Here is a 49,709-nt window from a genome sequence, read left to right on the forward strand (position 1 = left end):
ACACGGTTAGCCAAGAATTGCATAAGTAGCGGTACTGGACGACCAGTTGCGCCTTTTGCTGAGCCTGATAACCATGCTGTTCCGGCAACATCTAAGTGAGCCCAGCGATAGTCACGAGTAAAACGCTCAAGGAAACAGGCTGCTGTAATTGCGCCGCCGTGTGGTCCACCAATGTTAGCGATGTCTGCAAAAGGAGAGTCCAGTAATTCCTGATAATCATCAATCACTGGCATGCGCCATACACGGTCAAATGACTGCTCACCAGCTTGTTGGAGTTCAGCTGCCAAAGTATCGTCCGGAGAGAATAAACCACTCAGTACTTTACCTAACGCAACTACGCAAGCACCAGTTAATGTTGCGATATCAATCACAACTGCCGGATTGAAACGTTTGATATACGTTAAGGTGTCGCAAAGGACTAAACGGCCTTCAGCGTCAGTGTTTAAAATTTCAACGGTCTGACCACTCATGGTTGTTACAATATCGCCTGGGCGAGTTGCTTTACCTGAAGGCATATTTTCCGCAGCTGCAATCGCACCCACAACATGGATTGGAAGACGTGCCTCACATAAAGCACGGATTGTGCCGAGTACAGAAGCTGCACCACACATATCGAACTTCATTTCATCCATGCCAAGTCCTGGTTTTAAAGAAATACCGCCTGTATCAAAGGTTACGCCTTTACCGACAAGTACGACAGGAGCTTGTTCAAGCTGTGCTTGGTATTCAAGAGTCACAATACGGCCCGGACGCTCAGACCCTTTGCTGACTGCAAGAAATGCATACATGCCTAAATCAGCCATTTGTTGCTCATTTAAGACAGTGACTTTAAGTAAGTCTGGGAATTCTGCCGCTAAAGCTAATGCCTGTTCTGCCAGATATTCAGGGAAACAGATATTACCTGGTCGGTTTCCTAAGTCACGAGCATAAGACTGACCAGATTGTACGGCATGTACTAAAGCGAGTTGATTTTCATCAAGGCTGGTTTGTGAGCTAATTAAATCAACTTGTTGTAACACAAATTCATTTTTTTTCGATTTAAACTCATCATAACCATAAGCTGCTTGAGTTAAGCTTAATGCAAATAAATAATGGTATTCGACAGGTAACGCAGCAATATCAATTGCGATATGCTTAAATTTATTTTGTGCCGACTTGATAATGGTTTGCGCCAATTTTGCTAACTTAGCTGCTTGAAGTTCAGCTGCTTTTCCTAAACCAAGTAATTGGCTATGGGGCTGAGTGCTAAGTTGACCAAATAATGGCAACGTTTCATTGAAGTTGGCTTTAAATTGAGTTGCTGTAAGAATACTTTCTAGATTATTGATTTGATATGTATTGAGATTGCTTTGTAGCTGTTCTGAATCAACTAAAATCCACAAAGATTCATTAGATGTTTGTTCAGGAAAAGTTGTATAAGTTGTAAATTTCATGGCTGCCGTGATTGCCTATAGAAAGTTATGTTGGATTAAAACATTGAAACACTTTCAAGCATAGCGTTGCAATGTGCGGTTTTATATTTTTAACATTCGGGTAAACTAGCGTTCGTCCCGATTAGCCTTTTGGAAGTATTAATTTGATTATTCGGCGTTATCTCGTCAAGCAAGTTGTCTCTACCTCATTGGTGGTCATTGCATTATTGACCTTAATCATGATGGGTGGTCGTCTGATCAAATACTTTGGTGTGGCGGCACAGGGGCGGCTAGATGCCAGTATCTTGTTTAGCATCATTGGATATCGTTTACCTGAATTTCTAACCCTCATTTTACCACTTGGGTTTTTTATTGGTTTAATGTTGGTGTTTGGTCGTTTATATGTTGACCATGAAATGGCCGTATTGAATGGTAGTGGGGTAAGTCGTCATCAGTTAGCGCGCTTACTTATTCCAATGACACTGGTTTATATGGTGTGTCAGTCCGTACTTATGCTTTGGATGACGCCGTGGGGACTTCGTGAATTCGAAAAATTAACTACAACCCAAGCAGTGCGTACAGGGTTTGACTTGGTGCGACCAAGAGAGTTTATTTCTTCTGGACCTTATACGATTTATGCAGGTTCATTGTCGGAAGATCGAAAAAACCTTAAAGATATTTTCTTTTATCAGCGTGCAGCCAAAGAAGGCAAGCCAGATGTCATGATTTTGGCAAAAGAGGCGACTCGTGTAGAAGTTGCAAATGACACCGCCAATGTCGTTGATCTCGTTCAAGGTCGTCGCTATGAAATATTCCCGGGACAACCAAAATATACACAAGCAGAGTTCCAGTCTTATCGTCTACGTTTAGAAAATGACAAAGATGTTAAGTTTGAGAGTGGCGATGTAGAAGCACTTTCCACATCAAAACTATTTTCTAAAGCAAATGATCCGGTCGTAAGAAGTGAGTTGGGCTGGCGCTTATTTGGTCCGTTTACCATTATTATTGCCTTGATGCTATCTGTGGCATTGTCGGAAGTAAGCCCGCGACAAGGTCGTTATTATCGTCTTATTCCATCTATCTTTATTTTCGCGAGTTTGATCGTACTCATGATTGCAATTAAAATTCGTATAAGTAAAGGAGAACTGGATATTTGGGCTTATCCAGTGGCTTTATTGGTTTATGCAATCGCAGCTGCCTTATTTTCACGTAAGCAGAAATTAGGGCCGAAAATCAAGAAACAGATTAAGCGAGTGAAATTATAATGTTAGCACGTCGAATAGTCGCCAAATATGTGACGAAAACCACTGCGCTCGCAATGTTTGGTACCACCATTGTTTTGTCTGTTTTGCAAATCCTGTTTACTTATCTGGGTGAATTAGGTGAGCTAAAACCTGACTATAATGCATGGCAAGCTTTTATCTATGTGTTATGGGGTGCCCCTCGCTATCTATATGAAATTTTACCTATCTCGGCCTTAATTGGCGCTGTGATTGGGTTAGGCGCTTTAGCATCCAATAGTGAGCTGATCGTGATGCGTTCGGTCGGGATTAGCTTATGGCGTATTGTAGGTTGGGTTATGCGCTCAGCTTTGCTACTTATTGTTTTATCTTTTGCTCTAAGTGAGTGGGTTGTTCCCTATACAAATGAGAAAGCGCAAAGTGTCAAAAGCCATCGATCAGTTGCTGCTTTAGGTGAAGTGAAAGGTTATTGGTCACGAGAAGGGCAACGTTTTATTTATATTGATTATGCGAACTCACAAGGAAATTTAAGAGATATCCAGGTCGTAGACTTTAACAAAGACTACCATTTACAGTCTTTAATTAATGCAGAGCAAGGAAAGTTTATCCAGGATGGTCAATGGACTTTACAAAAAGCTAGCCAGATGGACATTCTTACAGATGGTAATTCGATACTAAATAATCATGATCAGCAGTCTTTAGGTTTGGCTCTACAGCCTAAATATGTACACATGGTGACTTTAGACCCTGAGGACTTGTCTCCAAGTCAGCTGATTAGTTTTATGCGCTATATGGACGAATATAGCCAAGTACCGAAAACTTACCAATTAGCTTTTTGGCAAAAAGTCGCTTCTCCATTTTCACTCATTACTCTTGTATTAGTGGCTTGTTCTTTTATTTTTGGTCCACTACGTCAACAGTCGATGGGTTTCCGTTTGGTGATCGCACTCTTCATTGGTTTAGGCTTTTATTATTTACAAGACTTCTTGGGCTACGCAAGTTTGGTATACGCGCCTTCACCAGCTTGGTTTGTACTCATGCCTATTATTTTAATGTTTGGTGCCGGAAGTTATTTGCTTTATCGGGCCCGTTAAATTGAAAGTATATGAATGGCTTTCTCAATGAGGAGCATTGGGGAAAGCCATAGGAAAAAATAGAGTCTTCACCGAAAATTCGGTAAGATATTGCGATGAAATTGTAGACAAAAGAGAAATTGATTATGACGGATGCAACTGCTGGCAAGATCCCTCACGTTCTGGTCATTATGGATGGTGTTGGACACCGTGAAGCGATTGAAGATAATGCTTTTCTTGCAGCAAAAACCCCGAATTTAACTGCAATGAAAGCAAAGCATCCAAATAGTCTCATTTCTGGTTCTGGTGAAGATGTTGGTTTACCTGATGGACAAATGGGTAACTCTGAAGTTGGTCACATGAACCTTGGCGCTGGCCGAGTGTTATACCAAGACTTCACACGTATTACTAAAGATATTCGTACTGGTGCTTTTTTTGAGCACGAAGTATTGGTTGATGCCGTAGAAAAAGCAAAAGCAGCGGGTGGCGCAGTTCATATTATGGGCCTACTCTCTGAAGGCGGTGTTCACTCACATGAAGATCATATTGTGGCGATGTGTGAACTTGCCTTAAAACGCGGTGCGAAAGTTTACTTACATGCATTCCTTGATGGTCGTGATACTCCTCCACGTAGTGCTCAACCTTCATTAGAAAAATTAGATGCTTTATTCGCTCAATATGAAGGCAAGGGCTGTATTGCAACCATGATTGGTCGCTACTTTGCAATGGATCGTGATAACCGTTGGGATCGTGTTGAGCAGGCTTACCGTTTATTAACGGAAGGTGAAGCTGTTCGTACTGCAACTACTGCGGTTGAAGGCTTAGAGCTTGCATATGCTGCAAATGAAAATGATGAGTTTGTAAAAGCAACCCGTATTGGTGAGATCGCTAAAGTTCAAGATGGCGATAGCGTTGTATTTATGAATTTCCGTGCTGACCGTGCCCGTGAAATTACGCGTGCGTTTGTTGAAAAAGATTTCGCAGGTTTTGAGCGTAAAGTTGTACCGAACCTTTCTAAATTTGTCATGTTGACGCGTTATCAGGCAAGCATTGATGCACCTGTGGCATATATGCCTGAAGAGTTAAAGAACTCGCTTGGTGAATATTTATCTTCTTTAGGTAAAACGCAATTACGTATTGCTGAAACTGAGAAATATGCCCATGTGACTTTCTTCTTTAGTGGTGGTCGTGAAGACGAATATCCAGGTGAAAAGCGTATTTTAATTCCATCGCCAAACGTTGCGACATATGACTTAAAGCCTGAAATGAGTGCTTATGAAGTAACTGATGAGCTAGTCAAAGCAATTAACTCGGGTGAGTACGACTTACTTGTTGTGAACTATGCCAATGGTGATATGGTCGGTCATACAGGCGTATTTGATGCTGCAGTTAAGGCTGTTGAAGCAGTTGATACATGTTTAGGTCGTGTATACGAAGCTGTAATGGCGAAAAAAGGCCATATGCTTATTACGGCTGACCACGGTAATGTTGAACAAATGCAAGATTATGAAAGTGGTCAGGTTCATACTCAGCATACAACAGAGCTTGTTCCTTTTATTTATGTGGGTCCAACCCAAGCAACGATTGCAGAAGGTGGCGTGCTTGCTGATGTTGCACCGACCATTCTGAACTTAATGCAGATTCCTGTGCCTGCTGAAATGCAAGGTCGTAATCTCATTACATTGTCTGCTTAAGCGATAGGTGACTAAATGCTGCAACACAATATATATAAAGCTTTTTTTGTTAGCGTATTGATGTGTTGCAGCCAGCTTGCTCTTGCAGCCCCTGTTGTAAAAGAAAAATTATCGCCTCTGCATGCTGATGCCCCAGAGTCAGAAGAAAGTTATGCAGAAGTACCTATTGAGTCTATTCAACAGTTTGTACAAATATATGGAATCGTCCGTGATAATTATGTCGATGAAAAATCGGATGATGCTTTATTTTTACAGGCAATTAAAGGTTTAGTCAGTGGTCTAGACCGTTACTCCCGCTATTTGTCAGCTGAAGAATACCGTCAACTCATTCAATATACTGAAGGGGATCTTGCTTCAGTTGATTTTGTACTAAGCCCCGAATCACATGTTCATAAATGGATGATTCGTGACCTTAAGACGGGTTCTGACTCATATAAACTAGGCTTAAGAAATGGCCAAACTATTTTAAAGATTGATAATCAGGAACTTAAAAATCTGACACATGATCAGGTGCTAGGTTTGCTTTATGGATCGATAGGCTCGACGCTTCAAGTACAAACAGAAGAGTCAAATAGTCCAATTAGTTTAGTCCGTAATAAAAAGATTGAAACCGATATTGAGCCTGTGATGTTGCACAATCAGGTGTTGGTATTAAAAATTAGAGTATTTCAACAAGATACCGCCAATGAGATTAAGCGTTTAATTGAAGAAAATAGTTCTTCGCGTTTAAAAGCGGTGTTAATTGATTTAAGAAATAACCCAGGCGGCTTGTTATCTGCTGCTGTTGAGTCAGCCGATTTATTTTTAAATCATGGCATTATTGTCTCTACAAAAAGTCGTTCAGAAGGCAACCAGCAATTTCAGGCTTTACCGGGTAACGATTTCCAAAATATAAAAGTTGGTATTTTAATTAATCACCGATCTGCCTCGGCAGCAGAAGTTTTTACTGCTGCAATGAAAGAGCATCAGCGTGCTTGGGTCATGGGTGAAAAAAGTTATGGAAAGGGTGTTGTGCAAAAGCTTTTCCCTTTACCAAGTGGGGCAGCGCTACAAATGACAGTCTCACATTACTACACACCAAATGGTAATATGATTGAGGGGCAAGGTATTCAGCCTAACCAGACTTATCCCTTACCTCCAGAAATGAAAGAAGAAGTTTATCTAGATCGTGTTGCCGATCTCCTTCTAAAAAGAAAGTAAATTTTATACTTCCTGTTCTGTCTCCGTATCTAAGCCAAATTTTTTCAGACGATAGCGTAAAGAGCGGAAAGTCATTCCTAATTTTTTAGCTGCTAAGGTACGATTCCAATGAGTCATATTGAGGGCATTGAGTAAAATATCTTTTTCAATATTTTCTAAATAACGTTCTAAGCCTTCACTTGGTAATTTTTTTACGACTTGAGGAGCTGCCACAGTGGTTTGTATGCTTTGAGCAGCCGAAGCAAAAGGATTATAAATATTCGCTCTTAGAGGAGCAGGATGTAAATGAGATACATCTATCGTGGCATCTTCACTTAAGGTAATTGCGCGCTCAATCATATTTCTTAATTCGCGAACATTACCCGGAAAGTGTTGCTGTAGCAGATAAGTTTTGGCCGCTTCTGTTAATTGTTTAGGTGGCGTTTCCCAATCCATACAAATTTTCTGAATAAAGTGATTGGCTAGTAAAAGGACATCTTCGCCACGTTCACGTAGAGGTGGCAATATGAGGTCCATAACATGAATACGGAAGAATAAATCTTGACGGAATTTACCTTGTCTAACCAATAAATCTAAATCTTGATGACTTGCACTAATCACACGGAAATCAACATCGATTTCCTGATCTGAACCGACAGGTCGGATCTTTTTTTCCTGTACTGCGCGGAGCAGTTTGACCTGCATACTTAAAGGTAATTCGGCAATTTCATCTAAAAATAAACTGCCACCGTGTGCCGATAAAATGAGGCCTTGCTTATCTTGAGTTGCTCCGGTAAAGCTCCCTTTTTTATGCCCAAACAACTCACTTTCCATCAGTTCGGTTGGAATAGCACCGCAGTTAATCGCAATAAAAGGGCCTTCACTACGGTTACTCAGCCGATGAACCAGATTGGCAACTACTTCTTTACCTGTTCCAGACTCACCGGTAACAAATACAGGTGCTTGTGAGCGCGCAATTTTTTTAATTGCAATACGTAGCTGCTGGATGGGTAGAGAACGGCCGATTAATAATTTATTTTCTAACGCATTCTCGGCAGCATCATGCTCTACTTTTTGCCGATTCAAGGCTTTTTGTAATAATTGATCTAGATGTACTTGGTTGACCGGTTTGCTTACAAAATCAAAAGCGCCTGCTTTTAATGCTGCAATTGCAATATCCATATTGCCGTAGGCGGTTAAAACGGCAATGGGAGTATTAGTATAATTTTGAGAGACATGTTTAACTAAATCTATCCCGCTCCCATCGGGTAGGTTTAAGTCGGTTAAACACGCATCGTAATGAAACTGAGTGAAGAGTTGTTTGGCCTGTTCAACCCGATAAGCAAGATGTGTTTTAATCCCCATTCGTGCAAGTGTCATTTGCATTAAAAGGCACAAATCTTCTTCATCGTCTACAAGCAAAACCAGTGGTTGCTGTTCTGCCATTTCCCCAAAAACCTAATAAAAAATCAATATATTATTGGGCATTCTATTCTGAAGCATGCCCCTTGTTTTTGCTCTACATAGGTGAGCTTTGCATGGTTCGCCTCACAAAAACTATGAGACAAATATAATCCTAAACCAGTTCCATTAATTTCGGTACTAAAAAATGGTTTAAATAATTGAGATATATCACGTTTTGAAACACCTTCACCGTAATCGATCACATCAATATAAATTTTATTTGTCTGTGAATGAATGTTGATCGTAATGTACGGTGAGTCGGGGGCATTATGCCGTAAAGCATTTCTCACCAGATTAATCATGACTTGTCTTAATTGTTTTTCATCAAATAAAAATTTTAAAGAACTATCCGAAATTTTAAGTTGAATTGAATGTTTAACGTCAAATAAATCTTCTTCGAGCAATGTATCTATGAAGTGTTTTACATCGATCTGGATAGGATGTGTTCTTTCGCTACGAGCAAGCCCTAAAGTATCTTGAACAATACTATCAATGCGTTTGGTTTGTTTGCCAATCATATGACGCAAAGTATTTTGTTGTTCTGGATCGCTATCTTTCAGTAACTCATTTGCTTGTACGATTGCAGCGAGAGGATTGCGGATCTCATGTGCAATACTTGCTGAGAGTTGCCCTAGCGCAGCAAGCTTAAGCTGTTGTGCTTGCTGATTAATTTGTTGGGCATCTTGTAAAATGAGCAGGGTTAGCGTTTGTTGTGGGACCAAAAGGTGTTGCACTTTAATGTTGATGGAGTACGCCGATAGCCGAGACTCAAAAATGAATCGGTCACCTTCTTTTAAGTCGCCAAACTTTAAAATTTCAAATAAATCGGTATGCCACTTTGCTAAAGGATATTTTTCATTGGCAAATTGAGGGGGAATACCCAAGAGTGAACAGGCCGCAGGATTACTGACAACGATGTCGTAATTCTCATCTAGAACTAAATAGCCTTCTTCAATTTGTTCTAAGATATAACGGTTAATATTTTGGAGTTGATAGAGTTCAATTGACTGGTGAAAGGTGAGTGCTTCAAGTAATTTAAAGCGCTGCACAGCAATTTGGCCAATACCGTGAACCACAAAAAATAAAAAAGCTAAGAGAGCGCTATTACCAATAGTATTTAGATTGTTATAGTCAAATAGACTACCTACAAATCGTTGGTAAATAACAGCGATAACCGCAAGCAATGTAATCAGCAAAGACATTCTTGCGCTGAGTAAAATCGCCGAGGTAAAGATGGCAATTACATAGAGTAAGCTGAGTTGTAAATTTGGTTCACCCACAGAAAAAGTTAGTAAACTCAGACAAATAATATCAACAATAAAAAATAAAATAAGCTGTCGCGTGGCTTGAGTGGCAATAAATTTAAAGCATAACAGCTGAACAAGACTTAAGAGCGAATAGCCGAGTAGTGTGTAGGAATATAAGGCAGGTTGCTGCAAACTGTTATCAGTTTGCGCATCGGTTAAAACCAAAATAATATTCAGGCTAACCGCAATAATAAGACGGTATAAGCCATACCAAGTGCCCAAACGAAAAATCGTATGGGACAAGGATGAATTTAAGGGAAATTGCATGTAAATTTGGTTATGGCTTGATCAAACCGTAACGAATCGCAAGATGTGTTAGTTTTACATCACTATCAATTCCTAACTTTTCAAAAATACGATAACGGTAAGTATTTACAGTTTTCACACTTACAAAAAGTTTATCGGCAATTTCTTGGGCACTAATACAGTTGACGACCATCATTGCAACTTGCATTTCCCGTTCCGATAACGAATCAAAAGGGGATTGTTGAGTGTCGGATAAATATGAGCTCGCGAGTTGTTCGGCAATATCTGCACTAAAATATTTACCGCCTTGCATGACCTTATTAATTGCACGAACCATTTCGGCAATTGGCGCGCCTTTAGTGATATAGCCTTTTGCACCGGCTTTTAATAATAAAGATGGGTAAGGCTCTTCGGCAAGGCCGCTTACAGCAATGACTTTCGTCTCTGGAGCCGTCTGTAATAAACGACGGGTTGTTTCTACGCCACCGATGCCCGGCATGTTGACATCCAGCAGTACGACTTGCGGATGTTGTTGGCGAACGATAGCAATTGCTTCTTCGCCCGATTCGGCTTGTCCAATTACCTCAACATCGGCATGATCTTCTAACATACGGCAAATACCCGTACGTACCAGTTCATGGTCATCGACAACTAAAACTGTAATCAAGAAGACCTCCTTTCTTTCAAAAAACAAGTTTTTTGTTACATAAAGCAAAATAAGCTTGCAATGGAATGACAAAATTAGCAATCCTATTCTTCTATAGTGAGCGAATAGTTGTGCACAATTGTGTCGGTAAAAGCTTTATACCTTATATCTCAAATGTAAGGCATAATGATAGTAAGCGCAAATGTGTGTCACCCTGAGTCGAGTATTGTGCCGTGAAAAATTCTAAAAAGTCTTTAATGCATGTGCTAAGCATGTCTATTTTGCTTAGTTTGAGTTCAACAAGCTTTGCAGAACTCGTCAATAACCCGTCTTCAGGGAGTACTGGTACTGCAAGTTTAAATTGGTCTGCAGCGGATGCTAGTCAACTTTTAAATGATGAAGATGATGAACCGACTCCGCAAGGTTCAACTTCTGTAACCACAACTTTGCGTGGCAGTAATGCGCCAAGAGTTATTACTTCTGCCCCTAAAGTTGCTCCAATCCGTGATACTGTGGGTTATAACGCCCAGCCGAGTGTTAGTGCACGTGCTGCACTTGTAATGGATGCACAAACAGGTGAGGTACTTTATAGTAAAAATACCAACGCATCAGTGCCGATCGCTTCTATTACCAAATTGATGACGGCAGTTGTAACGGCAGATGCCCGTTTAAACATGTCTGAAGAAATTACACTTGAGCAAATTGATTTTGCTGGGGCTGGCGGGAAAAACTCAAGCTCAACACTTCGTGTTGGCGATAAAATGAACCGAGCAGAAGTTCTTCTGTTTGCTCTTATGAAGTCAGAAAATCCGGCAGCAGCAGCTCTAGCGCGTACTTATCCGGGTGGCCGTGCTGCATTCGTGGCGGCAATGAATGCTAAAGCGCGTGCTTTAGGTATGAATGCAACTCATTATTATGAGTCAACTGGTTTAGATCCGCGTAATGTATCTTCTGCACGTGACTTGGGAATCTTGGCGAGTACAGCATCTCAATATGGTTTGATTCGTCAGTTCTCAACCACACCGACCTATGACTTTAATTTAGGTTATCGTGTTCTTAAATCAAATAATACAAATGCTTTAGTCCGTAATGGTGGTTGGAATATCAACTTATCTAAGACTGGTTATATTAATGAAGCAGGCCGTTGTGTAGTTATGCACACTACTGTGAACTCACGTCCAGCAGTGATTGTATTATTGGGTGAGCCAAGTACTCAGGCACGTAATAACGATGCAACTAACTTGCTCGGTTGGTTAAGTAATTTGCCAAAACGTATTTAATTTAATTATTTTTAAAAACGCTTCTTTTAAGAAGCGTTTTTTTATGCCATTTAAAAAGCATAAAAAACGGCTGTATTAAACAGCCGCTTTTTATAAAAACTCAGATCTTACATATTAGATAAAATCGAATCTTTTACTTGGTCCATTGTTGCATCAATTGACAACATCACTGCATCAGCACATTGTTTGATTGCTGTATCAGGGTCTTTCAAGCCATTACCCGTTACTGTACATACAATGACAGAACCTTCAGCAATTTTACCCGCTTTAATATCACGGATTGCACCGCCAATAGAAGCAGCAGATGCTGGCTCAACAAATACACCTTCATACATAGAAAGTAAGCGTTGAGCTTCTAAAATTTCGCTGTCTTGAAGTTCATCGAACCAACCTTTAGAGTCACGTACTACAGCTTTTGCATGATTCCAGCTTTGTGGGTTACCAATACGAATCGCAGTTGCAACTGTTTCCGGTTTTTCTACTGGAGCACCACGTAAGAAAGGAGCTGCGCCAGAAGCTTGATAACCTACCATTGTTGGTAAGCCTTCTGGTTTTGGACCAGTGAATTGATCAGTCGCAGCGTCATAAACAACTTGTTCAAATTGGTCAGCAGGCTGGTTAGCTACTGCTTCGGTATAACCCATCCAGTGAGCTGTAATGTTACCTGCGTTACCAACTGGTAAGCAGTGGTAATCAGGTGCACGGCCTAAAGCTTCAACGATTTCATAAGCAATCGTTTTTTGACCTTGCAAACGGTAAGGGTTGATTGAGTTTACAATCGTTACAGGTGCTTGATCAGCCACTTCTTTTACAAGACGCATACCATCATCGAAGTTACCACGAATTTGCATAGTGATCGCACCATACATCATGGCTTGCGCCATTTTACCCATCGCAATTTTGCCTTCCGGAATCAAAACAAACGCTTTGATACCTGCGCGTGCAGCATAGGCAGCAGCAGCAGCAGAAGTGTTACCTGTAGATGCACAGATAATTGCTTTAGAGCCTTCTTCAACTGCTTTGGTTACAGCCATGGTCATACCACGGTCTTTAAATGAACCAGTCGGGTTTAAGCCCTCGTATTTCACATAAATTTCAACGTCTTTGCCAATAATACGTGGAATATTCTCAAGTTTAATGAGAGGGGTGTTGCCTTCACCCAAAGAGATAGCACGAGTAGTTGCCGAAACTGGCAAACGGTCACGATAACGATCTACAAGACCAGTATAACGATTGGCATTAGACATGATGGTGTTCCAATTATGAGGTGAAGCGGGAGAGGGAATCTTTCCCTCAACCTGATTAACTATCGAGCGATTCTAAACGAATTCTTACGATTTCGCCACGAATTGCAGGTAATGCTTGAATTTGCGCAAGAGCGTCATCCATTTTGGATTCAACGATTGGATCGGTCAAAATCACAATTGGAATGAGGTCTTTTAAGCGAGATTGTTGCATGATGGCATCAATACTGATTCCGGCACGGCTTAAGATGGTCGTCACATCTGCAAGTACACCAGTCTGATCTTCAGCATTTAAGCGGATGTAATAACCTGTGGTCATTTCTTCACGGCTTAAAATTGGCATATTTGTTAATGCTTCAAAAGCCAGTTGAGGAATTGTGCCTGCGCCATCTTCTGTATAAGAAATATCACGAACGATATCAATTACATCGGCAACAACCGCAGAAGCTGTTGGGCCTGCACCAGCACCAGCACCGTAATAAAGCGTTGGGCCTACTGCGTTGGCTTGAACTAAAACAGCATTTTTAACGCCGTTTACGTTCGCAATAAGCTGCTCATCTGGAATAAGTGTTGGGTGAACACGTAGTTCAATACCCTTTTCAGCACGGCGGGCAATGCCTAGATGTTTAATACGGAAACCCAGCTCCTCAGCATACTTCACATCTTGTGCAGTAATTTTGCTGATACCTTCGGTATAGACTTTATCGAATTGCAAAGGAATACCAAACGCACAAGAAGCTAAAATTGTAAGCTTGTGTGCAGCGTCAATACCTTCAACGTCAAAAGTTGGGTCAGCTTCTGCATAACCGAGTTCTTGAGCTTCTTTTAATACATCATCAAATGCGCGGCCTTTTTCACGCATTTCAGTCAAAATAAAGTTACCTGTGCCATTAATAATGCCTGCAAGCCATTCGATATGGTTTGCCGCAAGGCCTTCACGGATTACTTTAATAATCGGGATGCCACCAGCAACAGCTGCTTCATAAGCAATTTGTACAGCATTATCTTCTGCTGCTTTAAATAGTTCATTACCATGTTCAGCGAGTAATGCTTTGTTTGCAGTCACGACTTGTTTGCCGTGCTTGATCGCTTCCATAATGATTTCGTAAGCAGGATGAATACCACCCATAACTTCTACAACCACATCCACATCGGGTTGACGAACGATATCAAGTAAGTCTGCGCTTTGTTTAATCCCTTCCAATTCGAGATCTGGACGAGGACGACGTGTTCCAACGTGGGTAATTTGAATTTCTCGACCGGTGCGACGTTTAATTTCAGCGGCATTTTCTTGTAGTAGTTTAAGGGCTCCTCCACCTACGGTACCTAGACCGAGTATTGCCAGGCGAACTGGTTTCACGTCACACTCCATATCATCATTGAATCATTTAATTGAAGCTAGATCATAGCTAAAAAAAACGCCAGACTCTAGCGCTTTTAGCACCTGTTCAGTGATTTAGAGTGCGATGTTTGGAAAAGAAGAGTAGATCACTCTTTAAACACTGGTATGAAAAGAAGTATTTATTGAAAAAACAAAGCGCTGCAATAAGATCAGCGCTTTATTTGTAAGATGGATGATGAATTGTTCATCAACTTGGAGAGGGTTATTTATCCAATCGTTTAATCAATTCATCTGGTGTTAAGTAGCCACCCAAGTACTCACCATCAACATTATAAATAGCTGGTGTACCATTTACGCCCATGTTTAGACCAAGTTGGTATTGTTCGCGAACAGGGTTTTTACATTGAGCAGGTGGAATACTAATGCCCTGTACAGCTTGGTCAAATGCAGCTTTACGGTCTGCACTACACCAAACCGCTTCCATAGTTGGCATAAACTGTTCGCCGCGTGGCCATGCAATGTAACGAACTTCAATACCTTTCTCATTAATCTCAGCTAAATGCTCATGTAATTTATGGCAGTAAGGACAGCTTGCATCGGTAAACACATAAATCACATGTTTAGCTTTACCGCCTTTAGCTGGATAAACAATTAAGTCTTCATTTTTTAAAGCAGCAAGATGCTTTTTGTTTTCTGAGGCTTGAAGGCTATCGCCGATATTATGAAGTTCTTTACCGCCTAAACGGATGACATCACCTTGAATCAGGTATTTACCATCGCTTGTTGTATAAACCGACGTCATTCCTTCAAGGTTAACCCAATATAAATTAGGAACTTCGGTAGGCTTAATATCTAAAATTTTGACGTTGATGTTTGCATTCTTAAATTGTTTTTGCAAAGTTTCAATTAAACGCTGTTTAGCATTGCGTTCAATAATGGTTGAAGCTTCCCCTGTAGCAGGTGCGGTCGCTGTGAGCGCATCTTCTTTTTGTGGTTTGTTTTCTTTAGAACAAGCACTGAACAACAGGCTAGAAGCCAAAGCACAGGCAAGAAAAATTTGAGATCGGGTAAAGGACATAGATAACCCTTATTTCATCAGTATTTATAGTCAGAAGCTGCTAAGCATAACAAAAAATCTAGTGTGTATTGTTAAAACTTTCTTAACCTTTGTGAACGAAATCAAGTGATTGTTCGGTGCATTCAAAAATATTCTTTTAAAAAATTTTAACCCCTAGGGTGATGTTTTTCATGCAATTGTTGCATTCTGACTTGTGCTACATGCGTATAGATTTGCGTGGTTGATAAATCACTATGACCCAGTAACATTTGTACTACGCGTAAGTCCGCCCCGTGATTAAGTAGATGCGTGGCAAAAGCATGACGTAAGGTATGAGGTGAAAGTTCAGCCTGAATATTGGCCTGTAGCGCATAACGCTTAATGGCATACCAAAAGTTCTGACGGCTCATAATTCCACCGTGCTGGGTTAAAAATAAATAGTCAGTTGAACTTTTATAAAGTTGTGGACGTGCCTCGTTTAAATAGCGTTCCACCCAATCGCAGGCATATTGGCCTAAAGGCACTAAACGTTCTTTGTTACCTTTACCCGTAATACGCAGGTAACCTTGTTTTAAATTAATAAGTTCGAGGCGTAAATTCAGTAATTCAGAGACTCGTAAACCACAAGCGTAAAGGACTTCAAACATTGCTCGGTCACGTAAGCCCAACGCCGTTGTAATGTCTGGCGCCTGAATGAGCGCTTCTACATCTTCTTCAGACAAGTCTTTAGGTAAAGCTCGGCCAATTTTTGGTGAATGGTGAGTAGCTACAGGATTATCACTTCGTAATTTCTGTTCACGTAGAAATTTATAAAACTGACGTAGTGCAGATAAGCAACGGGCAATTGAGCGTGGACTTTTTCCTACTTTGGTAAGTTCAATGAGGACGTCAGAAATGTCATCGCTCGTCCAATCTGGCAATCTATTTTTTTTATGAAGTTCACTACATTGAATCAGGTCAGATAAATAGGCATTGCGCGTATGCGGACTGACTGTCTGTGCAACCAGATAGTCGCGAAAACCTTGTAAAAAGCTTAAATGTTCAGGAATTTGAACAGGGCTTGGAATACGCGGTTTTTTATTTATCATAAACAACTTCCTCTAAACCACTGTACTGTAAAAGAAACTTTAAGGTTTGTCGATTAAACTCCATAAGAATTGAAATCTAACCTTATTTGGTAATTATTCTCATTTATATGTATACTAGTAAAAAAGGTTTAGGATCGGATGCGGTGCGTTTATCAGCGTTGAAAGTGAAGCAAGCGGCGACCATCACCAAAGTGAATCGGATAGAAGTAGAGTCCGAGCAGCAAGATTTGGTCGCAATTCGTTTGGAAAGTCTGGGTTTTGTACCAGGCACGCGAGTGGAAGTGATTACCAAGGGTGTTTTTGGTGGTGATCCGATCTTAATCCAAATTGGCTTTACTCGTTTCGCTTTACGTAAAGCAGAAGCGGAAAAAATCGAAATTCAAGTAGAAGAAGGAGTACCCGCATGAGTGATGCGTTACGTATTGCCCTTGTGGGAAACCCTAACTGTGGTAAAACCTCTCTTTTTAACCATTTAACTGGAACCCGACAAAAAGTCGCCAACTATGCTGGTGTAACGGTCGAGCGTAAAGTTGGTCATTTTCAGTTACCTTCAGGCCGTTCGGTTCGAGTGCTCGATTTGCCGGGTACATACAGTCTTAATGCGACCAGTCCGGATGAAGCAATTACTCGAGATGTCTGTTTAGGAAAAATAGCGGAAGAGGGGCAACAAGACGCTTTTTTATGTGTGGTTGATGCGACCAATTTAAAATTGCATTTAGGCCTTGTACTCGAAATGATCGAGTTGGGTCGCCCAATTTTACTTGTCCTTAATATGATGGATGAAGCACGTCGTCGTGGTATCCAGATTAATACTCAAAAGTTATCTCAACGTTTGGGTGTACCAGTCGTTGAAACAGTAGCTGTCCGTAATGCGGGTATTGAAAATTTATTACATGCCCTTGATCAAGAAAAATACAGTGTGCCACAAACTGAACTGAGTGGCTTAACTGGGACTCATCATCAAAAAATCGATATGATTTTTAAAGATGTTGTTCATTATGTTGATCAGGAAGACAAGCGTACTGATTTTCTCGATCGAATTTTCTTACATCCAGTTTTAGGTCTACTTAGTCTTGCCATCATGATGTTTATTGTGTTCCAAGCAGTTTTTGCATGGGCAGCGCCTTTTATGGATGGTATTGAAGGCTTCTTCGGCTGGCTGGGTGAAGTAGTAGGTTCTGTGATTACACAGCCACTACTGCATAGTCTGGTGGTTGACGGAATTATCGCGGGTGCAGGTGGCGTAGTTGTTTTCTTGCCACAAATTCTAATTTTGTTCTTCTTCATTTTAGTACTAGAAGAATCGGGCTATTTACCGCGTGCAGCATTTTTACTTGATAAATTAATGTTTCAAGCGGGTTTAAGTGGACGTGCTTTCATTCCGTTACTTTCAAGCTTTGCTTGTGCAGTACCGGGAATTATGGCAACGCGTAGTATTAGTGACCCTCGTGACCGTTTTACAACGATTATGGTTGCGCCACTAATGACTTGTTCGGCACGTTTACCCGTATATGCCTTGCTGATTGCTGCATTTATTCCAGAGAAAATGGTCTGGGGTATTTTCAACCTACAAGGACTGGTGCTGTTCGGTCTGTATATGGCTGGGATTGTGAGTGCACTATGTGTTTCATTCTTAATGAAATTTTTCCAAAAAGATAAGTCTCAACAGGCTTTACTGCTAGAGCTGCCGAGTTATCGTTTCCCTGATTTAAAAAGTGTGGGAATCGGTTTGTTAGATCGTGCGAAGATATTTTTGAAGCGTGTCGGCGGCATTATTTTTGCGCTTTCTATTTTGCTCTGGTTCTTGTGTACTTTCCCACAGCCACCAGAAGGGGCAACATTGCCTGCTATAGATTACAGCTTCGCAGGTATGCTTGGACACCTTATCCAGCCTTTATTCGCTCCAGTTGGTTTTAACTGGCAAATCTGTATTGCCTTAATCCCGGCTATGGCAGCCCGTGAAGTTGTGGTCGCTGCATTAGGTACCGTATATGCCTTGTCGGCAACTGATGAAGATGCAGTAGCACAAGGTTTGTCTCATTTAATTAGTGCAGATGGTACAGGTTGGTCGTTGGCAACAGGTTTATCGCTTTTAGTGTGGTTCATTTATGCGCCGCATTGTTTGGCAACATTGGCAACAGTACGTCGTGAAACAGGTTCATGGAAACATGTTGCAGCTATGACTGCATATCTGTTTGGTTTAGCTTATTTTGCATCGTTTGTTACCTATCAAATTGCTTCCCACTATTGGGGTTAAAGCAATAAAGGAGGTTGTATATGCTTCAATATCTGATTATTGCGGTTTTGGTGATTTGGAGTGCTGTTGTTGTTTTTAAGAAAGTATTTCCAAAAACAGCAAACTCGGCCTTTTCAGCACTATCCGTTTTTTGTGAAAAGCAGGGTTGGGCAACTTTAGCAAAATGGCTGAAACCAAAAATGACTTTTGGTTGTGCAGGTGGCTGTGGCTGCTCAAGTGAAGATAAACCAACTAATACAGTTCAAGAAATTAAACCAGTTAAATGGCAATAAATTTAGCCATTCCTGTTTCGTATAAAAAGCCATCATATTGATGGCTTTTTTACGCACTGACACAAAAAAAGATGAATAAAGTTCAAACTGAAAAAGCATTCAAAACAGCAAAGTGCTAACATTTTTGCCATTCTGTCGATTGATAAATTGTGGGGCAAAAATGTTAATACAACGTGGTGGATTAAAAGTTGTAGCAGGCTTGGGAATATCAGGCGTTTCTGCTGTAAATTTCCTGCATGAACAAGGCTACCAAGTTGCTGTAACGGACTCCCGCCCCACACCTCCCGGACACGATCAGATTCCGGCTGGCGTTAAAACCAGTTTTGGTCAGCTTGATCAAGAATTATTATTACAAGCAGAAGAGATTATTTTAAGCCCAGGCCTTGCACCACAATTACCGGAAATTCAGGCAGCTATTGCTAAAGGTATTTCTGTGGTGGGTGATATCCAATTATTGCGTCGTGCCACTGATGTGCCGATTGTGGCGATTACAGGTTCCAATGCAAAAAGTACTGTAACGACTTTAATTGGCTTAATGGCTAAGGATGCAGGTAAGAAAGTTGCAGTAGGCGGCAATCTTGGTCGACCAGCGTTAGATTTACTTAAAGATCAACCAGAGTTACTGGTCCTTGAGTTATCAAGCTTTCAGTTAGAAACCACCTCTCACTTAAACGCTGAGGTAGCAGTGGTTCTCAATATGAGTGAAGACCATTTAGACCGTCATGGAAATATGCTGGGGTATCATCAAGCAAAACATCGTATTTTCCAAGGCGCTAAAAAAGTTGTATTTAACCGAGACGATGCTTTAAGCCGCCCACTTGTTCCAGATACGACACCAATGCAAAGCTTTGGTTTAAACGCACCGGATTTAAATCAATATGGCGTTTTAAGAGATGCCGACGGTACGCTTTGGCTTGCTCGTGGTTTACAGCGTTTCATTAAAAGCTCGGATTTATATATTCAAGGTATGCACAACGTAGCCAATGCTTTAGCGTGTTTAGCATTGGGGGAGGCAATTGGTTTACCTATGGAGTCAATGCTTGAAACTTTAAAACAATTTAAAGGACTAGAGCACCGCTGTGAGTACGTTAAAACTGTGCGTGATGTCCGTTATTATAATGACTCTAAAGGTACCAATGTTGGTGCTACACTTGCAGCAATTGATGGCTTAGGCGCTGCCATTGAAGTGAAAAAAGGTAAGGTTGCACTTATTTTAGGTGGACAGGGCAAAGGGCAAGATTTTTCTCCTTTACGTTCTTCTATCGAAAAATATGCCAAAGTTGTGGTATTGATTGGTGAAGATGCGCCTGTCATCGAACAGGCCATTCAAGGCGCAACTAAAATTTTACATGCAGCAACGCTTAAAGAAGCTGTTGAGCTGTGTCAACGTGAAACACAAGCTGAAGATGTGGTATTGCTATCACCCGCATGTGCAAGTTTTGATATGTTTAAAAGTTATAATGACCGTGGTCAGCAGTTTGTTGCCTGCGTCAATTCGTTGGTTTAAAGAAAATATGATTAGGAATGTAGTATGGCAGGCTTAGCTCAGACCACAATCCAGAAAATCAATCATTGGTATGAACGGATATTGCCGAAATGGCCAGCGGAAGTGACGCCACGTAATGTCTTGATTTTCTGTGTGGTTGCATTGTTATGTATCGGTTCGGTGATGGTCGCATCTGCTTCCATGCCTTATGCTGAATATATGCATGAAAACCCATTTCACTATGTGATTCGTCATGGGATCTCAATCGTTGCTGCTGGTGTGGTAGCTTATTTAACCTATCGAATATCACTCAATACATGGTTTAAAAATACCTTTCCATTGTGGTTATTAACCATGGTTCTGTTACTTGCGGCTTTGGCTGTAGGTTCGGAAGTTAACGGTTCCACACGTTGGATTAAAATTGGTGGTTTTACTTTGCAGCCAACAGAGGTAGCCAAGGTCATGATGGCCATCTTTACCGCAGATTACGTAGTACGCCGTGCTAAAGAAGTTCGTACCCACTGGAAAGGCTTACTTCGTTTAAGTGGCGTTATGGCAATTACGGTAGGTTTAATTATTGCCGAGCCTGACTTGGGTGCGACGGTTGTTATTGTCATGATGATGGTCGGAGTGTTCTTTTTAGCGGGTGCGCCTCCAACACAATTCTTAATCATGCTTGGTGCAATTGTCACGGGTATTGTGTTTTTGATTTTATTTGAACCTTACCGTTTCCAACGTTTGATTTCGTTTACTGACCCTTGGGCAGACCCATTAGGTGTGGGTTATCAGTTATCAAATGCGTTAATGGCTTTTGGTCGTGGTGAGTGGTTTGGTACAGGCTTGGGGCATAGTGTTCAAAAGCTTTCTTATTTACCAGAAGCGCATACTGACTTTATGTTGGCTGTGTTAGGTGAAGAATTTGGTTTCTTTGGTATTTCAATTGTCATTGGCTTATCTTTCTTGATGCTGGCATGTTGTATCAAAATCGGCCACCGTGCCTTGAAACATCATTATCTTCGCGCAGGCTATTTGGCTTACGGTATTAGTATTATTTTCTTACTCCAGATTTTGGTAAATGCGGGTATGAACATGGGATTAATGCCAACCAAAGGTTTAACTCTACCATTTATTAGTTATGGTGGTACGTCTTTAATGATGTGTGCAGCTATGATTAGCTTGATCTTAAAGATTGATGCTTCAACTCAAGAAGTGAACCCTGAGAGGGAAGAATCAAACTTCTAAACCATGAAGCGTTATAAAAAGCCCGATATCAAATCGGGCTTTTTATTATTTATAGATATGTTCCGCAAAGTTGTTGTCCATGAGGAATCAAATCTACATTCCACTGGGTTACCGCCTGCTTGAGCATCACTTCGGGACGATCTAAATCAACCTGTGGTTGACCTAAGGCTTGTATGGCTTGTTGTAGTAACTCAGGAGCTTTAGTTAAATCAAGTGCATGGGCAAGGTTTTGCTTTGAAAGTTTTTGCCCTTGGTCGTTCATGGCGAGCGGAAGATGCATGTAACTCAGCTTAGGGTAGCCGAGGAGTTGACCAAGCCAGATTTGACGCTCAGTGTTATCTAACAGGTCTGCGCCTCGCACAACATGAGTAATGCCTTGTAGGTAATCATCTACGACGACAGCAAGCTGGTAGTTAATAATTCCATCACGGCGTTTAAGGACAAAATCACCAAGGTCATGCTCTAGATTAGAACAATGAAGCCCTTGTAGGCGGTCATCGAAACAGATTGGCTGATCTTGAACTTTTACCCGAATGGCTTGATGTTGGAAGTCGAGCTGCAAATCTCGGCATGTGCCTGCATAGATAGCGTTTGAACCGAGCATTTTACGGGTACATTGACAGGCGTAAACCAGACCCTCTTTTTTAAGTTGGTCTAATACACTTTCGTAAATATCTAGGCGGTCTTTTTGAAAAATGATCTCGGCATCCGGATCGAACTGAAAAGCTTCAAGTGATGCGAGTATATGGTCTTCACTACCGGGGTAGATGCGGGGGATATCGGTGTCTTCAACACGCACTAACCATCGACCTTGATGGGCTCTGGCATCACAGTAACTGGCAACAGCAGTAATGAGTGATCCGAAATGTAAAGGGCCGGTTGGCGAGGGCGCAAACCGGCCTGAGTAGCGAATCAGTGGAACATCGTTTCGCTGATTCGTAAGAGCCGAACTAAGCTCGGCTGGAGAATTCTTAACCGTCACAATTAACCGTTATTTTGCTTCTCTTTAATTTCTGCCAAAGTTTTGCAGTCAATACATAACGTTGCAGTTGGACGTGCTTCTAAACGACGTAAGCCGATTTCGATACCACAAGTTTCACAGAAACCGTAGTCTTCGTTTTTAATCGCTTCAAGAGATTGTTCGATTTTACGAATTAATTTACGTTCACGGTCACGTGTACGTAATTCAATTGCAAATTCTTCTTCTTGGGTAGCACGGTCATTTACGTCTGGCAATGCAGTTGATTCATCTTGCATCGTATTTAAAGTACGATCAACTTCAGACATTAATTCAGCTTTCCATGCTTGCAGAATTTGTCGGAAATGCTCGAGCTGTCCTTCCGACATGTACTCTTCATTTTTCTTAGGTTGATAAGGTGCAATACCAAATAAACTTGCAGTTGAGCCTACGTCAGAAGTTTTAGGTTTCACTTTACGTGCACGTTTTGCAGAAGCTTTATCACCTTCTACTACAACTTCTGTATGTTCATCCAAAACTTGGTTGTGGTTGTCATTCGCCATAATAGGGCATTCCTCATCATACACGTATTATCTATACGCAAAAAATATGGTGATATGCAAGTGTTTTTATAGAAAACCATCGATGGATTTTTCCATCGGGTCGTCATCATATAGATTTTTCCTGCAAGATGATAGTCATTCTGTCCCGTAAATATTTTCAAAACGTGTTTACCCTAGTCATAATTCTTTTGGGTTATATAAACTTTAGGGCTAATAACCTGAAATATCAGTGTTTATACGGGTTTTGAAATTTTCAAGGCGAAACACTTTTGTTTCAAAACTACCATCGTTATTCAGACGAATGTAACGATAACCCGGTGCATTTTGGTCGAGTGCAAAATCATTACTAAACGGCTTAAACTGTACACTTGTGGAAGGCGTAGAAAAAAACTCGATACCTTGCCAGATATTAAGGGAATCTTGATGAACATGTCCGCAGACTAGGGCCTTCACGTTTTGAAATGGACTTAAAGTATCTAAAAGTGCATTTGAGTTTTGAAGCTTATGGTGGTCAATCCATTTTGATTTCATGGCAAATGGGTGGTGATGACAAGCCAGCAAAACAGGATGATCTGCAAATTGTTCAAGTAAATTCGCTAAATTTTCTAATTGTTCCGAAGACAGATGGCCATCTACTTTTCCCTTTACAGCGCTATTTAGCATAATCACACGCCAGTTTCCTAAACCGACAACTACAGGTTGTTGATGGTTTTCGTTATGTAGAGGAAAGTGGTCGACATTATCATGATTGCCGAGGGTCTGGAAAAAAGGCAGACCCAAGGTTTGCATAAAATTGATATAACGTTTGTAGGTAATAGGTGTTGGGGCTTGTGCGAGGTCACCGGTATGAATAATCGCATCAGCTTCGGGATGTTGTTTTAGTATCTGTTGAATAATGGCGTGGAAACTTTCTTCAGGATTCATCCCCACAAATTCTAGCTGTGGATACTCCAATAAATGTGTATCGGTAATTTGTATGATGACATGATTTTTTTGTGAAAGTGTTGAGACTTGAAAAGTCACCGTCCTACCTCTTCGGATTTATTATCGTTTTGCTGTGTTGAGCCAGCCATTGTAATGCCATAATAACAGGGGCATTTCTTAAACGTCCGCTGTCGAGTAGTGTTTGAATTTCACTATAACTAAACAAATGCAGCTGAATATTTTCACCCTCATTATCTACCCCAAAAACACCGCCTACAGCAGGTAAATTGGTTTCGGCAACATACAGATGAAATAACTCTGAACAGGCGCCAGCTGATGGGTAAAAACTAAATAGATGTTCTAAATCCTGAACTTTGCAACCTGATTCTTCAAGGCTCTCGCGTCGAATGCAACTTTCTGGTGATTCATTGCCATCTAATACACCTGCGATAATTTCGAGTTGCCATGGCGAATGGGAGTCATCTAAAGCACCAACACGAAACTGTTCAATCAGGGCAAACTGTTGTTTTTGATCATTGTAGAGTAGAACGCCAGCCGCTTCAGGCCGATGCACAAGTTCGCGCTGCAATACAGGAGTATATTCAGATTGATTAAATAGACGATGTCGAAGGCTGACTTTTTCAACTTGAATAAAACCACTGAACAGAAGTTCACGTGATGTTACTTCGACATCTTTAGATGTATAACTTGGACGCTCGACAATACTCATGATTCGATCAGGACGAAATCTATTTATTTCATCCTAACCGAGAATCATGGCTAGGCAAGTGTTTTTTTTGAATATTTACACTTTATGATACAGTTTTTGTCCTTGCTCTTGATAAACCTCTTTCATCGCTTTGAGGCCTTCTTCAACCTCTGAATCGCTATTGGTGAGATTGTTGGCATAGTCACGAACATTCTGGGTGATTTTCATCGAACAGAATTTTGGACCACACATTGAGCAAAAGTGAGCAGATTTATGCGCTTCTTTTGGTAAAGTCTCGTCATGCATGCTGCGTGCTGTATCGGGGTCTAGGCTTAGGTTGAACTGGTCGTCCCAACGGAATTCGAAACGTGCTTTAGACAAGGCATTATCACGAACCTGTGCACCCGGATGACCTTTGGCAAGATCGGCTGCGTGTGCTGCAATCTTGTAGGTAATAATTCCGTCTTTCACATCTTTCTTGTTTGGTAAACCTAAATGTTCTTTAGGTGTCACATAGCAAAGCATTGCTGTGCCATACCAGCCAATCATGGCTGCACCAATAGCAGAAGTAATGTGGTCATAACCCGGAGCGATATCTGTGGTTAAAGGCCCAAGCGTATAGAATGGAGCTTCTTTACACACTTCTAACTGTAAGTCCATGTTCTCTTTAATCATGTGCATTGGTACGTGCCCTGGACCTTCGATCATGACCTGCACATCATGTTCCCATGCACGGTGAGTCAACTCACCCAGTGTTTTAAGTTCGCTGAACTGCGCTTCGTCATTTGCATCTTGAATACAACCCGGACGTAAGCCATCGCCTAAGCTAAATGACACATCATAGGCTTTCATGATTTCACAGATTTCATCGAAGTGTGTGTATAAGAAGTTCTCTTCATGATGAGCGAGACACCACTGCGCCATGATTGAACCACCACGAGACACAATACCTGTTAAGCGGTTTGCTGTAAGTGGCACATAGCGAAGCAATACACCTGCGTGAATGGTGAAGTAGTCAACACCTTGTTCAGCTTGTTCAATAAGCGTGTCTTTAAAGATTTCCCAAGTCAGGTTCTCAGCAACACCATCAACTTTTTCAAGTGCTTGATAAATTGGTACGGTACCGATTGGAACTGGTGAGTTACGAATAATCCATTCACGTGTTTCATGAATGTTCTTACCTGTAGACAAGTCCATAATGGTGTCGGCACCCCAACGGGTTGCCCATGTCATTTTCGCAACTTCTTCATCAATTGAAGAACCAAGCGCCGAGTTACCAATATTGGCATTAATCTTAACCAAGAAGTTACGGCCAATAATCATTGGTTCAAGTTCTGGATGGTTAATGTTGGCAGGAATAATAGCGCGGCCTTCGGCAACTTCTTGGCGAACAAACTCAGGTGTAATTTCTTTTAAGTTTTTCGCACCAAAGTTTTGACCTGGGTGCTGGCGCATATCTACAGCTTCACGTTGACGCTGATTTTCACGAATTGCAATATATTCCATTTCAGGTGTGATAATACCTTGCTTGGCATAGTGCATTTGAGTGACATTTTTGCCTGCTTTAGCGCGGCGTGGGTTTTGAATATGTGCAAAGCGAATATCAGCAGTACGAATATCTTTTAAACGCTCCTGTCCAAACTTTGAAGTTAGGCCAGAAAGAACGTCAGTATCGTTACGCTCTTCAATCCATTTTTGACGAACTGAAGGTAAACCTTTGTTTAAATCAATTTGGACATTCGGGTCAGTATAAACACCTGAAGTGTCATATACCATAATAGGTGGGTTGTGCTCTCCACCAAGGCCAGTTGGGGTATCGGTTAAAGAAATTTCTCGCATTGGAACCTGAATATCAGGGCGAGAGCCTTCAATATAAACTTTTTTAGAAGCGGGTAAGATGCGGGTTAAGTCTTTTGCATCTTGTTCATGTTGTGCTGAAATTTCAGCAGAAGAGAGATTCGTTAATTGGTTCATCACATGATCCTTATGAATAACATCAACGAATCAAGCACGACCAAAAACGATGGCGGATTTATCTTGAACTAGATAAATTGAGGGCTTAGGTTTTCAGATGGCTTGATTCCTACGCAGGTCTTAACCTGATCAGGTTCAACGGTACTTGTGATCAAACTGGTGTTGCGATAACACGAAATTTACACAATCTCAGCGAGCTATTACTCGCGCTCCGTCAAGCGATTTAAAGACTAACATGTTTTAGGTTGGCTGGCATTGTCAATTTGTATCTATACAAACCGCATCCATATGGCAGTCTCGGTAGCTTTGAGTATTCCATGGCGAATCAAATTTTAATAACTGTTCAAGTTGTTCATGCACAATCTGATAGGTAGATTTCTTTTGCCCATTTTCATCAGTTAAATCTGTCTTGAATTGTGTATTACGCTCATCGACAGGGGTGGCAATAAATTTAAGAAATTGTTGGGCAGATTTCGCTAAACTTGATTGGCTCTGAGTTGATAAAAAGCGGATTTGCTGAAGTGCATCAGGGTCAAACCATGTGTTCGGGGCATATTCATTCGACACAGGTGTGTTATCTAGACCAAAGAAAATGAAGTATCGATATTCATTAAAGAGTAATTTGGCATCATTAATAAAATAACTCTTTGGATATTTTTGAATAAACTTTTCCCAAAATAAAGCACGTTCAGTGAGCTCTTTCCATGAAACAGCCAAAGCACCATCGTTATAGAAAATGTCTTGATTGTCTTTTGCCATACGAGATAAAAATTCTTTCTGGTCAGCGGGTAAAGCCTTAGAAAAAACATCAACTAAGTAGTTTGGCTGGCGACGATAAGTAAACATACCTTCACCTTGATAGAGCAGCTCAATATAGGCTTGGCCTTCATGTTGAAGTAAATATTGATCACGCGGGCTCAGTTGGGCGAAGAGCTTTTTCTGACTTTGAATCACCTTTTTAAGGTCTTGTTTCTGTTCTAAAACAGCATAGCCAAATGCTTCAAAAGCTCTAGCTGTTTTGTCAGTGTAGTCTTGTTTAATAAAACGTTGATGCATGGTTGTTGATGCATCAATTAGCTTAAGCTGTTCCTCATTTTTTAACGAAGGAACACAGGTTTTAAGCTTTTCATTAATTTGATTTAAGTCTTCTATTTTACTGTTCTGATTAATCGTGTGCATGGCTACCATAATTTGTAAGCAGCTACTGTCTCGCTGTTCGGTGGCCTTTTGCGCAGTTGATTTTTGCTCTTTAGATACAGTTTGATCTTGCTGTGAGGTTTTATTGCAGCCAGCTAAAAGTAGTGTACTGCACATACTCATCATTAGAATTTTTTTCATCTTTATATTTTTATCGAAATTGATATTGCTCAAATTATAACGCTTAAAAAGATTGCATCACTGTTAGAAATCTTTATTATTAGGTAGGTCGGTCTACTTAGGTAAAAGCTATGAATGATAAAACAGCAAGACAGAAAATTCTCGATGCAGCGGCAACACTGTTTTATAACGATGGCATTACCGCAACAGGAATTAATACGGTTACGGCTAAAGCAGATGTAGCCAAAATGTCGCTTTACAATAATTTTTCTTCAAAAGGTGAACTTGTTGATGCCTATATTGCTGCACGACATCAAGAGTGGTTAGACCTTTATCAAAAGCGTTTAGAAAAAACAAAAACAGCGAAAGAAGCTATTTTGGCCGTATTTGATGCCTATCAAGATCATGCCGAGTTTGCTTATGAAAAGGGTTTTAGAGGATGTGGGCTATTAAATGCTGCCGCAGAGTTCCCAGCGAATAGTTCAGGACGAAATGCTGTAAGACAGCATAAAGAACAAGTTGAGGCAATTGTTGCCGAGCATTTAAATCGCTTATTAAAAGGTTCACAGCGTGTTAGCTATATTGCCTCACAACTTTCTTTTTTATTAGAAGGGTCGATGGCAAGAGCTGGTTTAGAGGGTAGTAGCCGTCAACTTCAATTAGCGAGACAAATGGCAGAAGATATTTTAGATCGAGAATGCCAACATGATTAGCTTTATTAAAAATAGTAGTTATGGTGGCACTATTGCAATTTTAGTAGCCTCTTTCTTATGGGGAACCACGGGGACAGCCGCAGCATTTGCCCCAACACTCGGACCACTTGCAATTGGCGCGGTTGCTATGGGGGGAGGTGGGCTTTTACAGGCATTGATTGCATCTCAGGCCATTCGGGAACACCGACAATTTATTGGGCGAAATATTTCTATTATTCTTTTAGGTGTTGTGGCAGTTGGGATATATCCACTAGCTTTTTATTCTTCCATGCATTATGCCGGAATTACGATTGGTACGGTGGTTTCAATTGGTTCGGCTCCACTCATTGCAGCAGTTTTAGAGCGATTCTTTGACCGTAAAGTTTTATCTAAAAAGTGGTTCCTAAGTTTTGTGTTGGGTGTTGTGGGGGTAAGTTTATTATCTATGGGCGAAAGCCACGCAGCACAAGAGAGTACAAATGAATGGAATAAAATTTTTGGTATTTTTCTTGGGCTGGTAGCGGGTGCAACCTATTCACTTTATTCATGGGCCGCAAAAAGATTAATAGATCGGGGTATTGCTGCTAAAGCTGCAATGGGCATGATTATGGGTGGTGGGGCAGTCATCTTGCTTCCAACTTTATTAATTACAGGTGGTGGGCTACTGCAAAGTTCAACAAATTTACTTGTTGCTGGCTATATGATGCTGATTCCTATGTTTTTGGGTTATTTGCTTTTTGGTTTCGGGTTAAAAACTGTAAATGCCAGTAAAGCCACCACTTTAACTTTATTTGAACCTCTTGTTGCAGCGATTTTTGCCATTGTTTTGGTTGGCGAAAGTGTCTCATGGATTGGGTGGGCAGGTATGTTTTTGATTTTCATTTGTATTTTGATGTTATCAAAGCCTGAAAATACATAAAAAATGAAAACTTTTACTGGCTTGAGTTTAAATTAAATTTTTCTTAGTCTTAAAGCCAAGTTTTATCGTTGATTTAAACAATGAAAATAAAATTAATGCTTGTTGCGGGTTTATGGAGTTTTACATCGTCGAGTTTTGCTCTAGATTTAGTTGAAACTTATGAGCGCGCAAAACTAAATGATCCGACGTGGCAAGCGAATCAACAACAGTTTGAAGCAGATCAGCTTAATTTAGGCTTAGCAACAGGCGCTTTACTACCAACAGTTACATTATCTGGAAATATTACCCGTAATCGACAAACGGTAAAGCGTTCAAATTTTCCTGGTGTTGATCAGGAAGGACTTTCCGATGCTTTGGTAAGTAATACATCGACTACCAAACAGGCTACTTTATCTGCCCGTCAGCCTCTTTTTCGTATGGATGCATGGGAAGGTTATAAACAGGTTAAAACTTCGGTTGCCCTTAGTGAAATTACTTTAAGACTGCAAAAACAAGATCATGTTTTAAATGTAGCTGAAGCCTATTTTAATATACTGCGTCAGCAGGCACTTACCGCTGCATATTTACAAGAAGAAAAAGCCTTGCTTGAACAGCTCAATATGATGAACGCCAAGCTTAAAGAAGGGTTGGTAGCACGTAGTGATGTGAGTGAAGCAAATGCCCAATATCAAAATGCCCGAGCCAACCGTATTGCTACCAATGTGCAGCTTTTATTGGCTCAAGAGCAACTATCTGAATATATTGGTCCGTATCAAGATAAGCTTGCTGTATTGAGAAGCGATTTTATCTTTCAAAAACCTTATCCGGCACAGCTCGATGAGTGGTTAGGATTAGCCCAACAGCAAAATTTAAAGATTCAACAAGCACGTTTACAAAAGCGATATGCTGAAGATCAACGTCGTGTGGAAAAAGCTGCACTTTATCCACAGATAGATGCAGTGGCGAGTTATGGTTATACCAAACAAACGCCAGAAACGCTGATTTCGACTGATGGGAAGTTTGATCAGGTCGGGGTAGAAATGAACTGGAACTTATTTAATGGAGGCCGGACCCGAACTTCTATTAAAAAAGCCAGTGTGGAGTTAAATAAAGCGCAAGCGCAACTTGATGCGGCCATTCGCCGTGCCAATGTCGATGTGAAAAGTGCTTTTATGCAGGTAGATACTGACCGAGCAAAACTTGAAGCAAGAAAGGCAGCAATGGACTCTTCAGCACTTGTTTCTCAAGCTTCAAAAGCAAGTTATAACGAAGGCTTAAAAAGTATGGTCGATGTTTTATTGGCGCAGCGTAATGCTTTTTCAGCAAAACAGGATTATCTTAATGCTCAGTATGACTATTTATTAAATGTATTACGTTTAAAAGCGGCTGTAGGTCAGCTAGGGGAAAAAGATCTAGTTGAATTAAACAGCTGGTTAACGTATCAGTAATAAAAAATGCTTTTATCTGAAATTTAATTTTGTCATAAAAATTTAATGATTGATGTGTTTTAATGCTCAATCATTTTATCCCTGCGCCATCATGTTGGAGGCTTCCCTTGAGTCCGAGTAATCCGGTGTTAAGCCATCATATTTCTTCTCAATTTAATGAAGATTTGCAAGATGTGAACACAAAGTTTATGACCATGGGTGGCTTGGTCGAACAACAGGTTGCCAATGCAATTCATTCTTTGCTTGATACAGATGCGAACTTAGCAATTGATGTCCAATTTAAAGATAATGCAGTCAATCAATACGAACGTGATATTGATGAAGGGCTGACGCTGATTTTGGCACGTCGTCATCCGGCAGCAATTGACTTGCGTATGGTAATTGCCATGAGTAAAGCCAATACTGACCTAGAGCGTATTGGGGATGAAGCTGCAAAAATTGCCCGTATTGCACAAAATCTATGTGAAGAGGGCGGTTCTCCTCGTGGCTACATGGAAACACGTCATATTGGTAACCAAGTACGGGTCATGATTCATGACGCACTTGATGCTTTTGCACGTTTAGATGCAGATCAAGCATTACGTGTACTTTTAGCCGATGCTGACATCGACCGTGAATATCAGTCGGCAACGCGTACTTTAATGACTTATATGATTGAAGACCCGCGTCATATTGCTCGTGTGATTAATGTCATGTGGGTTTTACGTTCTTTAGAGCGTATTGGTGACCACGCTCGTAATATTGCTGAACAAGTCATTTACATGGCAAAAGGCTTTGATGCACGCCATACCAAAATTGAAGAAATTGAAGCAAAAGTACACGAAAAGTAATATGTGAGCTGAAATATTTAAAGGCCTTGTTTCAGACAAGGCTTTTTTATTTTTAAAAAAATAATAGATAAAAAAATGTCCCGAACTTTGGGGGGAAGTTCAGGACAGAAAATCAAGTGCATTAAGAGAAAACACGACAGGGATCGTGTCTTACTTGCTATGAATTGATATTAAAGTTTCAGCCATTTCATGTCATGTAGAGTCCTGTGCGCTCTATGTAAGGCTTTATATGTTTGTGTAAGTTTCACGTAAAAAAAGGCAGGTCTATGTATATAAACCTGCCTTTTTAAAATGATGGGCTTGGAATAAACCTGTTATTCTGGTTTCCAGCCTTCCGCTTTTTCAACGCTCTCATCATTATTGAAGAACTTCTCACGTTGCTCTTCAAGGAATTTTTTCGCTTCTGGTTCAAACACGTTTAAACGCTTTTCATTAATTAGCGTAGTTTGGTGCTGTAACCATTCTTGCCATGCTTGCTTAGAAACATTTTCAAAAAATTCCTGACCTTTAGCACCCGGAAATGGAGCGAAGTCCAATCCTTCCATTTCCTTTTGGTATTTACGGCAAAATACTTGTCGACTCATTTTGTATCCTTAAGCGTATAACTGTTCTAGACGTTTATGGGCACGTGCAATCGCAGCTTCAACCTGTTTTGGTGAAGTTCCGCCAATATGATCACGCGCATTTACCGAAGCTTCTAGTGTCAAAGCTTTATCAAATACATCTGCTGTAATTAGGTCAGAGAATTGTTGTAATTGCTCAAGTGTTAACTCAGATAAATCTTTTTCTTCAGCAACACCTAATGCAACAGCTTTACCTACAATTTCATGCGCATCACGGAACGCAACGCCTTTTTTCACTAGATAGTCAGCAAGGTCAGTTGCTGTAGAGAATCCGCGAAGAGCAGCTTCACGCATGATTTCAACATTTGGAACCAACGCAGGGATCATGTCAGCAAACGCCATGAGTGAACCACGAACGGTATCAATGGCATCAAATAAAGGTTCTTTATCTTCTTGGTTGTCTTTGTTGTACGCCAGTGGTTGACCTTTCATAAGCGTAAGTAAGCTAATTAAGTCACCAAATACGCGGCCAGATTTACCACGGATGAGTTCTGGAACATCAGGGTTTTTCTTCTGCGGCATGATTGAAGAACCAGTACAGAAGCGATCAGGAATATTTACGAATTTAAACTGTGCAGAAGTCCAAAGAATAAGTTCTTCAGACATACGCGATAAATGCATCATGATTAAAGATGCTGCTGCATTAAATTCGATAGCAAAATCACGGTCAGATACAGCATCAAGAGAGTTTTCAGATACAGCTTCAAAGCCTAGTAACTCTGCTGTATAAGCACGATCAATCGGGTAAGTTGTACCAGCGAGAGCCGCAGACCCAAGTGGCATACGGTTAACACGCTTTCGGCAGTCTTGAAGACGTTCAGTATCACGAACTAACATTTCAAACCATGCCAACAAGTGATGGCCGAAAGTTACCGGTTGAGCTGTTTGTAAGTGTGTAAAGCCAGGCATAATAGTATTTACATTTTTGGCAGCCAAGCCCAACAAACCTTTTTGTAAACGCTCTAATAAGCCTAAAATGTCGTCAATTTCGTCGCGGAGATAAAGACGGATATCAGTTGCAACTTGGTCGTTACGGCTACGGCCAGTGTGAAGTTTTTTACCTGTAATACCGATACGTTGAGTCAAACGTGATTCAATGTTCATGTGAACATCTTCAAGATCGATACGCCATTCAAAAGTTCCAGCTTCAATTTCTGCACGAATGGTGCTTAAACCTTCAATAATGTCGTCTCGTTCTGCTTCTGTCAGTACGCCAACTTTCGCAAGCATGGTAGCATGCGCAATAGAACCAGCGATGTCTTGCTTATAAAAACGCTGGTCAAATTGAACAGAGGCGGTAAATTCGGCTACAAAAGCATCCGTCGCTTCAGAAAAACGACCACCCCACATACCTGAGGTTTGGTTTGGGGCTGCTGAATTAGGGGGATTTGAAGATGTGGTCATGGTGGCTCAGTAAAATAAAAAAGAGTATATCACTTGCCGAAGCTCAACAAACAAAGTTGTTTTCTACAGCATATCGAAATCAAAATTCCTCCTATTTTTTTACGAAAATTGATCGTTGGCAACATTTATTAGAATTAATTATCGCAAGTAATGTTTTAGCTCTGGTTTTAGCTTTGGCTGAAGCACAGTCTTGGCATGCATTAAACGGTTCACGTCTTTTACAATATATCGTTTTTATTAACTGGGTGATTTTATCTTTTTTTGCATTGGTTGAACATTTTCAGGATTTTTTTAGTCAGCTACAGCAAAAATATGCTTTGGTAATTGGCTTTGTTATGCTGCAAGCGATAGTTGTGGTAACCACGATAATAAGCAATTTTTTTCAGTTCGGAGTTTTGAAAAAAACATCTGTTATAGCGCAGGACTGGAGCATTTATTTTACTAATGTCCCTTTATATTTAAGTTATGGAATATTATTAGGGGCCTTTTGTCTGCGTTATTTATATGTTCGAGAACAATGGTTACACCAACAATATGCAGAATTAAATGCCCGTATTCAGGCAATGCAGGCTCGCATTCATCCTCATTTTTTATTTAATAGTCTAAATAATGTGGTGAGTTTAATAACGATAGATCCAGATAAAGCAGAAAGTATGTTAATTAGCCTGTCACGACTGTTTAGGGCGAGTTTTCAAGAATTAAAATTAGTGAGCTTGCATGAAGAAATTGAGCTTAGTAAACAATATTTAATGATTGAGCAAATACGTTTGGGCGAGCGTTTAAAAGTCGAATGGAAAGTGGAAATTGAACCTTTGCAATTAAAACAGGTCACTATTCCTTTATTGACATTACAACCTTTATTAGAGAATAGTATTTTTCATGGGGTAGAGCCAATGATGGGTAAAGCAACCATTGGGGTATTGGTTGAAATATTGCAAAATCAGGTCAGTATAGTCATTACCAACCCTTATACACACGATACAATAAATTCACGGAAAGGGCATGGAATCGCTCTTGAAAATGTTAAACAGCGCTTAAAAGCGTATTATGGGAATTCAGTGAGATTCCAGGTATATAAGGGTGAGGCTTTATATACCACTATTATGAGCTATCAATACCAATCAAAATAATAAGTCAGTCAGAGTTAACCATAAAAAAATGGACCAAGTTAACGGTGACAAGGAGGATGAATGAAGGTGCTAATTTGTGATGACGAACCACTTGCAGTGGAACGATTGTCACGTTTAGTTTCAAAGATGGGACATGAGGTTGTCGCAACAGCTCATCATGGCCAAGATGCCTTGGAACAGGCACGGCTTCATCACCCAGATGTGATTTTACTTGATATCCAGATGCCGGGTATGAATGGTCTCGTCTGTGCGGAGCAATTAAGCCAACTTAATCCTCGACCTGCCATAGTGTTTTGCACAGCTTATGATCAGCATGCATTGGAGGCATTTAAGTCACAAGCACAAGCTTATCTTCTTAAGCCCATTGATCCTCAAGAGCTGGAGCAGACATTTAAGCAATTAACCCAGCTAACGCAAGCGCAGCTCAGCGCTTTGCCTAAACCTGAGCTTTTACAGGATTTAAAAACACAACGTCATCAAATTGCTGCTAAAACCTATCGTGGGGTTGAGCTAATTCCTGTTGAAAATATCTATTACTTTTTAGCAGATCAGAAATATGTCACGGTACGTCATAAAAATGGCAGCGTATTGATTGACGAAACACTTAAAGAACTTGAAACTGAGTTCGCAGATCAGTTCATCCGTATTCACCGTAATGCATTGGTCTCGATTGCTTATTTAGATGGTTTAGAGCTAGTAAGTTCGGGCCAATATCAGGTTCGCTTACGTGGCTTAGATGAAAGACTTTCCGTAAGCCGCCGTCATTTATCTACCCTTAGAGAACGGATACACCAACTTTAACCTGTATTCATCTTATTTTTGCTTGTGAGATTTTACTTGCAATTTTAAGGGATCAAGTTAAGTTTAGGGTGTATTGTTTGACCAGCCCATACTTGAATTTATGAAAACCTTGAAAATTGCTACACGACAAAGCCCACTTGCTCTTTGGCAGGCAGAACATATTCGTGCCCGTTTACAGGAGCTTCACCCAGATTTAACGGTGGAGTTGGTTAAGTTTGTCACGCAAGGCGATAAAATTTTAGATACACCTTTAGCAAAAATTGGTGGCAAAGGGTTGTTCGTTAAAGAATTGGAAGCAGCACTTTTAGATGGTCGTGCGGACCTTGCTGTACATTCAATGAAAGATGTTCCGATGGCATTACCAGAAGGTTTAACTTTGGCCGTAATTTGCGAACGTGAAGATCCGTTAGATGCTTTTGTTTCGAATCAATTTGAAAAATTTGCTGATTTGCCGCAAGGAGCAAAAGTTGGCACCTCAAGTTTACGTCGTAAATCACAAATTTTAAAACAACGTCCAGATCTACAAATTATTGATTTACGTGGTAATGTCGGTACCCGCTTAGCGAAGCTAGACGATGGTCAATATGATGCTATTATCTTGGCGAGTGCTGGTTTAAAACGTTTAGGATTGGCAGAACGCATTCGCCACTGTATCGAGCCAAGTGTAAGTTTGCCTGCGGTGGGACAGGGCGCTCTTGGTTTGGAATGCCGTGCAGATGACCAAGAAGTGTTGGCTTTAATTCAGCCACTTCTACACCCAGAGACAGATGTATGTGTACGTGCTGAGCGAGCATTCAATGCTTATCTTGAAGGTGGTTGTCAGGTGCCGATTGCAGGTTATGCAACATTACAAGATGGAAAAATTCATATTGAAGGCCGTGTAGGTAGTGTTGATGGGCAAACATTATTACGGGCTGAGCTTACAGATGAAGCGAATAATGCTCAGCAATTAGGTGAAAACCTTGCTCGGAACTTACTTGATCAAGGCGCTGGTGATTTATTAAAGGCCCTTTACTAACGCTATGTTGTTTATTAATACCCGACCTGATTCGCGTGCGGCTGAATTAACTCATGCTTTGCAGAAGAAGGGGTTTCAGGTCGAGTCTTTACCTCTTTTAGAACTGGTTGCTCAACCTTTTTCAGAATCACTCTCTCAACTCTATCAGCAGTTAACTGGTGCACAAGCGATTGTAGTGGTTAGTCCTACTGCTGTTGATGTGGGGATGCAGTATTTAACACAAAGTGGTTTAAAAATAGATGAGCTAAAACATATTCAATGGATTGCGGTGGGACAGGCGACGGCTAATCGTCTTCACGACTATGGGATTGAAGCGCATGTTCCTGAGGTTGAAACTTCCGAGGGAATGCTTAACTTGCCTCTTCTTCATCGTATGCAAAAATCAGGTAGCGTGGCTTTTTGGAGAGGTGAAGGCGGCCGTCAATTTATGATGGAAACTTTGCAACAGCAAGGAATTCAGATTTTAAATTTTGTTCTATATCGCAGGCAGTGTCCGCAAGCTTCATATTCGACATTCAAACATCTGACACAGAATTCAAATTATAATTTAGATAAATGGCTCGTCTTAATTACCAGTGAGGCGAGCTGGAAATACTGGTTAGAGCTTTGTTTAAAAAATAAGGCACAACCTGATTGCGTATATTTAGTTTTAGGACCACGCCTTTTTCAACTTGTTAAAGACTATCGCGATCAGCAACAAGCTCATTTTCACATTATTCAACTTGAAAATTTATCGCCTTCGGGGATGATTCATCACATTCAGGCATTATAAGGATTCGTATGAGAAAACTTGTTTCTATCATCATTTTGCTGGGCATCGCTTGGGTGGCTAAGCTCAGCTACGATATGTGGCAAATTTCTCGTACCGTCCCTGAACTTCAGCAAACCTTGCTGCAATCTGAACAGCAATATGCCAATTTGAATGATCAATTGGTTGCTTTGCAAAGACAAATTCAAAATCAACCAAGTCATAATTCTAAAACAACGCCTTTAGCAACGACTGAAGTTGTTCAAACCGGAATTGCACCGACCGTATTAATTAAACAAAAATTAGAGTTAATCCAGTTTGCAATTGACCAACAGCAATTTATTTATGCTGTAGATCATCTAACCCAACTACAGCAAACCCTACCACAATATGGAATTGCTCCTGCATTACAACACAGCTTAAATCAGGCTCTTGAGCAAGATAAGCAGGCTATTCAACAGTTTGTACTTGCTCAAAATCAGCGACATCAACTCATTGATGATTTACTCCAGAATATTGATAAAAATATTCAACAAGCTTTAAAGCAGCCTAAATTTGAGATGGACCAATCCGAGGCTGTGTCATGGTGGAAAAAATGGTTCCGTATTGAGAAAGTAGAAACGCCATCTATTAATTTAATGAACCGAAGTGTAGTGCTTAAAGAAGTGCAATTAAGGCTATTAATTGCTGAGCAAGCTTTAAACCAAGGAAAAATGGCTGAATATCAAAATGAGTTGCAGACAGTAATGCAAAAACTAAATGAATTACCCGATGCGACTAGCCAACAACTCAAAAACCGTATTGCTAAAGTGGCACATTTATCTGTAGTGCCTGTTCCTAAATTATCGACACTTGGTCTAATCGGCTCATAAGGAGGACACATGAAGCATCTCCTGTGGGTTTACTTTTTAATTAGCTTAGTCCTTTTCGCAGCCTTGGCTTTATTCAGTTATGGCTATGGTATGGGATATGTTTATATTTACTGGCGGCAATTGCAATTGCAAACAAATGTATGGGGATTAGTCTTTACGTTTGTTGTGATGAGCTTTATTGCTCAGGTGATATGGCTCTGGATTAAGCGTTATTCTTCTCGGGAACAAAGAAAGAGAGAGAATATTTTTCAGTTTAAAAACCTTCATCCGTATGAACAATTAGGTATTGTCTGGTTATTAGAGGCTGCTGAAGATCAACGGGTATTTATCGAACGTGTTTTTACTCAATCAGGCCTTCTAAAAAATATTATTGATGCCAAATTTCTAGTTTTAAGTGGAGATTACCAAAAAGCTTTAGAGGCCTTGGATCAATCCCCACCAATGGCTTTTGAGTTAGCAGAATTACAGCGTATTGAAATATTCTTGGCACAAAACGAAGCTGAACGTGCCTTAACCCATCTTGAGTTTTTATATCAGCATCAGTTATCGCCATGGCTTGAAGAGATTGAGACAGCATATCAACAACGTTTAACGGCGCTTTGGGGGCAGCTTGCTTTACAACAACCATGGGTATACTTGCGTTCTATGAAATATGGTTTGTTGGACGCTGAACATCGTGATTTATGGCTACAACAACTTCTTCAACAGTTTGATCAAGCTTCAATTGATGATTTACAAGCATTGCAACAGCGCTATCTAGATTTAGAGTCAGAAATTCAAACCAGACCTTATAGCAGTAAATTGTTATGGTTAAAACTTTTGGCCCGTATGCCAGAAATGAGTATTCAGCATGAAGCATTAACCTTGCATTTACTCAAAGAGCAATTCGATCCGGACGTATTTTACTTATGGTTTCAGCAACAATTGCTTAAGCAGGTTCCTGACTATGCCGATGTTGAAGAAAAGATTAATCAATTTGAATCTCAATATATGAATTTGCCAGTTTTAACATTTGCAAAATGGCATGTTTACATGGCAACAGGTCGTCAAGCTGAAGCAGAAATATTATTAAGTTTATACCCTGATAATATTTTAATGAGCTATTTACGTATTAAATCAACCTTAAAAGAAGATGATGAGTTAATCAAACAGTTAAACCTAATCTTTGAAAATGATGCGAATTTTTTAAAATTTAAAATCTGAGGTAAAAATGAAAGAACTGTCTGTCTACCCTGTAATATACGACCAGAAAGTAGCATGGGGAGATATGGATGCTTTTGGCCATGTCAATAATGTGCAATATTATAGATATATTGAAAGCTCACGTATTTTATATATGGAAAATGTAAATATATTAACTCCAAATATATATACTGTTGTTGCTTCAAGTCAGTGCAAATATTTAAAACCTGTGTTTTATCCAGATGTATTGAAAGTAGGGGTTCGTGTAGAAGAGTTACGTAAGAGCGCGTTCCGTATGGCTTATATATTATGGAGTGAATCGCAGCAGCAAATCGTTGCTACAGGTGAAGCAGTTATGGTTTGTGTGAATAAAATGACAGGATTAAAATGTGAAATACCAAGTGAAGTAAAAAGTAAAATTATTGAATTAGAAAAATCAGTTGGGCATGATTTAATACATTTAGCTTAAATAAATATTAAGAAAATATATTACAATTATAATTGCTAATGTAATTAAAAAGTAAATTTATAGCGTTATTCTGATGAACTTGACTTTCAAACTATTGCTTATTGAATAGAATATAAATATGATTGGTTATGATTTAATGTTTTTAAATTTTGTCTGTATTATTTGAATTGTCAGTAAGACTGGAGTATTTATTAATGAAACCGGATATTAGTGAATTATCTGTTGAAGAGTTAAAACGCTTACAAGAAGAAGCAGAAGCTTTAATTGCAAGCAAAAAAGATCAAGCAATCGAAGATGCTTATAATCAAATTATCGAAATTGCTGAAAATGTAGGTTTTAGTGTTGAACAGCTTCTAGAATTTGGCGCTCAAAAACGTAAGAAAACAACACGTAAATCTGTAGAACCACGTTACCGTAACAAAAACAATGCTGAAGAGACTTGGACTGGTCGCGGTAAACAACCACGTTGGTTAGTTGCTGAAATTGAAAAAGGTGCAAAACTTGAAGATTTCTTAATCTAATTGTATTGCCTCTTAAAAAGCCAAGCGATTCTGCTTGGCTTTTTTATTTTTAAAAAGAATTAAAAAAATTTTATTTTAAATATGAATATTCAATAAGGTGCTTGAGTTGCTAATTAAGAGCATTGTTGAGACTAAATTTTCATTTAGCAAGATCAATCGTAAATTTCATGATTTTGTCATACGTTCAACTTATAGTCTTTAGCGAGACGCCAAGCCCGATTGCTTGGTTTTTTTATATGAAGTGAATTGGCGATGTTGAAAAAGTATGCATAATGTCAGACTAGAGAGGAACTCTCATATAAGGATGATAATTTGCATGTTGGTAAGGCTGAATGAAGAAAAAGTCTAAGCAATGGAAGTGGTGGTTTTTTGCCCTCATTGCATTTTTAATTTTTATTATTTTACAGATTCCGGCGACTTGGCTTATCTCTAAATTTTCAAAGAATAATCAAACTGTCCATAATGTAAGTGGCAACATCTGGCAGGGGCAGGCAGACTGGCACCGTGGAACGTTACGAGGCACTATCCACTGGAAAACGAGACCGCTAGACTTACTTTTATTACGCTTTGCTGCAAATGTTGATATTCATAGTGGTAATACGCAATTAACGGGGATTATGGCGTATGGTTTTGGAAAAAAAGTTATTGTAAGGGATATGAATGGCCAGATTGCTCCAGAAACACTGAAGCAAATTGTAAATTGGCAATGGCCTGTAAACAGTATTCAACTTAAAGATATCCAATTTAATTATAAAAAAGAGCAAGGCTTTGCGGCAGTTGATGGGCAATTGCATTGGGGTGGTGGGGCGCTCATTTATAATATTGGTGATCGTCAAGATCGTATGAATATGCCTTCTTTAAGTGGGCAGTTGACTGACCAGAACGGACAACTACAAGTGGACATCCGTGATCAGCGTAATCAAAAAATGGCCAATCTTTTACTAGATGCCAATATGATGCTGGATGTTCAGCTCACACAGCGTTTATTACTCAATGTTCCATCATATGACGGTAAAGCCGGTTTGGATACTTTTGTCATTAGTTCTCGCCAACCATTATTACAAGGTGGCAACTAATGAAAGTATGGATTGATAAATTACAGCAATTGCAATGGCAAAAATTAGATCGACTGAGTGTAGTGGTCCTTGCCATTTTAATTTTGTGGTTATGTTGGAAACTCGCTTCATTTTTTTGGTTGGTGATTGCGCCTCCTCAACTGATGCAATTTGATCGGGTAGAACTCGGTTCTCAACAACCACAAATACCAAATATTAGTACTTTTTCACTTTTTAACGAACCTTCTGCCAATGCGGCTCAAGAAAGCGTGAATTTAGAATTGCAGGGTGTAATGGTCGGCTATCCAAACCGGTTTTCCTCTGCTGTTATTAAAATTGATAATACTGCTGAGCGTTATCGAGTTGGTGAAACCATTGGTTCAACTTCTTACCAATTGGCAGAGGTGTATTGGGATCATGTTGTGTTGAGTCAAGGAAATGGCAGTACCCGTGAACTTCAGTTCAAAGGTTTGCCAAATGGTTTATATCAACCGATGACTCCGGATGCTTCACAACAAAGTGCTACACCGTCTCAACCTACAGAGCCTATGAATACGGCCCAACAGGCATTGGGACAAGCGATCCAGCAGATGCAAGGTAACCGAGAGCAATACCTCCGAGATATGGGGGTAAGTGGTAACTCAGGTGAAGGCTATGAAGTTACAGAACGTACACCGACTGCACTTAGAAATAAGTTAGGTTTAAGACCTGGCGATCGAATTGTCTCTTTGAATGGTCAAACGGTTGGGCAAGGGCAAACGGATGTGCAATTACTTGAGCAGGCTCGTCGAGCAGGGCAAGTAAAAATAGAAATAAAACGTGGTGATCAAGTGATGACCATACAACAAAATTTTTAGTGATAACACGTCACCATAAGAGTTAGGAAATATCGCGAGTTATGGCTTTATTGAATCATCAACGTCCACTTTGGGCATTACTTGCAGCAGCCCCATTGATTGCGACAGTAAGTAGCAGTGCCTATGCCCAAACATGGAAGATCAATTTACGTGATGCTGACTTAACTGCCTTTATTAATGAAGTTGCAGACATTACAGGAAAGAACTTCGCTGTAGATCCGAGAGTACGTGGTAATGTCACGGTTATTTCTAATAAACCATTAAATAAAGATGAAGTTTATGACCTATTTCTTGGGGTCTTAAATGTAAACGGGGTGGTTGCTATTCCGTCTGGTAATACCATTAAGCTTGTACCGGATAGCAATGTTAAAAACTCGGGAATTCCTTATGATTCTAGAAATAGGGTTCGTGGTGATCAAATCGTTACACGTGTGATTTGGCTGGAAAATACTAATCCAAATGACTTAATTCCAGCACTTCGTCCCTTAATGCCGCAATTTGCACATATGGCGGCAATTGCAGGAACCAATGCACTTATTGTTTCTGATAGAGCGGCGAATATTTATCAACTTGAAAATATTATTCGTAACTTGGATGGAACTGGGCAAAATGATATTGAAGCGATCACGCTTCAGTCGAGCCAAGCAGAAGAAATTATTACCCAGCTTGAAGCGATGAGCGCAACAGGTGCATCTAAAGATTTTAGCGGTGCCCGTATTCGTATTATTGCTGATAATCGGACAAACCGTATTTTAATAAAAGGTGATCCGCAAACACGTAAACGTATTCGTCATATGATTGAGATGCTGGATGTACCTTCGGCAGATCGTTTAGGTGGCTTAAAAGTTTTCCGTTTGAAGTATGCCAGTGCTAAAAACTTGTCTGAAATTTTGCAAGGCTTAGTCACAGGACAGGCAGTATCTTCATCGAATAATAGTAATAATTCATCTAACTCATCGAATCCGATTAATAGTTTAATTGGTAATAACCAGAATTCTGGTTCAAATACATCGGGTTCAAGTGGTACCTCAATTTCAACTCCTGCAATTAACCTAAACGGTAATTCGAACAGTAGTAATCAGAACAATATCACCAGCTTTAATCAAAACGGTGTGAGTATTATTGCAGATAATGCTCAGAACTCATTGGTAGTTAAAGCTGATCCCCAATTAATGCGTGAAATTGAGTCTGCGATTCAGCAACTTGACGTTCGCCGTCAACAAGTACTCATCGAAGCTGCAATTATTGAAGTCTCTGGTAAAGATGCGGATCAGTTAGGGGTGCAATGGGCTCTTGGTGATATTAATAGTGGTATAGGCTTGATTAACTTTACAAATGCGGGTTCAAGTTTAGCTTCGCTGGCAGCTGGCTATTTAACAGGAGGAGCTGCTGGTTTGGGAAGCGCAATTGGTGCTGGTAGCTCAATCGCATTAGGAAAATATAAAGAAGGTGCAGATGGTTCTCGTCAACTTTATGGAGCCCTAATCCAAGCTTTAAAAGAGAATACAGCTTCTAATTTATTGTCTACTCCCTCTATTGTGACTATGGATAATGAGGAGGCTTATATTGTTGTAGGTCAAAATGTTCCATTTGTAACAGGTTCGGTCACTACCAATAGTACAGGTATTAATCCCTATACAACTGTGGAGCGTAAAGATGTCGGTGTAACATTAAAAGTCATTCCTCATATTGGTGAGAATGGTACAGTTCGCCTTGAAATTGAACAGGAAGTTTCAAATGTTCAAGCAAGTAAAGGACAAGCTGCGGACTTAATTACTAATAAACGTGCTATTAAAACGGCTGTATTAGCCGAACATGGCCAAACAGTAGTTTTAGGTGGTTTGGTTTCAGATGACGTTGAGTTTAACCGTCAGGGCATTCCTGGTTTAAGTAGTATTCCTTATTTAGGACGTTTATTCCGCTCAGATACTCGAAGCAATACTAAACGTAACCTTCTCGTTTTTATTCACCCAACAATTGTAGGCGATGCAAATGATGTACGCCGTTTATCTCAGCAGCGCTATAATCAACTTTATAGTTTGCAATTGGCTATGGATAAAAATGGCAACTTTGCAAAATTACCTGAGCAAGTTGATGATCTTTATAATCAAAAAATGACCCCACCGAGTATTGCCTCTAAGCCAAAAAATTACCAACAGGTTCCATCAGGTGGTAAAAGTTCGACCATAACTACGCCGGTAGCTGTAGAACCTACCGTCCAAAAGCAAACACTACAGTTGCCTGATCCTGAAATTAATCGTACTAAAAATACAGTAACAACAACGACACTGCGTCCAAGCACAGCGCCGTAGTAGCATGTTATGATTAATAAAAAATGAATAGGACATAGGCATGACTTGGAAATTACAAGCAATTACTGGTGAATTTACTGGCCAAGAAATTAATGTTGATCGTGATATGTTGGTGGGACGTCATCAAGATGCCGATTTATTACTACAGGCTGCTGAAATTTCACGACGCCATGCAGCATTGCTGTTAAAAGGTCAAGCGCTATGGGTGCAAGACCTTAATTCATCGAATGGTACGTTTGTAAACGATATTCGTATTGAGCAAGAAAAACAGTTGCATGATGGCGATATTGTTCAATTCGCAAGTTTAAAATTTTCAGTTTTCGCCCCTGCACAAGAAAATACGGATTTACCTGAAATTGAGGTAGAACCAGTACAAACTGCACCGACACAAGATTTAAGCGATCAAGGTATGCCAAGTATTGCGGAGCGTGCAGCGGAAACTGAAGTGAGTCGTGATGGAATGCCTCAGCGAGTTTCTGTGCCAAAACCAGCACCGATTCCTGAAGGGGTGGATATTCATGCTCAGCCAGAACAAACCCCTGTTGCTATTGAGGAGCCAGTTTCTCGGGTTACTGAAGAGAAAGAGCAGCAAAAGAATGCATCTATTGGTCTAGTGACCATTATTATTTTAGTGATTTTAGCTGTATTGGCGTGGTTATTCTTTAAATAATTCGTTGGTGCTTTTACAATCAAGGCATGCTAAACGCATGCCTTTTTAATTTTGAGTAGAAGAAAATGTCTGTTGCACAACTAAGTAAGCGCGATTTAATTTTATTTGATCTAGATGGAACGTTGGTTGACTCCGCTGCCGATTTATATCGGTCTATGAACTTAAGTCTGCAATCACTCAGTTGGCCATTGGTAACAGAAGCACAAATACGGGAATGGGTAGGTAAAGGGGCTTCAAAACTTTGTGAAAGTGTTCTGCTTCATATATTTGGAAAATTAGATGTTGAGCAACATAAAGTTTTATTACAGAAATTTGTAGAGGTATATGGTGCGGAGCTGTGTGTGAATACTCAAATTTACCCAGGTGTACCTGAGTTTTTAAAACATTGCCAAACTTTGAATATCAAAATGGCATGTGTGACTAATAAGCCTGTCAAACTTGCTCAAGGGTTACTGGATGCGCTAGAGCTTTCTTCTTATTTTCAAGTTGTACTTGGAGGAGATAGCTTACCTGAAAGAAAGCCGCACCCACTACCATTATTGCATTGCATGGAAAGCCTAAAAATATCTGCTTCACAATCATTGATGATTGGTGACTCAAGTAATGATATTGAAGCCGCACGCCGTGCTGGAATTGATTGTATTGTGGTTAGCTATGGCTATAATCATGGAGAGAATATCTATGATTGCCAACCTCAGCAAGTTGTTGATAGTCTTGCTGAGTTAATTGTCTAATGAAGAAAATGGAGATAAGAATGAATAAGCGTATGGTTTTTCGATGGCGTGTCTAAACCGAATCTAGAAAAACACACTTTTAAATCGAAACCATATTAGAGAAGATTCATGACAACATTAGCGCAATTCGAGCAACTTAAGGCTGCTGGTTACAATACCATTCCTGTTTATCGTCAACGTTTAGCGGATACAGAAACCCCATTATCTGTTTTTGCTCGTTTTAAGGATCAAACACAGGCTTACTTATTTGAGTCTGTTGAAGGGGGCGAAAACTGGGCGCGCTACTCTATGATTGGTTTAGGCGAATCAACAGTTTTTTCCTGTAACGCTGGCGTTTTATCTATACAACATGCTGACGGATCAGTAACACAGCAAAATTGTCTAGACCCATTCCAATATATCCGTGAATTCCAAAAACAATTTAAAGTTCCCGCGGCTAAACTCTTACCGGACTTACCAAGCTTTACGGGCGGTTTGGTGGGTTATTTGGGCTACGATGCTGTCCGCTATATCGAGCCACGTTTAAAGAATGTACCTACGGCTGATCCGATTGCGCTACCAGATTTATGGTTGATGCTCTCAAAGACAGTCATTGTTTTTGACAATCTTAAAGATACGCTATTTTTAATTGTGCATGCGGATACAGAGCAGAGTAATGCTTATGAAGACGCTCAGCAAAAATTAGATCAATTAGAACAGTTGTTGGCGACTCCAGTTAGTTTGCAAGCGCGACCACATACGCCCCCGCATTTTGAATCAATTACTGGTAAAGCAAAGTTCTTAGAGACGGTAGAGAAGGTTAAAGAATATATCCGTGCAGGCGATGTGATGCAGGTTGTACCTGGGCAGCGTATGGTTTCTGATTTTGATGGAGAAGCTTTACAGGTTTACCGTGCATTACGTCATTTAAATCCATCACCTTATCTATTCTTGGTTCAAGGACAAACGATTACTGATAAAAAACCATTTCATATTGTTGGTTCATCACCGGAAATTTTATCTCGTTTAGAAAATGGTATTGCTACAGTTCGACCTTTGGCAGGAACTAGACCGCGCGGTAAAACTAAAGAAGAAGATATAGCATTAGAAAAAGATTTGCTGTCTGATGAAAAGGAGATTGCTGAACATTTAATGCTGATTGATCTTGGGCGAAATGATGTAGGGCGCGTATCGAAAATAGGTAAAGTCCAAGTTACGGATCAAATGGTGATTGAGCGCTATTCACATGTCATGCATATTGTTTCAAATGTACAAGGTGAAGTGCGAGATGATATCGATGCACTTGATGTATTTAAAGCCACCTTTCCGGCAGGAACTTTATCAGGTGCCCCAAAAATTCGCGCAATGGAAATTATTGATGAAGTAGAGCCTGTGAAAAGGGGAGTTTTTGGCGGGGCTGTTGGTTATTTGGGATGGCATGGTGAAATGGATATGTCGATTGCAATCCGTACTTGTGTTATCCGTGACAAAAAGGTGTATGTACAGGCTGGTGCAGGGCTAGTTGCTGACTCAAATCCAGAATCTGAGTGGAATGAAACTCAAATAAAAGCTCGTGCAGTGATCAAAGCGGTTGAATTATCATCAAACGGATTGATTTTATGAGTTTTTAGCGGTTTTTTTAAAAAAACCGCTTGCATCGTTTGGAAGTTTTGCTAAACTGCACACCGTTCCGATACGAAACGTACGAAACACTAAGAAACGCCGGCATAGCTCAGTTGGTAGAGCAACTGACTTGTAATCAGTAGGTCCACAGTTCGAATCCGTGTGCCGGCACCATTTTAAAGTGTTAAGTTAATTGAGTAAAGAACGGCACTGTAGATAAGTGCGATATTGGTGAGATTCCCGAGCGGCCAAAGGGGGCAGACTGTAACTCTGTTGCGAAAGCTTCGAAGGTTCGAATCCTTCTCTCACCACCATCTCTAAACTTCGAGTGAAGTGGTTATTACCAACGTTGCGGGAGTAGCTCAGTTGGTAGAGCGGCAGCCTTCCAAGCTGCATGTCGCGAGTTCGATCCTCGTCTCCCGCTCCATCGAAGGATAGTCGCTCTTATAGCTCAGTGGTAGAGCACTCCCTTGGTAAGGGAGAGGTCTCGAGTTCAAATCTCGATAAGAGCTCCAGATATTAAAGTTTAATGTGGATTTCCACAAAGTTTTCAAAAAGCAGGCTATATAGTCTGCTTTTCAAGTATTAGGTGTCTAGTTTTTTTAGGCGATATGTCGATAAACTGAGTTAGCTCAGCGCCATTTGTAGGTGGTTCGACGTAAACGAGGAAGATCATCATGGCTAAAGCCAAGTTTGAACGTAATAAACCACACGTAAACGTGGGTACAATCGGTCACGTTGACCATGGTAAAACAACTTTAACTGCTGCGATTGCAACAATTTGTGCAAAAACTTACGGCGGTGAAGCGAAAGATTACTCACAAATCGACTCAGCACCTGAAGAAAAAGCACGTGGTATTACAATTAATACATCACACGTAGAATACGATTCTCCAACTCGTCACTACGCACACGTTGACTGCCCAGGCCACGCCGACTACGTTAAAAACATGATCACTGGTGCTGCTCAGATGGACGGCGCGATCCTTGTATGTGCTGCAACTGACGGTCCAATGCCACAAACTCGTGAGCACATCCTTCTTTCTCGTCAGGTAGGTGTACCTTACATCATCGTATTCTTAAACAAATGCGACCTTGTTGATGACGAAGAATTACTTGAATTAGTAGAAATGGAAGTACGTGAACTTCTTTCTACTTATGACTTCCCAGGTGATGACACTCCAGTAATCCGTGGTTCAGCTCTTGCAGCGCTTAACGGTGAAGCTGGTCCTTACGGTGAAGAATCAGTTCTTGCTCTTGTAGCAGCACTTGACTCTTACATCCCAGAGCCAGAGCGTGCAATCGACAAAGCATTCTTGATGCCAATCGAAGACGTATTCTCAATTTCTGGTCGTGGTACAGTAGTAACAGGCCGTGTTGAAGCTGGTATCATCAAAGTTGGTGAAGAAGTAGAGATCGTTGGTATTAAAGATACAGTTAAAACAACTGTAACTGGCGTAGAAATGTTCCGTAAACTTCTTGACGAAGGCCGTGCAGGTGAGAACTGTGGTATCTTACTTCGTGGTACTAAGCGTGAAGAAGTACAACGTGGTCAAGTACTTGCTAAACCAGGTACAATCAAGCCGCACACTAAATTCGACGCAGAAGTATACGTACTTTCTAAAGAAGAAGGTGGTCGTCACACTCCATTCTTAAATGGTTACCGTCCACAGTTCTACTTCCGTACAACTGACGTAACTGGTGCGATCCAGTTGAAAGAAGGCGTTGAAATGGTAATGCCAGGTGACAACGTTGAAATGTCAGTAGAATTAATCCACCCAATCGCAATGGACCCAGGTCTACGTTTTGCGATCCGTGAAGGTGGTCGTACTGTAGGTGCTGGTGTTGTTGCTAAAGTAACTGCATAA

45 protein-coding genes, 4 tRNA genes and 1 riboswitch (1 of these 50 only partly in view) are annotated in these 49,709 nt (G+C 40.4%); of the genes, 33 read left to right on the forward strand and 16 right to left on the reverse strand.

Going from position 1 to position 49,709, the window contains the following annotated elements; translation table 11 throughout:
* Window positions 1-1,433, reverse strand: the 5' portion of a protein-coding gene (locus MKL62_RS15175) for a leucyl aminopeptidase (protein ID WP_000673449.1). It extends 16 nt beyond the left edge of the window; 1,433 of the gene's 1,449 nt are visible here — the first part of the coding sequence; it begins with the start codon at window positions 1,431-1,433; its stop codon lies off the left edge, out of view.
* Window positions 1,434-1,576: 143 nt separating this feature from the next.
* Here MKL62_RS15175 and lptF point away from each other — a divergent pair, with 143 nt between their 5' ends.
* The 4 genes from lptF to MKL62_RS15195 all read left to right on the forward strand — a co-directional run bounded on the left by lptF (window position 1,577) and on the right by MKL62_RS15195 (window position 6,620).
* Window positions 1,577-2,677, forward strand: coding sequence for an LPS export ABC transporter permease LptF (lptF, locus tag MKL62_RS15180; protein WP_030423632.1), 1,101 nt, complete (start codon window positions 1,577-1,579; stop codon window positions 2,675-2,677).
* On the forward strand, window positions 2,677-3,747 hold the full coding sequence (gene lptG, locus MKL62_RS15185; protein WP_000881094.1) for an LPS export ABC transporter permease LptG: 1,071 nt from the start codon (window positions 2,677-2,679) through the stop codon (window positions 3,745-3,747). The genes lptF and lptG overlap by 1 nt, the downstream gene beginning before the upstream one ends.
* Before the next feature lie 125 nt (window positions 3,748-3,872).
* Complete coding sequence (gpmI, locus tag MKL62_RS15190) at window positions 3,873-5,420, forward strand: 2,3-bisphosphoglycerate-independent phosphoglycerate mutase (RefSeq protein ID WP_005129881.1); 1,548 nt, start codon at window positions 3,873-3,875, stop codon at window positions 5,418-5,420.
* Between the two features lie 15 nt (window positions 5,421-5,435).
* On the forward strand, window positions 5,436-6,620 hold the full coding sequence (locus MKL62_RS15195; protein WP_000939107.1) for a S41 family peptidase: 1,185 nt from the start codon (window positions 5,436-5,438) through the stop codon (window positions 6,618-6,620).
* Between the two features lie 3 nt (window positions 6,621-6,623).
* Here MKL62_RS15195 and MKL62_RS15200 read toward each other — a convergent pair whose 3' ends face one another.
* From MKL62_RS15200 to gacA, 3 genes are read right to left on the reverse strand one after another with little or no spacing between them, the layout of a single operon-like run.
* Window positions 6,624-8,045, reverse strand: a complete 1,422-nt coding sequence (locus tag MKL62_RS15200; protein WP_005129880.1) for a sigma-54-dependent transcriptional regulator — start codon at window positions 8,043-8,045, stop codon at window positions 6,624-6,626.
* A 23-nt stretch (window positions 8,046-8,068) separates the two neighbouring features.
* On the reverse strand, window positions 8,069-9,637 hold the full coding sequence (locus MKL62_RS15205; protein WP_005129877.1) for a sensor histidine kinase: 1,569 nt from the start codon (window positions 9,635-9,637) through the stop codon (window positions 8,069-8,071).
* A gap of 10 nt (window positions 9,638-9,647) precedes the next feature.
* Window positions 9,648-10,283 (reverse strand): response regulator transcription factor GacA, encoded by a 636-nt coding sequence (gene gacA / locus MKL62_RS15210; protein WP_000633799.1) that lies wholly within the window; start codon window positions 10,281-10,283, stop codon window positions 9,648-9,650.
* A 212-nt stretch (window positions 10,284-10,495) separates the two neighbouring features.
* Here gacA and pbpG point away from each other — a divergent pair, with 212 nt between their 5' ends.
* Complete coding sequence (gene pbpG / locus MKL62_RS15215; RefSeq protein WP_001984577.1) at window positions 10,496-11,542, forward strand: D-alanyl-D-alanine endopeptidase PBP7/8; 1,047 nt, start codon at window positions 10,496-10,498, stop codon at window positions 11,540-11,542.
* 107 nt (window positions 11,543-11,649) lie between these two features.
* On the opposite strand, the gene thrC is transcribed toward pbpG, so the two are convergent.
* From thrC to xerD, 4 genes are all read right to left on the reverse strand, one after another.
* Window positions 11,650-12,789: a threonine synthase gene (thrC, locus tag MKL62_RS15220; protein ID WP_000063593.1), complete on the reverse strand. Its 1,140-nt coding sequence runs from the start codon at window positions 12,787-12,789 to the stop codon at window positions 11,650-11,652.
* A gap of 55 nt (window positions 12,790-12,844) precedes the next feature.
* Complete coding sequence (locus MKL62_RS15225; protein WP_000805827.1) at window positions 12,845-14,146, reverse strand: homoserine dehydrogenase; 1,302 nt, start codon at window positions 14,144-14,146, stop codon at window positions 12,845-12,847.
* Between the two features lie 244 nt (window positions 14,147-14,390).
* On the reverse strand, window positions 14,391-15,206 hold the full coding sequence (locus MKL62_RS15230; RefSeq protein ID WP_000011163.1) for a DsbC family protein: 816 nt from the start codon (window positions 15,204-15,206) through the stop codon (window positions 14,391-14,393).
* A gap of 146 nt (window positions 15,207-15,352) precedes the next feature.
* Window positions 15,353-16,273 (reverse strand): site-specific tyrosine recombinase XerD, encoded by a 921-nt coding sequence (gene xerD / locus MKL62_RS15235; protein WP_000608735.1) that lies wholly within the window; start codon window positions 16,271-16,273, stop codon window positions 15,353-15,355.
* Window positions 16,274-16,416: 143 nt separating this feature from the next.
* Between xerD and MKL62_RS15240 the strand changes: the two genes are divergently transcribed.
* From MKL62_RS15240 to ftsW, 5 genes are all read left to right on the forward strand, one after another.
* Window positions 16,417-16,680 carry a FeoA family protein gene (locus MKL62_RS15240; protein WP_001991212.1) on the forward strand — a complete coding sequence of 88 codons (264 nt, stop codon included), beginning with the start codon at window positions 16,417-16,419 and terminating at the stop codon, window positions 16,678-16,680.
* Entirely contained in the window at window positions 16,677-18,530 is a 1,854-nt protein-coding gene (feoB, locus tag MKL62_RS15245; RefSeq protein ID WP_005129874.1) for a ferrous iron transporter B, read from the forward strand. Before MKL62_RS15240 ends, feoB begins: the two co-directional genes overlap by 4 nt.
* A gap of 20 nt (window positions 18,531-18,550) precedes the next feature.
* A complete protein-coding gene (locus MKL62_RS15250; protein ID WP_000942501.1) occupies window positions 18,551-18,802 on the forward strand; it encodes a DUF6587 family protein in 252 nt (83 codons plus the stop codon).
* A gap of 160 nt (window positions 18,803-18,962) precedes the next feature.
* Window positions 18,963-20,309: a UDP-N-acetylmuramoyl-L-alanine--D-glutamate ligase gene (murD, locus tag MKL62_RS15255; protein WP_005129873.1), complete on the forward strand. Its 1,347-nt coding sequence runs from the start codon at window positions 18,963-18,965 to the stop codon at window positions 20,307-20,309.
* A 24-nt stretch (window positions 20,310-20,333) separates the two neighbouring features.
* Entirely contained in the window at window positions 20,334-21,530 is a 1,197-nt protein-coding gene (gene ftsW / locus MKL62_RS15260; RefSeq protein WP_000907680.1) for a putative lipid II flippase FtsW, read from the forward strand.
* Window positions 21,531-21,579: 49 nt separating this feature from the next.
* On the opposite strand, the gene gluQRS is transcribed toward ftsW, so the two are convergent.
* From gluQRS to MKL62_RS15290, 6 genes are all read right to left on the reverse strand, one after another.
* Window positions 21,580-22,512, reverse strand: coding sequence for a tRNA glutamyl-Q(34) synthetase GluQRS (gluQRS, locus tag MKL62_RS15265; protein ID WP_005129872.1), 933 nt, complete (start codon window positions 22,510-22,512; stop codon window positions 21,580-21,582).
* Between the two features lie 2 nt (window positions 22,513-22,514).
* On the reverse strand, window positions 22,515-23,051 hold the full coding sequence (gene dksA / locus MKL62_RS15270; RefSeq protein ID WP_001262524.1) for an RNA polymerase-binding protein DksA: 537 nt from the start codon (window positions 23,049-23,051) through the stop codon (window positions 22,515-22,517).
* A gap of 210 nt (window positions 23,052-23,261) precedes the next feature.
* On the reverse strand, window positions 23,262-24,074 hold the full coding sequence (gene cpdA, locus MKL62_RS15275; RefSeq protein ID WP_000143915.1) for a 3',5'-cyclic-AMP phosphodiesterase: 813 nt from the start codon (window positions 24,072-24,074) through the stop codon (window positions 23,262-23,264).
* Window positions 24,075-24,078: 4 nt separating this feature from the next.
* The gene (locus MKL62_RS15280) at window positions 24,079-24,705 is read right to left on the reverse strand and encodes an NUDIX domain-containing protein (protein ID WP_005129871.1); all 627 of its coding nucleotides are present in this window, start codon (window positions 24,703-24,705) and stop codon (window positions 24,079-24,081) included.
* 75 nt (window positions 24,706-24,780) lie between these two features.
* Entirely contained in the window at window positions 24,781-26,658 is a 1,878-nt protein-coding gene (gene thiC / locus MKL62_RS15285) for a phosphomethylpyrimidine synthase ThiC (protein ID WP_001072861.1), read from the reverse strand.
* Window positions 26,659-26,747: 89 nt separating this feature from the next.
* Window positions 26,748-26,882: riboswitch (TPP riboswitch) on the reverse strand.
* 34 nt (window positions 26,883-26,916) lie between these two features.
* Window positions 26,917-27,996, reverse strand: a complete 1,080-nt coding sequence (locus MKL62_RS15290) for a hypothetical protein (RefSeq protein WP_202962341.1) — start codon at window positions 27,994-27,996, stop codon at window positions 26,917-26,919.
* 110 nt (window positions 27,997-28,106) lie between these two features.
* On the opposite strand from MKL62_RS15290, the gene MKL62_RS15295 reads away from it, so the two are divergent.
* The 4 genes from MKL62_RS15295 to phoU all read left to right on the forward strand — a co-directional run bounded on the left by MKL62_RS15295 (window position 28,107) and on the right by phoU (window position 31,843).
* Window positions 28,107-28,688, forward strand: a complete 582-nt coding sequence (locus MKL62_RS15295; protein WP_005129868.1) for a TetR/AcrR family transcriptional regulator — start codon at window positions 28,107-28,109, stop codon at window positions 28,686-28,688.
* Window positions 28,681-29,586 (forward strand): DMT family transporter, encoded by a 906-nt coding sequence (locus MKL62_RS15300; RefSeq protein WP_005129867.1) that lies wholly within the window; start codon window positions 28,681-28,683, stop codon window positions 29,584-29,586. Before MKL62_RS15295 ends, MKL62_RS15300 begins: the two co-directional genes overlap by 8 nt.
* A 95-nt stretch (window positions 29,587-29,681) precedes the next feature.
* Entirely contained in the window at window positions 29,682-31,013 is a 1,332-nt protein-coding gene (locus tag MKL62_RS15305; protein ID WP_025470101.1) for a multidrug efflux outer membrane protein AbuO, read from the forward strand.
* Window positions 31,014-31,120: 107 nt separating this feature from the next.
* On the forward strand, window positions 31,121-31,843 hold the full coding sequence (gene phoU / locus MKL62_RS15310) for a phosphate signaling complex protein PhoU (protein WP_000075183.1): 723 nt from the start codon (window positions 31,121-31,123) through the stop codon (window positions 31,841-31,843).
* A 314-nt stretch (window positions 31,844-32,157) separates the two neighbouring features.
* On the opposite strand, the gene MKL62_RS15315 is transcribed toward phoU, so the two are convergent.
* Window positions 32,158-32,427, reverse strand: coding sequence for an oxidative damage protection protein (locus tag MKL62_RS15315; protein ID WP_000089996.1), 270 nt, complete (start codon window positions 32,425-32,427; stop codon window positions 32,158-32,160).
* Between the two features lie 9 nt (window positions 32,428-32,436).
* Complete coding sequence (gene argH / locus MKL62_RS15320; protein WP_000213740.1) at window positions 32,437-33,870, reverse strand: argininosuccinate lyase; 1,434 nt, start codon at window positions 33,868-33,870, stop codon at window positions 32,437-32,439.
* Here argH and MKL62_RS15325 point away from each other — a divergent pair.
* The 19 genes from MKL62_RS15325 (at window position 33,861) to tuf (ending at window position 49,709) form a co-directional block, all read left to right on the forward strand.
* Entirely contained in the window at window positions 33,861-35,000 is a 1,140-nt protein-coding gene (locus tag MKL62_RS15325; protein ID WP_000269799.1) for a sensor histidine kinase, read from the forward strand. The two genes, argH and MKL62_RS15325, sit on opposite strands and share 10 nt — an antisense overlap.
* A gap of 60 nt (window positions 35,001-35,060) precedes the next feature.
* On the forward strand, window positions 35,061-35,801 hold the full coding sequence (locus MKL62_RS15330; protein WP_000865993.1) for a LytR/AlgR family response regulator transcription factor: 741 nt from the start codon (window positions 35,061-35,063) through the stop codon (window positions 35,799-35,801).
* 100 nt (window positions 35,802-35,901) lie between these two features.
* The gene (hemC, locus tag MKL62_RS15335) at window positions 35,902-36,819 is read left to right on the forward strand and encodes a hydroxymethylbilane synthase (RefSeq protein WP_002159654.1); all 918 of its coding nucleotides are present in this window, start codon (window positions 35,902-35,904) and stop codon (window positions 36,817-36,819) included.
* Window positions 36,820-36,823: 4 nt separating this feature from the next.
* The gene (locus MKL62_RS15340; RefSeq protein WP_000897410.1) at window positions 36,824-37,591 is read left to right on the forward strand and encodes a uroporphyrinogen-III synthase; all 768 of its coding nucleotides are present in this window, start codon (window positions 36,824-36,826) and stop codon (window positions 37,589-37,591) included.
* A gap of 8 nt (window positions 37,592-37,599) precedes the next feature.
* Complete coding sequence (locus MKL62_RS15345) at window positions 37,600-38,439, forward strand: hypothetical protein (RefSeq protein WP_005129863.1); 840 nt, start codon at window positions 37,600-37,602, stop codon at window positions 38,437-38,439.
* Window positions 38,440-38,448: 9 nt separating this feature from the next.
* On the forward strand, window positions 38,449-39,642 hold the full coding sequence (locus MKL62_RS15350; protein ID WP_000681777.1) for a hypothetical protein: 1,194 nt from the start codon (window positions 38,449-38,451) through the stop codon (window positions 39,640-39,642).
* 7 nt (window positions 39,643-39,649) lie between these two features.
* The gene (locus MKL62_RS15355; protein ID WP_000661569.1) at window positions 39,650-40,090 is read left to right on the forward strand and encodes an acyl-CoA thioesterase; all 441 of its coding nucleotides are present in this window, start codon (window positions 39,650-39,652) and stop codon (window positions 40,088-40,090) included.
* Window positions 40,091-40,284: 194 nt separating this feature from the next.
* Window positions 40,285-40,611 carry an H-NS histone family protein gene (locus MKL62_RS15360; RefSeq protein ID WP_000801427.1) on the forward strand — a complete coding sequence of 109 codons (327 nt, stop codon included), beginning with the start codon at window positions 40,285-40,287 and terminating at the stop codon, window positions 40,609-40,611.
* A 332-nt stretch (window positions 40,612-40,943) separates the two neighbouring features.
* The gene (gspN, locus tag MKL62_RS15365) at window positions 40,944-41,687 is read left to right on the forward strand and encodes a type II secretion system protein N (protein ID WP_005129860.1); all 744 of its coding nucleotides are present in this window, start codon (window positions 40,944-40,946) and stop codon (window positions 41,685-41,687) included.
* Window positions 41,687-42,523: a type II secretion system protein N gene (locus MKL62_RS15370; RefSeq protein ID WP_000870031.1), complete on the forward strand. Its 837-nt coding sequence runs from the start codon at window positions 41,687-41,689 to the stop codon at window positions 42,521-42,523. Before gspN ends, MKL62_RS15370 begins: the two co-directional genes overlap by 1 nt.
* Window positions 42,524-42,564: 41 nt before the next feature.
* Entirely contained in the window at window positions 42,565-44,835 is a 2,271-nt protein-coding gene (gene gspD, locus MKL62_RS15375) for a type II secretion system secretin GspD (protein WP_001196432.1), read from the forward strand.
* Between the two features lie 40 nt (window positions 44,836-44,875).
* Window positions 44,876-45,505 carry an FHA domain-containing protein gene (locus tag MKL62_RS15380; protein WP_004748515.1) on the forward strand — a complete coding sequence of 210 codons (630 nt, stop codon included), beginning with the start codon at window positions 44,876-44,878 and terminating at the stop codon, window positions 45,503-45,505.
* A gap of 65 nt (window positions 45,506-45,570) precedes the next feature.
* Complete coding sequence (locus tag MKL62_RS15385) at window positions 45,571-46,239, forward strand: phosphoglycolate phosphatase (protein ID WP_000109463.1); 669 nt, start codon at window positions 45,571-45,573, stop codon at window positions 46,237-46,239.
* Between the two features lie 108 nt (window positions 46,240-46,347).
* Window positions 46,348-47,841 carry an anthranilate synthase component I gene (gene trpE / locus MKL62_RS15390; protein WP_000209085.1) on the forward strand — a complete coding sequence of 498 codons (1,494 nt, stop codon included), beginning with the start codon at window positions 46,348-46,350 and terminating at the stop codon, window positions 47,839-47,841.
* Between the two features lie 98 nt (window positions 47,842-47,939).
* Window positions 47,940-48,015 (forward strand) — tRNA-Thr (locus MKL62_RS15395).
* Between the two features lie 56 nt (window positions 48,016-48,071).
* Window positions 48,072-48,155, forward strand: a tRNA-Tyr gene (locus MKL62_RS15400).
* A 37-nt stretch (window positions 48,156-48,192) separates the two neighbouring features.
* Window positions 48,193-48,268, forward strand: a tRNA-Gly gene (locus MKL62_RS15405).
* A gap of 13 nt (window positions 48,269-48,281) precedes the next feature.
* Window positions 48,282-48,356, forward strand: a tRNA-Thr gene (locus MKL62_RS15410).
* Between the two features lie 162 nt (window positions 48,357-48,518).
* Window positions 48,519-49,709, forward strand: coding sequence for an elongation factor Tu (gene tuf, locus MKL62_RS15415; RefSeq protein WP_001029610.1), 1,191 nt, complete (start codon window positions 48,519-48,521; stop codon window positions 49,707-49,709).

The organism is Acinetobacter sp. AOR01_HL (assembly GCF_027855455.1).
Classification (GTDB): Bacteria; Pseudomonadota; Gammaproteobacteria; order Pseudomonadales; family Moraxellaceae; genus Acinetobacter; species Acinetobacter baumannii.

What these genes read in the sequence shown, in the direction of transcription:
- lptG (WP_000881094.1), top strand. Translation starts at nt 2,677, where the DNA reads ATGTTAGCACGTCGAATAGTCGCCAAATATGTGACGAAAACCACTGCG.
- gpmI (WP_005129881.1), top strand. Translation starts at nt 3,873, where the DNA reads ATGACGGATGCAACTGCTGGCAAGATCCCTCACGTTCTGGTCATTATG.
- MKL62_RS15195 (WP_000939107.1), top strand. Translation starts at nt 5,436, where the DNA reads ATGCTGCAACACAATATATATAAAGCTTTTTTTGTTAGCGTATTGATG.
- MKL62_RS15200 (WP_005129880.1), bottom strand. Translation starts at nt 8,045, where the DNA reads ATGGCAGAACAGCAACCACTGGTTTTGCTTGTAGACGATGAAGAAGAT.
- MKL62_RS15205 (WP_005129877.1), bottom strand. Translation starts at nt 9,637, where the DNA reads ATGCAATTTCCCTTAAATTCATCCTTGTCCCATACGATTTTTCGTTTG.
- thrC (WP_000063593.1), bottom strand. Translation starts at nt 12,789, where the DNA reads ATGTCTAATGCCAATCGTTATACTGGTCTTGTAGATCGTTATCGTGAC.
- MKL62_RS15230 (WP_000011163.1), bottom strand. Translation starts at nt 15,206, where the DNA reads ATGTCCTTTACCCGATCTCAAATTTTTCTTGCCTGTGCTTTGGCTTCT.
- xerD (WP_000608735.1), bottom strand. Translation starts at nt 16,273, where the DNA reads ATGATAAATAAAAAACCGCGTATTCCAAGCCCTGTTCAAATTCCTGAA.
- feoB (WP_005129874.1), top strand. Translation starts at nt 16,677, where the DNA reads ATGAGTGATGCGTTACGTATTGCCCTTGTGGGAAACCCTAACTGTGGT.
- MKL62_RS15250 (WP_000942501.1), top strand. Translation starts at nt 18,551, where the DNA reads ATGCTTCAATATCTGATTATTGCGGTTTTGGTGATTTGGAGTGCTGTT.
- murD (WP_005129873.1), top strand. Translation starts at nt 18,963, where the DNA reads ATGTTAATACAACGTGGTGGATTAAAAGTTGTAGCAGGCTTGGGAATA.
- ftsW (WP_000907680.1), top strand. Translation starts at nt 20,334, where the DNA reads ATGGCAGGCTTAGCTCAGACCACAATCCAGAAAATCAATCATTGGTAT.
- dksA (WP_001262524.1), bottom strand. Translation starts at nt 23,051, where the DNA reads ATGGCGAATGACAACCACAACCAAGTTTTGGATGAACATACAGAAGTT.
- MKL62_RS15280 (WP_005129871.1), bottom strand. Translation starts at nt 24,705, where the DNA reads ATGAGTATTGTCGAGCGTCCAAGTTATACATCTAAAGATGTCGAAGTA.
- thiC (WP_001072861.1), bottom strand. Translation starts at nt 26,658, where the DNA reads ATGAACCAATTAACGAATCTCTCTTCTGCTGAAATTTCAGCACAACAT.
- MKL62_RS15290 (WP_202962341.1), bottom strand. Translation starts at nt 27,996, where the DNA reads ATGAAAAAAATTCTAATGATGAGTATGTGCAGTACACTACTTTTAGCT.
- MKL62_RS15295 (WP_005129868.1), top strand. Translation starts at nt 28,107, where the DNA reads ATGAATGATAAAACAGCAAGACAGAAAATTCTCGATGCAGCGGCAACA.
- MKL62_RS15300 (WP_005129867.1), top strand. Translation starts at nt 28,681, where the DNA reads ATGATTAGCTTTATTAAAAATAGTAGTTATGGTGGCACTATTGCAATT.
- MKL62_RS15305 (WP_025470101.1), top strand. Translation starts at nt 29,682, where the DNA reads ATGCTTGTTGCGGGTTTATGGAGTTTTACATCGTCGAGTTTTGCTCTA.
- MKL62_RS15315 (WP_000089996.1), bottom strand. Translation starts at nt 32,427, where the DNA reads ATGAGTCGACAAGTATTTTGCCGTAAATACCAAAAGGAAATGGAAGGA.
- MKL62_RS15325 (WP_000269799.1), top strand. Translation starts at nt 33,861, where the DNA reads ATGTGGTCATGGTGGCTCAGTAAAATAAAAAAGAGTATATCACTTGCC.
- argH (WP_000213740.1), bottom strand. Translation starts at nt 33,870, where the DNA reads ATGACCACATCTTCAAATCCCCCTAATTCAGCAGCCCCAAACCAAACC.
- MKL62_RS15330 (WP_000865993.1), top strand. Translation starts at nt 35,061, where the DNA reads ATGAAGGTGCTAATTTGTGATGACGAACCACTTGCAGTGGAACGATTG.
- hemC (WP_002159654.1), top strand. Translation starts at nt 35,902, where the DNA reads ATGAAAACCTTGAAAATTGCTACACGACAAAGCCCACTTGCTCTTTGG.
- MKL62_RS15340 (WP_000897410.1), top strand. Translation starts at nt 36,824, where the DNA reads ATGTTGTTTATTAATACCCGACCTGATTCGCGTGCGGCTGAATTAACT.
- MKL62_RS15345 (WP_005129863.1), top strand. Translation starts at nt 37,600, where the DNA reads ATGAGAAAACTTGTTTCTATCATCATTTTGCTGGGCATCGCTTGGGTG.
- MKL62_RS15350 (WP_000681777.1), top strand. Translation starts at nt 38,449, where the DNA reads ATGAAGCATCTCCTGTGGGTTTACTTTTTAATTAGCTTAGTCCTTTTC.
- MKL62_RS15355 (WP_000661569.1), top strand. Translation starts at nt 39,650, where the DNA reads ATGAAAGAACTGTCTGTCTACCCTGTAATATACGACCAGAAAGTAGCA.
- MKL62_RS15360 (WP_000801427.1), top strand. Translation starts at nt 40,285, where the DNA reads ATGAAACCGGATATTAGTGAATTATCTGTTGAAGAGTTAAAACGCTTA.
- gspN (WP_005129860.1), top strand. Translation starts at nt 40,944, where the DNA reads ATGAAGAAAAAGTCTAAGCAATGGAAGTGGTGGTTTTTTGCCCTCATT.
- MKL62_RS15370 (WP_000870031.1), top strand. Translation starts at nt 41,687, where the DNA reads ATGAAAGTATGGATTGATAAATTACAGCAATTGCAATGGCAAAAATTA.
- gspD (WP_001196432.1), top strand. Translation starts at nt 42,565, where the DNA reads ATGGCTTTATTGAATCATCAACGTCCACTTTGGGCATTACTTGCAGCA.
- MKL62_RS15380 (WP_004748515.1), top strand. Translation starts at nt 44,876, where the DNA reads ATGACTTGGAAATTACAAGCAATTACTGGTGAATTTACTGGCCAAGAA.
- MKL62_RS15385 (WP_000109463.1), top strand. Translation starts at nt 45,571, where the DNA reads ATGTCTGTTGCACAACTAAGTAAGCGCGATTTAATTTTATTTGATCTA.
- trpE (WP_000209085.1), top strand. Translation starts at nt 46,348, where the DNA reads ATGACAACATTAGCGCAATTCGAGCAACTTAAGGCTGCTGGTTACAAT.
- tuf (WP_001029610.1), top strand. Translation starts at nt 48,519, where the DNA reads ATGGCTAAAGCCAAGTTTGAACGTAATAAACCACACGTAAACGTGGGT.